The organism is Streptomyces sp. NPDC048057, assembly GCF_040653095.1.
GTDB lineage: Bacteria > Actinomycetota > Actinomycetes > Streptomycetales > Streptomycetaceae > Streptomyces.
This window is the reverse complement of record NZ_JBEZNF010000023.1, coordinates 1-57,172: the sequence shown is the minus strand read 5'-3', so window position 1 is coordinate 57,172 and position 57,172 is coordinate 1. Positions and strand designations below refer to the sequence as shown.

The 57,172-nt window shown below is 72.3% G+C and carries 51 protein-coding genes, 2 tRNA genes and 2 pseudogenes (1 of these 55 cut by a window edge); 15 read left to right on the top strand and 40 right to left on the bottom strand.

Annotated features, from left to right (window positions below):
* The 11 genes from AB0E05_RS25810 to AB0E05_RS25760 form a co-directional block, all read right to left on the bottom strand.
* Positions 1-660: the 5' portion of an AAA family ATPase gene (locus AB0E05_RS25810; protein ID WP_361967529.1), read on the bottom strand. It extends 273 nt beyond the left edge of the window; the window shows 660 of its 933 coding nt (coding positions 1-660); its start codon is at positions 658-660; the stop codon falls past the left edge of the window.
* A 229-nt stretch (positions 661-889) separates the two neighbouring features.
* Entirely contained in the window at positions 890-1,330 is a 441-nt protein-coding gene (aroQ, locus tag AB0E05_RS25805) for a type II 3-dehydroquinate dehydratase (RefSeq protein ID WP_361967527.1), read from the bottom strand.
* The gene (aroB, locus tag AB0E05_RS25800) at positions 1,327-2,421 is read right to left on the bottom strand and encodes a 3-dehydroquinate synthase (RefSeq protein WP_361967525.1); all 1,095 of its coding nucleotides are present in this window, start codon (positions 2,419-2,421) and stop codon (positions 1,327-1,329) included. Before aroB ends, aroQ begins: the two co-directional genes overlap by 4 nt.
* Complete coding sequence (locus AB0E05_RS25795; RefSeq protein ID WP_361967699.1) at positions 2,418-2,903, bottom strand: shikimate kinase; 486 nt, start codon at positions 2,901-2,903, stop codon at positions 2,418-2,420. Before AB0E05_RS25795 ends, aroB begins: the two co-directional genes overlap by 4 nt.
* Positions 2,904-2,932: 29 nt before the next feature.
* Complete coding sequence (aroC, locus tag AB0E05_RS25790; protein WP_361967523.1) at positions 2,933-4,117, bottom strand: chorismate synthase; 1,185 nt, start codon at positions 4,115-4,117, stop codon at positions 2,933-2,935.
* A 336-nt stretch (positions 4,118-4,453) separates the two neighbouring features.
* Positions 4,454-5,329, bottom strand: a complete 876-nt coding sequence (locus AB0E05_RS25785) for a shikimate dehydrogenase (RefSeq protein WP_361967521.1) — start codon at positions 5,327-5,329, stop codon at positions 4,454-4,456.
* Positions 5,326-7,065 (bottom strand): endolytic transglycosylase MltG, encoded by a 1,740-nt coding sequence (gene mltG, locus AB0E05_RS25780; RefSeq protein WP_361967519.1) that lies wholly within the window; start codon positions 7,063-7,065, stop codon positions 5,326-5,328. Before mltG ends, AB0E05_RS25785 begins: the two co-directional genes overlap by 4 nt.
* A gap of 103 nt (positions 7,066-7,168) precedes the next feature.
* On the bottom strand, positions 7,169-7,633 hold the full coding sequence (ruvX, locus tag AB0E05_RS25775) for a Holliday junction resolvase RuvX (protein ID WP_361967517.1): 465 nt from the start codon (positions 7,631-7,633) through the stop codon (positions 7,169-7,171).
* On the bottom strand, positions 7,630-10,299 hold the full coding sequence (alaS, locus tag AB0E05_RS25770) for an alanine--tRNA ligase (protein WP_361967515.1): 2,670 nt from the start codon (positions 10,297-10,299) through the stop codon (positions 7,630-7,632). The genes ruvX and alaS overlap by 4 nt, the downstream gene beginning before the upstream one ends.
* Positions 10,299-10,649 (bottom strand): DUF6167 family protein, encoded by a 351-nt coding sequence (locus tag AB0E05_RS25765; RefSeq protein WP_361967513.1) that lies wholly within the window; start codon positions 10,647-10,649, stop codon positions 10,299-10,301. Before AB0E05_RS25765 ends, alaS begins: the two co-directional genes overlap by 1 nt.
* Before the next feature lie 7 nt (positions 10,650-10,656).
* Positions 10,657-11,091, bottom strand: a complete 435-nt coding sequence (locus AB0E05_RS25760) for a DUF948 domain-containing protein (protein WP_361967511.1) — start codon at positions 11,089-11,091, stop codon at positions 10,657-10,659.
* Between the two features lie 222 nt (positions 11,092-11,313).
* Between AB0E05_RS25760 and AB0E05_RS25755 the strand changes: the two genes are divergently transcribed.
* On the top strand, positions 11,314-13,506 hold the full coding sequence (locus AB0E05_RS25755; protein ID WP_361967509.1) for an AAA family ATPase: 2,193 nt from the start codon (positions 11,314-11,316) through the stop codon (positions 13,504-13,506).
* A gap of 46 nt (positions 13,507-13,552) precedes the next feature.
* Here the strand turns inward: AB0E05_RS25755 and rpsD are convergent, their stop codons facing one another.
* Positions 13,553-14,167 (bottom strand): 30S ribosomal protein S4, encoded by a 615-nt coding sequence (gene rpsD / locus AB0E05_RS25750; protein WP_361540823.1) that lies wholly within the window; start codon positions 14,165-14,167, stop codon positions 13,553-13,555.
* 191 nt (positions 14,168-14,358) lie between these two features.
* Here rpsD and AB0E05_RS25745 point away from each other — a divergent pair, with 191 nt between their 5' ends.
* The gene (locus AB0E05_RS25745) at positions 14,359-15,072 is read left to right on the top strand and encodes a DUF2470 domain-containing protein (protein ID WP_361967506.1); all 714 of its coding nucleotides are present in this window, start codon (positions 14,359-14,361) and stop codon (positions 15,070-15,072) included.
* Between the two features lie 19 nt (positions 15,073-15,091).
* Here AB0E05_RS25745 and AB0E05_RS25740 read toward each other — a convergent pair whose 3' ends face one another.
* Both AB0E05_RS25740 and AB0E05_RS25735 read right to left on the bottom strand, forming a co-directional pair.
* Entirely contained in the window at positions 15,092-16,438 is a 1,347-nt protein-coding gene (locus AB0E05_RS25740; RefSeq protein WP_361967504.1) for a replication-associated recombination protein A, read from the bottom strand.
* 62 nt (positions 16,439-16,500) lie between these two features.
* Positions 16,501-17,136, bottom strand: coding sequence for a vitamin K epoxide reductase family protein (locus tag AB0E05_RS25735; RefSeq protein ID WP_361967502.1), 636 nt, complete (start codon positions 17,134-17,136; stop codon positions 16,501-16,503).
* A gap of 145 nt (positions 17,137-17,281) precedes the next feature.
* Between AB0E05_RS25735 and AB0E05_RS25730 the strand changes: the two genes are divergently transcribed.
* The 4 genes from AB0E05_RS25730 (at position 17,282) to AB0E05_RS25715 (ending at position 20,857) form a co-directional block, all read left to right on the top strand.
* Positions 17,282-18,169, top strand: coding sequence for an ABC transporter ATP-binding protein (locus AB0E05_RS25730; RefSeq protein ID WP_361967500.1), 888 nt, complete (start codon positions 17,282-17,284; stop codon positions 18,167-18,169).
* Between the two features lie 62 nt (positions 18,170-18,231).
* The gene (locus AB0E05_RS25725) at positions 18,232-19,029 is read left to right on the top strand and encodes an ABC transporter permease (protein WP_361967697.1); all 798 of its coding nucleotides are present in this window, start codon (positions 18,232-18,234) and stop codon (positions 19,027-19,029) included.
* A complete protein-coding gene (locus tag AB0E05_RS25720; RefSeq protein WP_361967498.1) occupies positions 18,987-20,240 on the top strand; it encodes a sensor histidine kinase in 1,254 nt (417 codons plus the stop codon). Before AB0E05_RS25725 ends, AB0E05_RS25720 begins: the two co-directional genes overlap by 43 nt.
* Entirely contained in the window at positions 20,237-20,857 is a 621-nt protein-coding gene (locus AB0E05_RS25715; RefSeq protein ID WP_361967495.1) for a response regulator transcription factor, read from the top strand. The genes AB0E05_RS25720 and AB0E05_RS25715 overlap by 4 nt, the downstream gene beginning before the upstream one ends.
* A 64-nt stretch (positions 20,858-20,921) precedes the next feature.
* Here the strand turns inward: AB0E05_RS25715 and hisS are convergent, their stop codons facing one another.
* Complete coding sequence (hisS, locus tag AB0E05_RS25710; RefSeq protein WP_361967493.1) at positions 20,922-22,184, bottom strand: histidine--tRNA ligase; 1,263 nt, start codon at positions 22,182-22,184, stop codon at positions 20,922-20,924.
* Between the two features lie 14 nt (positions 22,185-22,198).
* On the bottom strand, positions 22,199-22,906 hold the full coding sequence (locus AB0E05_RS25705; RefSeq protein WP_361967695.1) for an MBL fold metallo-hydrolase: 708 nt from the start codon (positions 22,904-22,906) through the stop codon (positions 22,199-22,201).
* 189 nt (positions 22,907-23,095) lie between these two features.
* Here AB0E05_RS25705 and AB0E05_RS25700 point away from each other — a divergent pair, with 189 nt between their 5' ends.
* Entirely contained in the window at positions 23,096-23,896 is an 801-nt protein-coding gene (locus AB0E05_RS25700; RefSeq protein ID WP_361967491.1) for a peptidylprolyl isomerase, read from the top strand.
* Between the two features lie 195 nt (positions 23,897-24,091).
* Positions 24,092-25,321 carry a DUF349 domain-containing protein gene (locus AB0E05_RS25695; RefSeq protein ID WP_361967489.1) on the top strand — a complete coding sequence of 410 codons (1,230 nt, stop codon included), beginning with the start codon at positions 24,092-24,094 and terminating at the stop codon, positions 25,319-25,321.
* Between the two features lie 76 nt (positions 25,322-25,397).
* Here AB0E05_RS25695 and AB0E05_RS25690 read toward each other — a convergent pair whose 3' ends face one another.
* The 15 genes from AB0E05_RS25690 to pgsA all read right to left on the bottom strand — a co-directional run bounded on the left by AB0E05_RS25690 (position 25,398) and on the right by pgsA (position 41,101).
* On the bottom strand, positions 25,398-27,938 hold the full coding sequence (locus AB0E05_RS25690; protein ID WP_361967487.1) for a bifunctional (p)ppGpp synthetase/guanosine-3',5'-bis(diphosphate) 3'-pyrophosphohydrolase: 2,541 nt from the start codon (positions 27,936-27,938) through the stop codon (positions 25,398-25,400).
* Positions 27,939-28,099: 161 nt separating this feature from the next.
* Positions 28,100-28,642 carry an adenine phosphoribosyltransferase gene (locus AB0E05_RS25685; RefSeq protein WP_361967485.1) on the bottom strand — a complete coding sequence of 181 codons (543 nt, stop codon included), beginning with the start codon at positions 28,640-28,642 and terminating at the stop codon, positions 28,100-28,102.
* Positions 28,639-29,754: a protein translocase subunit SecF gene (gene secF, locus AB0E05_RS25680; RefSeq protein WP_361967693.1), complete on the bottom strand. Its 1,116-nt coding sequence runs from the start codon at positions 29,752-29,754 to the stop codon at positions 28,639-28,641. The genes AB0E05_RS25685 and secF overlap by 4 nt, the downstream gene beginning before the upstream one ends.
* Positions 29,755-29,756: 2 nt before the next feature.
* Positions 29,757-31,526, bottom strand: a complete 1,770-nt coding sequence (secD, locus tag AB0E05_RS25675; protein ID WP_361967483.1) for a protein translocase subunit SecD — start codon at positions 31,524-31,526, stop codon at positions 29,757-29,759.
* A 144-nt stretch (positions 31,527-31,670) separates the two neighbouring features.
* Complete coding sequence (gene yajC, locus AB0E05_RS25670) at positions 31,671-32,123, bottom strand: preprotein translocase subunit YajC (RefSeq protein WP_361967481.1); 453 nt, start codon at positions 32,121-32,123, stop codon at positions 31,671-31,673.
* Between the two features lie 164 nt (positions 32,124-32,287).
* The gene (gene ruvB / locus AB0E05_RS25665) at positions 32,288-33,421 is read right to left on the bottom strand and encodes a Holliday junction branch migration DNA helicase RuvB (RefSeq protein ID WP_361967479.1); all 1,134 of its coding nucleotides are present in this window, start codon (positions 33,419-33,421) and stop codon (positions 32,288-32,290) included.
* Positions 33,422-33,530: 109 nt separating this feature from the next.
* Positions 33,531-34,148 (bottom strand): Holliday junction branch migration protein RuvA, encoded by a 618-nt coding sequence (gene ruvA / locus AB0E05_RS25660; RefSeq protein ID WP_361967477.1) that lies wholly within the window; start codon positions 34,146-34,148, stop codon positions 33,531-33,533.
* The gene (gene ruvC, locus AB0E05_RS25655) at positions 34,145-34,693 is read right to left on the bottom strand and encodes a crossover junction endodeoxyribonuclease RuvC (protein ID WP_361967475.1); all 549 of its coding nucleotides are present in this window, start codon (positions 34,691-34,693) and stop codon (positions 34,145-34,147) included. The genes ruvA and ruvC overlap by 4 nt, the downstream gene beginning before the upstream one ends.
* A 136-nt stretch (positions 34,694-34,829) precedes the next feature.
* Positions 34,830-35,582 (bottom strand): YebC/PmpR family DNA-binding transcriptional regulator, encoded by a 753-nt coding sequence (locus AB0E05_RS25650; RefSeq protein WP_361967473.1) that lies wholly within the window; start codon positions 35,580-35,582, stop codon positions 34,830-34,832.
* Positions 35,583-35,674: 92 nt separating this feature from the next.
* A complete protein-coding gene (gene pdxT, locus AB0E05_RS25645; RefSeq protein WP_361967471.1) occupies positions 35,675-36,262 on the bottom strand; it encodes a pyridoxal 5'-phosphate synthase glutaminase subunit PdxT in 588 nt (195 codons plus the stop codon).
* Entirely contained in the window at positions 36,262-37,182 is a 921-nt protein-coding gene (gene pdxS, locus AB0E05_RS25640; RefSeq protein ID WP_361967469.1) for a pyridoxal 5'-phosphate synthase lyase subunit PdxS, read from the bottom strand. The genes pdxT and pdxS overlap by 1 nt, the downstream gene beginning before the upstream one ends.
* A 145-nt stretch (positions 37,183-37,327) precedes the next feature.
* Entirely contained in the window at positions 37,328-37,876 is a 549-nt protein-coding gene (locus AB0E05_RS25635; RefSeq protein WP_361967466.1) for a hypothetical protein, read from the bottom strand.
* A gap of 389 nt (positions 37,877-38,265) precedes the next feature.
* Positions 38,266-39,474, bottom strand: a complete 1,209-nt coding sequence (locus tag AB0E05_RS25630; protein WP_361967464.1) for a glycosyltransferase family 4 protein — start codon at positions 39,472-39,474, stop codon at positions 38,266-38,268.
* Positions 39,471-40,436: a phosphatidylinositol mannoside acyltransferase gene (locus AB0E05_RS25625; protein ID WP_361967462.1), complete on the bottom strand. Its 966-nt coding sequence runs from the start codon at positions 40,434-40,436 to the stop codon at positions 39,471-39,473. The genes AB0E05_RS25630 and AB0E05_RS25625 overlap by 4 nt, the downstream gene beginning before the upstream one ends.
* Positions 40,433-41,101 carry a phosphatidylinositol phosphate synthase gene (pgsA, locus tag AB0E05_RS25620; protein ID WP_361967460.1) on the bottom strand — a complete coding sequence of 223 codons (669 nt, stop codon included), beginning with the start codon at positions 41,099-41,101 and terminating at the stop codon, positions 40,433-40,435. The genes AB0E05_RS25625 and pgsA overlap by 4 nt, the downstream gene beginning before the upstream one ends.
* A gap of 377 nt (positions 41,102-41,478) precedes the next feature.
* Between pgsA and AB0E05_RS25615 the strand changes: the two genes are divergently transcribed.
* Positions 41,479-43,704 carry an elongation factor G-like protein EF-G2 gene (locus AB0E05_RS25615; RefSeq protein WP_361967457.1) on the top strand — a complete coding sequence of 742 codons (2,226 nt, stop codon included), beginning with the start codon at positions 41,479-41,481 and terminating at the stop codon, positions 43,702-43,704.
* Between the two features lie 192 nt (positions 43,705-43,896).
* On the top strand, positions 43,897-45,549 hold the full coding sequence (locus tag AB0E05_RS25610; RefSeq protein ID WP_361967455.1) for a hypothetical protein: 1,653 nt from the start codon (positions 43,897-43,899) through the stop codon (positions 45,547-45,549).
* A gap of 86 nt (positions 45,550-45,635) precedes the next feature.
* Here the strand turns inward: AB0E05_RS25610 and AB0E05_RS25605 are convergent, their stop codons facing one another.
* Positions 45,636-46,196, bottom strand: a complete 561-nt coding sequence (locus AB0E05_RS25605) for an HIT domain-containing protein (protein ID WP_361967453.1) — start codon at positions 46,194-46,196, stop codon at positions 45,636-45,638.
* A 66-nt stretch (positions 46,197-46,262) separates the two neighbouring features.
* Between AB0E05_RS25605 and AB0E05_RS25600 the strand changes: the two genes are divergently transcribed.
* Positions 46,263-46,961, top strand: coding sequence for a potassium channel family protein (locus AB0E05_RS25600; protein WP_361967451.1), 699 nt, complete (start codon positions 46,263-46,265; stop codon positions 46,959-46,961).
* Positions 46,962-46,988: 27 nt separating this feature from the next.
* Here AB0E05_RS25600 and thrS read toward each other — a convergent pair whose 3' ends face one another.
* From thrS to AB0E05_RS25585, 3 genes and pseudogenes are all read right to left on the bottom strand, one after another.
* Entirely contained in the window at positions 46,989-48,965 is a 1,977-nt protein-coding gene (gene thrS, locus AB0E05_RS25595) for a threonine--tRNA ligase (RefSeq protein ID WP_361967448.1), read from the bottom strand.
* Positions 48,966-49,145: 180 nt separating this feature from the next.
* A pseudogene (locus AB0E05_RS25590) lies at positions 49,146-50,039 on the bottom strand (hypothetical protein); the annotation flags it as partial.
* Between the two features lie 99 nt (positions 50,040-50,138).
* A pseudogene (locus AB0E05_RS25585) lies at positions 50,139-50,414 on the bottom strand (DUF4365 domain-containing protein); the annotation flags it as partial.
* A gap of 194 nt (positions 50,415-50,608) precedes the next feature.
* Between AB0E05_RS25585 and AB0E05_RS25580 the strand changes: the two are divergent.
* Positions 50,609-51,334, top strand: a complete 726-nt coding sequence (locus AB0E05_RS25580; RefSeq protein WP_361967446.1) for a 3'-5' exonuclease — start codon at positions 50,609-50,611, stop codon at positions 51,332-51,334.
* 61 nt (positions 51,335-51,395) lie between these two features.
* Here AB0E05_RS25580 and AB0E05_RS25575 read toward each other — a convergent pair.
* Positions 51,396-51,467: transfer RNA gene (locus tag AB0E05_RS25575), tRNA-Val, on the bottom strand.
* Positions 51,468-51,506: 39 nt separating this feature from the next.
* Positions 51,507-51,962 carry an SRPBCC family protein gene (locus AB0E05_RS25570; protein ID WP_361967444.1) on the bottom strand — a complete coding sequence of 152 codons (456 nt, stop codon included), beginning with the start codon at positions 51,960-51,962 and terminating at the stop codon, positions 51,507-51,509.
* Positions 51,963-52,065: 103 nt separating this feature from the next.
* Between AB0E05_RS25570 and AB0E05_RS25565 the strand changes: the two genes are divergently transcribed.
* On the top strand, positions 52,066-54,612 hold the full coding sequence (locus AB0E05_RS25565) for a hypothetical protein (protein ID WP_361967442.1): 2,547 nt from the start codon (positions 52,066-52,068) through the stop codon (positions 54,610-54,612).
* An 88-nt stretch (positions 54,613-54,700) separates the two neighbouring features.
* On the opposite strand, the gene AB0E05_RS25560 is transcribed toward AB0E05_RS25565, so the two are convergent.
* Positions 54,701-54,772: transfer RNA gene (locus tag AB0E05_RS25560), tRNA-Val, on the bottom strand.
* A gap of 56 nt (positions 54,773-54,828) precedes the next feature.
* A complete protein-coding gene (locus AB0E05_RS25555; RefSeq protein WP_361967440.1) occupies positions 54,829-55,329 on the bottom strand; it encodes a TIGR02611 family protein in 501 nt (166 codons plus the stop codon).
* A 190-nt stretch (positions 55,330-55,519) separates the two neighbouring features.
* Between AB0E05_RS25555 and AB0E05_RS25550 the strand changes: the two genes are divergently transcribed.
* A complete protein-coding gene (locus AB0E05_RS25550) occupies positions 55,520-55,933 on the top strand; it encodes an SsgA family sporulation/cell division regulator (RefSeq protein WP_003959770.1) in 414 nt (137 codons plus the stop codon).
* 188 nt (positions 55,934-56,121) lie between these two features.
* A complete protein-coding gene (locus AB0E05_RS25545; protein ID WP_361967438.1) occupies positions 56,122-56,679 on the top strand; it encodes a CGNR zinc finger domain-containing protein in 558 nt (185 codons plus the stop codon).
* A gap of 21 nt (positions 56,680-56,700) precedes the next feature.
* Here AB0E05_RS25545 and AB0E05_RS25540 read toward each other — a convergent pair whose 3' ends face one another.
* A complete protein-coding gene (locus AB0E05_RS25540; RefSeq protein WP_361967706.1) occupies positions 56,701-56,910 on the bottom strand; it encodes a hypothetical protein in 210 nt (69 codons plus the stop codon).
* Between the last annotated feature and the right edge of the window lie 262 nt (positions 56,911-57,172).

Below are 57,172 nucleotides of genomic sequence, written 5' to 3'. Positions count from 1 at the left end.
CACCGGGCGGTCGGGGAAGACGGCGTCGTCGAGGATGCACGAGATGCCGTTGGCGAGGAAGTTGCGGGCGGCGAAGCCGCAGGTGCGGCGGGCCAGGCGGTACTGGGTCTCGGAGTGCTCGTTCCACCCCGACTGGGGGTCGGCGAAGCCGGAGCGGACCCATTCGCGGACGTCGTCGAGGCTGACGTGCGCGGTGGGGACGCGGCGGCGGGCGGCCCAGTAGCGGGCGACGGTGGTCTTGCCCGCGCCGGCGGGGCCGATGAGCAGCACGGCCAGGGTCGTCGCGCCCGTGCCCTGCTCCGGCGGCACCGGGGCGGCCACGGGTCCGGGCCCGTCCACGGGCGGTGCGGCATCGGGCTGCGACCAGCCGGGGGCGGGAGCGGGAGCGGCCCCGTTGTGGGACGGGGACGGCGGCGGGCTCACCGGCGGGGGTACGGGCGGCGGCGCGAGGGGCGCGTCCGGGGCCGCCCCGGCGGCGGGGGGTGCGGGAGGCGGCGGCGGTACGGGCGCACCGGGCGGCACCGCGCCGTGCTCGTGCGCGGCAGCGGGGCCGGGGCCGGGGCCGGGCCAGGAGGCGGCGGCCGGCTGACCGGCCCAGCTGCGGCCGGGCTGCCCCGGGCCGTGTTCAGGCGGCAGCGGAGCCCCCACTGCGTGCTGCATCCGGTGCCACTCCGTCTCGTGCGACTGCAGGTCCGCGGCAGGGATCCCTGCCACTGCCACCGAACCGTACCCTCCGGGGCGAAGGGCCGGCTCCCCCGTCGTCGGACCGGGTCGGGGAAAGGCCCGGGAACGGCCCGAAGTGCCCCGTTCGGCACGGAGGTTGACGGATGGGGGCGAGACGATCGCCACACCGTCCGCCGCCGCTCCGGCGCACCGCCCCGAGATGGTGTCAGTCCGTCAGTTCCTCGACCAGCGCGCGCAGGGCGAGCCGGTAGGAGCCGATGCCGAAGCCGGCGACCGTGCCGTCCGCCACGGCCGCGACGACCGAGGTGTGCCGGAAGGTCTCCCGGGCGTACGGGTTGGAGATGTGCACCTCGATCAGGGGCGCGGTCCGTTGCGCGGCGGCGTCGCGCATCGCGTACGAGTAGTGCGTGAACGCACCGGGGTTGAGGACGACGGGGAGCGCGCCGTCCGCCGCCTCGTGGAGCCAGCGGACCATCTCGCCCTCGTCGTTCGTCTCGCGCACCTCGACGTCCAGGCCGAGTTCCGCGCCGAGGGACCGGCACGCCTCCACCAGTCCGGCGTAGGAGGTGGCGCCGTAGACGTCGGGCTCGCGCGAGCCCAGCCGGCCCAGGTTCGGGCCGTTGAGGACCAACACCTGACGGCTCACTCGGAGACCTCCCCGTACGCGGCCAGCAGCACGGCCGGGTCCGGGCCCTCGATGACGGTGGGCTTGGCGAGCCCGTCGAGGACGACGAAGCGCAGCAGGTTGCCGCGGGACTTCTTGTCGACCTTCATGGTCTCCAGCAGCCGGGGCCACTGGTCGCCGCGGTAGGTCAGCGGCAGGCCCACCGACCCCAGGATGCTGCGGTGGCGCTCGGCGGTCGCGTCGTCCAGCCGGCCGGCGAGCCGGCCGAGTTCGGCGGCGAAGACCATGCCGATGGAGACGGCAGCGCCGTGGCGCCACTTGTAGCGCTCGTTCTTCTCGATGGCGTGCCCGAGGGTGTGGCCGTAGTTCAGGACCTCCCGCGGACCGGACTCCTTGAGGTCGCCGGAGACCACTTCGGCCTTGACCCGGATGGAGCGCTCAAGGAGTTCCGCGGTGTGCGGCCCTTCGGGCGAGCGGGCGCCCTGCGGGTCGGCCTCGATGAGGTCGAGGATCACCGGGTCCGCGATGAAGCCGGCCTTGATGACCTCGGCCAGTCCGCTGACGTAGTCGTGCACGGGCAGCGAGTCGAGGGCGGCCAGGTCGCACAGCACGCCGGCGGGCGGGTGGAAGGCCCCGACGAGGTTCTTGCCCTCGGCGGTGTTGATGCCGGTCTTGCCGCCGACCGCCGCGTCCACCATGCCGAGGACGGTGGTGGGGACGGCGATCCAGCGCACTCCGCGCAGCCATGTCGCGGCGACGAAGCCGGCGAGGTCGGTGGTGGCGCCGCCGCCGACGCCGACGACGACGTCGTTGCGGGTGAAGCCGGTCTGGCCGAGCGCCTTCCAGCAGTACGCGGCGACCTCGGCCGTCTTGGCCTCCTCCGCGTTCGGCAGCTGGACGGCGATGGCCTCGTACCCCTGGGACGCCAGGTCCTCCCGGATCGCCGCGCCGGTCTCGGCGAGCGCCTCCGGGTGGAGCACGGCCACCCTCGTGCCGGTCGGGCCGATCAGCCCGGGCAGCTCGGCGAGGAGCTGCCGGCCGACCAGGACCTCGTACGGATCGGTGCCTTCCGTGCCGCCGACCTGGATGCGGGTCACTGGGTGCTCGGTCATGACTCGTCCTTCAACTCCAGAGCGTCGAGGATCGTCTGGGCGATCTCCTCGGGGGTGTGGTCGTCGGTGGCCACCACGACCTGGGCGACCTCGACGTACAGCGGGCGCCGGGCCTCCATCAGCTCGCGCCACTGGCGGCGCGGGTTGACTGCGAGCAGCGGTCGCGCCTGGTTGAGCCCGGTGCGGCGGACCGCCTCCTCCACGTCCAGGGAGAGATAGACCACGGGCAGCCCGCTCAGCAGGGCGCGGGTGCCGTCGTCCAGCACCGCTCCCCCGCCCAGGGCGAGGACGCCGCGGTGCTCGGCGACGGCCGTGCGCACCGCGGCCCGCTCCAGGGCGCGGAAGTGGTCCTCGCCGTCCTCGACGAAGATGTCGGAGATCTCGCGGCCCTCTGCTGCCACGACGTCGGCGTCGGTGTCCCGGAAGGGCACCCCGAGCCGGTCGGCCAGCAGTTCGCCCACCGTGGACTTGCCCGAGCCCATGGGTCCGACCAGGACGATCTGCGGGCCGCTCACCGGATCTGGAGGTGGTCGAGGAACGACTGCACGTTGCGGCGGGTCTCGGTGACGCTGTCGCCGCCGAACTTCTCGGCGACGGCGTCCGCGAGCACCAGGGCGACCATCGCCTCGGCGACGATGCCGGCGGCGGGCACCGCGGCCACGTCGGAGCGCTGGTGGTGGGCGGCGGCGGTCTCGCCGGTGGCGACGTCGACGGTGGCCAGCGCCTTCGGGACGGTCGCGATGGGCTTCATCGCGGCGCGCACCCGCAGCAGTTCGCCGGTGGACATGCCGCCCTCGGTGCCGCCGGAGCGGCCGGAGGAGCGGCGCAGCCCCTCGGGGGTGGAGACGATCTCGTCGTGGGCCTGGGAGCCGGGGACGCGCGCCAGGTCGAAGCCGTCGCCGAGTTCGACGCCCTTGATGGCCTGGATCCCCATGAGGGCCGCGGCGAGCCGGGCGTCCAGGCGCCGGTCCCAGTGGACGTGCGAGCCGAGGCCGACGGGGACCCCGTACGCCAGCACCTCGACGACGCCGCCGAGGGTGTCGCCGTCCTTGTGGGCCTGGTCGATCTGGGCGACCATCGCCTCGCTGGCGTCCGCGTCCAGGCAGCGCACCGGGTCGGCGTCCAAGCGCTCCACGTCCGCGGGCGTCGGGTACACGCCCTTGGGGGCCTGGGCGGCGCCGAACTCGACGACGTGGGAGACGATCTCGATGCCCGCGGTCTCCTTGAGGTAGGAGCGGGCGACCGCGCCGAGCGCGACGCGGGCCGCGGTCTCCCGGGCGCTGGCGCGCTCCAGGATGGGCCGGGCCTCGTCCAGCGCGTACTTCTGCATGCCGGCGAGGTCGGCGTGGCCGGGCCGGGGGCGGGTGAGCGGGGCGTTGCGGGCGAGGGAAGCCAGCTCCTCGGGGTCGACGGGGTCGGCCGACATGACCTTCTCCCACTTCGGCCACTCGGTGTTGCCGACCATGACCGCCACCGGGGAGCCGAGGGTCAGCCCGTGGCGCACGCCGCCGAGGAAGGTGACCTCGTCGCGCTCGAACTTCATGCGGGCGCCGCGCCCGTAGCCGAGGCGTCGCCGGGCGAGGTGGTCCGCCACCATCTCGGTGGTGATCGGTACGCCCGCCGGGAGGCCCTCCAGTGTCGCCACCAGTGCGGGTCCGTGCGACTCCCCCGCCGTCAGCCAACGCAACCTGCTCAACGGTGTGCTCCTCCTGCTCGCGCCTGGACTGCTGGCGCGACCGGGTGCGCGGCCCTGGCCCGCCTGCCCCGATCCTCCCACGTCCGGGGGGCTCCCCCGTGCCCGGTCCAGCAGTCGGACGTCCCCGACGGGCGCCTCAGAGCCTGTCGGGTGACCTCTGATCGGGCGTCCACTCCCTGGCACGCATGCTTCCCGCGTTGCCGAAATGCCCTAGTAGGCCCCCTGTGCCCTGCGGGCACGGGAGGTACCCCCACCGCTACGAGGGCATCCCGCCGCCTTGGAATCGCACGCACCAGGCCGCGTCCGCTATCCGATCGAAGGCCACCCGACAGGCTCTCAGCGCTCGTGGAGCGCGGCCTCGCCGGCCTTGCGCATGGCCTCCACCGGGGCCGGGGCGCATCCGGTCATCCGTTCCACCTGGAGCACGGCCTGGTGGACGAGGAGGTCGAGGCCGCCGAGGACGGCGCCGCCGTGCGCGGCCCAGGCCGCGGCGAGCGGCGTGGGCCAGGGCTCGTACAGCACGTCGAAGAGGGTGCCGGGACGGGCGGGCACGTCGACGACGAGCGGATCGGTGGTGCCGGCCGGGGTGGTGGCGATGACCAGCGGCTCGACCAGCGCGCGGGCGGCCCGCTCCCACGGCTCGGTGCGCACCTCGATGCCCAGCCGCTCGCCCCAGCCGCGCATCTCGTCGGCGCGGGCCGCGCTGCGGACGTACGCGGTGACGGGTCCGTGGCACAGGTGGGCGAGGGCGGCGAGCGCGGAGGAGGCGGTCGCGCCGGCGCCGAGGACGGCGGCCGACTCGACGCCGGTGACGCCCCGCTCCCGCAGCGCGGCGAGGAGGCCGGGGATGTCGGTGTTGTCGCCGTGGAGGCGGCCGTCCTCGGTGCGGACGACGGTGTTGACCGCCTCCACCGAGGCCGCGGCGGGGCTGACCTCGTCGAGCAGCGGGATGACGGCCCGCTTCAGCGGCATGGTCAGCGAGAAGCCGGCCCAGCTGTCGTCCAGGTCGGCGAGGAAGCCCGGCAGGGCCTGCTCGTCCACCTCGAACTGGTCGTACGACCAGTCCGCGAGGCCCAGGTGGGTGTAGGCGGTGCGGTGCAGCACGGGTGACAGGGAGTGGCCGATCGGCGATCCGAGGACCGCCGCGCGCCGCTTCGCCGTCCCGTGCGTGCCGGCCGTACCCCTCGCGTGCGGGGTGTTCGTCGTGCTCACTGACCGGCTTTCTGCTTTTCGAGGTACTTCTGGCGGTTCGCCTCGTGCTCGTCGTTCGTCTCGGCGAACCGGGTGTCGTCCTCGTCGATCGAGACGAAGTAGTACCAGGGGCCGTCCTCCGGCTTGACCGCGGAGTTGAACGCTTCCATGCCGGGGTTGCCGATCGGGCCGGGCGGCAGCCCCTTGATCCGGTACGTGTTGTACGGGTCGGGGAGCTGGCGGAGCTTGTCGACGCTGCCGATGTCGAGTCGGCTCTTGTTCTGGAAGTAGTTGACGGTCGAGTCGAACTCCAACCGGCCCACGGTCTCGGTGTTGTCGGGCTGGAGGCGGTTGTAGACGACCCTGGCGACCTTGTCGAAGTCCTTCTTGTACTTGCCCTCGGCCTGGACGAGGCTCGCGACGGTGAGGATCTCCATCGGCGACTTGAGCCCGAGGCGCTGGGCTTCCTTCTCCAGGTCCGCCTTCCCGAACTCCTCGTTGGCGCGGGCGACCATCTTCTTCAGCACGGCCTCGGGCTTCATGCCCTTGGCCACCGGATAGGCCGCGGGGAAGAGGAAGCCCTCCAGCGGGTCCTTGATGTCGCCGCCCTTGCCCGCCCAGGAGGGCAGACCGAGGTTCTTCGCCTGGTCCTTGGCCACCTGCTGGGTGGTCCCGGCCTTCAGCTCCAGACGCTTGTCGATCGCCGCGTAGATGTAGGTGTTCCGCTTGCCCTCAGGGATGATCAGGTTGCTGCTGCTCTTGGGGTCGAGCATCGACTTGACGGCGTTGGCGCCCGACATCTCCTTGGCCAGGACGTACACGCCGGCCTGGATGGTCTTGGCGCGCGGGTTGCTGTCGGCCGCGGCGACGAACGCCCCGGAGCTCTTGACGACGCCGTGCTTCTTCAGGATCGAGCCGATCTCCGCCAGGCCCGCGTCCTTGGGGATCTCGACCACGACGGAGCCGCTGCCCGCGCCCGCGTAGTCGGGTGCGGCACCGAACTGGCCCTGCCAGAACTGGTACGCGAAGTAGGACACCCCACCGAGTCCGCTGGCCAGCACCAGGGACACCACCAGGCAGGCGCAGCCGTTGCGGCTCTTCTTCTTGCCCTTGCCTCGGCGTTCGCCGGAGCCGGCGCCGCCGCCGCGTCGGGCCGCGCGGCCGGTCGCCTCGCCGTCGCGTCTGACGCCGTCGTCATCGGCGTCGTCGCCGCCGAAGAAGGGATGCCGCTCCTCGTCGGGCGCTTCGGCGTCCCACGGGGCGGCCTTGGCCTCGGGTTCGGCGCTGCGCCGGGCGGGAGGCTCGGGCGGGGGGTACGCGTCGGCCGTGGCGTAGTAGTCGGCCTCGGGCTGACCCTGGTAGCTCGGGGCCTGGCCGGCGTAGGCGTCGGCGGGGTTGGCCCCGTAGGTCTCGGGGCCGTACCCGACGGCCGGCTGGTGGCCGGCGTCCCACTGGCCGTCGTAGCTCTGGGGACCGGCGTGCTGCTGGTGGCCGGGGTGCTGCTGCCCGGAGGCGTACGGCGCCTGCTGCGGGTGCTGGTGCTGGGCGTACTGCTGCTGGTACGGGTCCTGGACGCCGTACGCCTGCTCCGGGTGCTGGGCGTGCTGAGGCTGGGGGTACTGCTGCTGCTGCTGCGGATGTCCGCCGTAGGGGTCGTGACCGGAGCCGGCCTGCTGGCCGTTCCATCCCTGGTCTCCGTAGAGAGGGTCATCGGGATGCCACGGTTCGGAGCCGGGGCCCCGGCCATAATCAGTCATCGATCCCCTAGCCGCGAGTCGGGCGGATCACCGTCCCGCTGTCGTATCGGTGAGGCAGTTGTTCGAGCACCGCCGCACGGCGCGGAACGTTACCGTATCGCGATCAGACAATCCCTCCGACGCTCTCACCAGGGGGCGCGCCTGACGCCCGTTCGGACTCCAGAGCGTTCTGGAGGATCAACACAGCGGCAGCCTGGTCGATCACAGATCGCCCCTTTTTGGACGTCACGCCCGCGGCGCGCAGTCCCTGGGTGGCCGATACTGTGGTCATCCTCTCGTCGAGCAACCTCACCGGCACCGGCGCGATCCCGCGGGCCAGTTCCCGGGCGAAGGTGCGGACCTTGGTGGCGGCCGGCCCCTCCCGCCCGTTGAGCGAGCGGGGCAGCCCCACCACGACCTCGATCGGCTCGTACTCCTCGACCAGGGCCCGCAACCGCCGGTGGGCGGCCGGGACGTCGCGTCCCGGCACGGTCTCCACCGGCGTGGCGAGGATCCCGTCGGGGTCGCACGAGGCGACCCCGATCCGGGCGTCCCCGACGTCGATCGCGAGGCGACGTCCGCGTCTCACGAGGTCTCGGCCACCAGACGCTCGACAGCGGCGGCGGCCTCGTCGACGGCCGTCGGGTCCTGGCCGCCGCCCTGCGCGACGTCCGGCTTGCCGCCGCCACCGCCGCCGAGGGTCTTGGCGGCGGTGCGGACCAGGTCACCGGCCTTCAGCCCGCGCTCGCGCGCGGCCTCGTTGGTGGCGATGACGGTCAGCGGGCGGCCGCCCGCCACGGTGAACAGCGCCACCACGGCGGGGCGGTCGCCCGGGATGCGTCCGCGGACGTCAAGGACCAGCTTGCGCAGGTCGTCGGCGGAGGTGCCGTCCGGGACCCGACCGGTCACCAGGGCGGTGCCGCGCACGTCCTTGGCTCCGTCGGCGAGTCCGGCGGCGGCGGCGAGCACCTTCTCCGCGCGGAACTTCTCGATCTCCTTCTCGGCGTCCTTCAGCTTGGCGAGCATCCCGGAGATCTTCTCCGGCAGCTCCTCGGGACGGCCCTTGACCAGCTCCTGGAGCTGGGCGACGACCGTGTGCTCCCGGGCGAGGAAGTTGTACGCGTCGACGCCGACGAGGGCTTCGATGCGGCGCACGCCGGAGCCGATGGAGGACTCGCCGAGCAGCTTCACCAGACCCAGCTGGGCGGTGTTGTGGACGTGGGTGCCGCCGCACAGCTCCTTGGAGAAGTCGCCGATGGTGACGACTCGCACGCGCTCGCCGTACTTCTCGCCGAACTCGGCGATGGCGCCCTGCTTCTTGGCCTCGTCGAGGCTCATGACCTCGGCCTGGACGTCCAGCTCGCGGGAGAGGACCTCGTTGATCCGCTGCTCCACGTCGGTGAGGACGGTGCCGGGGACGGCGGCGGGCGAGCCGAAGTCGAAGCGGAAACGGCCCGGGGAGTTCTCCGAACCGGCCTGGGCGGCGGTGGGGCCGAGCGCGTCGCGCAGGGCCTGGTGCGTGAGGTGGGTGGCGCTGTGGGCGCGGGCGATGGCCCGCCGGCGCGTGACGTCGATGGCGGCGTACGCGGAGGCGCCCACGGTCACCTCGCCGACCTGCACGGACCCCTTGTGCACGGAGACGCCGGGCACGGGCTGCTGGACGTCGCGGACCTCGATGACGGCGCCGGAGTCCAGCCGGATGCGGCCCTGGTCGGCGAGCTGGCCGCCGCCCTCGGCGTAGAACGGGGTGCGGTCGAGAACGACCTCGACCTCGTCGCCCTCGACGGCGGCGGGCGAGGGCACGCCGTCGACGAGCAGGCCGACGACGGTGGACTCGCCCTCGGTGGAGAAGTAGCCGGTGAAGTCGGTGGAGCCGGCCGTGTCGGCGACCTCGCGGTACGCGGACAGGTCGGCGTGGCCGGTCTTCTTGGCCCGGGCGTCGGCCTTGGCGCGGTCCCGCTGCTCCTTCATGAGCCGGCGGAAGCCGTCCTCGTCCACGCGGAGACCCTGCTCGGCGGCCATCTCCAGGGTGAGGTCGATCGGGAAGCCCCAGGTGTCGTGGAGCAGGAACGCCTTGTCGCCGGTCAGGACGGTGGAGCCGGCCTCCTTGGCCTCGCTGACGGCACCGTCGAGGACGTTGGTGCCGGCGTTCAGCGTCTTGAGGAAGCGGGCCTCCTCGGCGAGGGCGACGGCCTCGATGCGGGTGCGCTCGGTGACCAGCTCCGGGTACTGCTCGCCCATGGTCCGGATGACGACGTCGGCCAGTTCGGCGACGACGGGGCCGGTGGCACCGAGCAGGCGCATGTTGCGGATGGCGCGGCGCATGATGCGGCGCAGGACGTAGCCGCGGCCCTCGTTGCCGGGGGTGACGCCGTCGCCGATGAGCATGACCGAGGTGCGGATGTGGTCGGCGATCACGCGCAGGGCGACGTCGGAGTCGTGCTCGGCGCCGTAGCGCACGCCGGTCAGCTCGGTGGCCTTGTCCATGACGACGCGGAGCGTGTCCGTCTCGTACATGTTCTGCACGCCCTGGAGGACCATGGCGAGGCGTTCGAGGCCGAGGCCGGTGTCGATGTTCTTGGAGGGGAGCTCACCGAGGATCGGGAAGTCCTCCTTGCCCTCGCCCGGGCCCCGCTCGTACTGCATGAAGACGAGGTTCCACAGCTCGACGTAGCGCTCGTCGTTGACGGCCGGGCCGCCCTCTTCGCCGAACTCCGGGCCGCGGTCGTAGTTGATCTCGGAGCAGGGGCCGCAGGGGCCGGGCACGCCCATGGACCAGAAGTTCGGCCCCATGCCCAGGCGCTGGATGCGCTCGGCGGGCACGCCGATGACGTCGCGCCAGATCTGCTCGGCCTCGTCGTCCTGCTCGTAGACGGTGATCCACAGGCGCTCGGGGTCGAGGCCGTAGCCGCCGTCGTCCTGGGAGGCGGTCAGCAGCTCCCAGGCGAGCTTGATGGCGCCTTCCTTGAAGTAGTCGCCGAAGGAGAAGTTGCCGCACATCTGGAAGAAGGTGCCGTGCCGGGTGGTCTTGCCGACCTCTTCGATGTCCGGGGTGCGGACGCACTTCTGCACGCTGGTGACGCGCGGGGCCGGCGGCCTGGTCTCGCCGAGGAAGTACGGCTTGAACGGCACCATGCCCGCGTTGATCAGCAGCAGAGTCGGGTCGTCCGCGATGAGCGACGCCGAAGGCACGACGGCGTGCCCGCGCTCCTCGAAGAAGCTCAGCCAGCGGCGGCGGATCTCAGCCGACTCCATCAGTGGTCCTCATTCCGGTTGTGCGAGTGGTGGGCGTGGTACGGGTGCTGCTCGGGGAGGTCCGCGGCGGGCGGGCGGCCGATCGCTCGCCGCGCCCGCTGGGCGGGCAGCTCGGGGTCGACCGGGGCGTGCACGCCCAGTGCCTCGCCCAACTCCTCCTCGCGCTGGATCATTCCGGCGCGGACGTCGAGGGCGAAGTCCTTGACGCGGTGCCCCGTCTCGATCGCCTTGTTCGCGGCCTGTGCCGCGAGGCTCTCGGGAGTGAGCTGCTGGATCTTGCGGTTCACCTTGGTGGTGGCCCAGACGCCGGCCGCGGCGCCCGCGGCGAACCAGAACGTACGACGGAACATTCCTGCCTCAGCCCTTCCTGCCCCAACGACCGCGTCCGCCCCGGGCGACCACCACGGTGCGCGGTTCGGACCGGCGGCGCGGGGGCGGCGCCTCGTCGCCCTTGCGGCTCATCGCCTTCCGTACGCCGTAGCCGAAGGCGGCGACCTTGACCAGCGGGCCGCCGAAGGTGGAGGCGACCGTGGTGGAGAGCGCGGAGGCGTTGGAGGTGACCTCCTGGACGTCCGTCGCGATCGCGTCGACCCGGTCGAGCTGGGTCTGTGCGGAGCGGACCGTCGCCGAGGCGTCGGTCAGCAGCGGAACCGCCCGCTCCGTCACCTCCGCCACGAGCCGGGTGGTCGCCCTGAGCGTCTGGGCCAGCCTCACCAGCACCACGGCGAGGAAGGAGACCAGGATCGCCCAGAAGACGGCCACCAGGATCCCGGCAACCTCACCACCGGTCACACCGCACCGCTTCCTGTGTCTGTCCGCGCGTTCGCCGGGGAGCCCTGCGATCCGCCGCGGCCTTCTGCGTACGTCGGGATTCGGGGGCGCAGCACGCCTCGAAATCGTCCTTAGACCCTATCGCGATCGGGGTGGCCCCCCATACCGCATTCCCCCGGCCCGCAACAGCACCCGTCCACCGGATTGTACGGACCGCACACGCGCCGGTACGCTCCGTGTTCCATGCGGCGCTCCCCTTGTGACGGCCCCTTTCCGTTCCCCCCGGACGACCGGTCCCAGGGCTCCGATCCCGCTTCGGTGCGGGCCTTCGTCGGCGCTCCTGACGCCCTGCCCGCGCCCGGGTGCCTCCCCCTTCCGCTGAACCGTTTCTTCGGTCGGGTCACCGAGTTGGCCGAGCTGCCCCGGATGCTGGCGGACTCCCGGCTCGTCACGCTCTCGGGGGCGGCCGGCGTCGGCAAGTCCCGGCTCGCGCTGGAGTGCGCCAGCGCTGTGCAGAATCGGTACGCCAATGGCGCGCACCTGGTCGAGCTGGCGACCGTTCGCGATCCGGACCTGGTGGAGCACGCCCTCGTGGAGGCGCTCGGCATCACCGACCAGACGCCCCGCCCCGCCCGGGCGGTCCTGCTCGACCACCTCTCCGGCCGCCGGCTCCTGCTCGTCGTCGACGGTTACGAGCACATCGTGGACGCCTGCGCCGAGGTCCTGGCCGACCTGCTGCGGCACGCCCCCGGACTGACGGTGCTCGCCGCCGGGCGCCGGCCGCTGCGACTGGCGAGCGAGGCGGTCCTGCCACTGGACCCGCTGCCCGAGGAGGACGCCGTCCTGCTCTTCGCCGACCGGGCGGCGCGGGTGCTCCCCGGCTTCCGACTGTCCGACGGGCACGAGGCGTCCGTACGGGAGCTGTGCCGGCGGCTGGACGGCATCCCGCTCGCGCTGGAACTCGCCGCGGGTCGGCTCCCGGTGCTCTCGGTGGACGACATCGTCGCCCGACTCGACGACCGGTTCCGGCTGCTCACCGGCGGAACCAGGGGCGCGCTGCCGCGCCATCGCACCCTGCGCACCGCGGTCGGCTGGAGCCACGAGCTGTGCACGCCCCGGGAGCGGCTGCTGTGGGCCCGGCTCTCGGTCTTCGCCGGGCCGTTCGACCTGGAGGCGGTCGAGTACGTGTGCAGCGGGCCCGACCTGCCCGCCGACGCCGTGCTGGACGTCGTCGGCGAACTGCTCGCCCAATCCGTGCTGACCCGCGAGGACACCCCCGCGGGGGTGCGCTACCGGATGCTCGACACCCTGCGCGCGTACGGGCAGGAGTGGCTGGCCGCCCTCGGCGACGTCCACCGGATGCGCCGACGGCACCGCGACTGGTACGTCGGACTCGCGACCTGGTGCGAGCTGGACTGGTTCAGCCCGCGGCAGGCGGAGGTCGCGGCTCTCGCGGAGGGCGCACTGCCGAATCTGCGGGCGGCGCTGGAGCTGTGCCTGGAGAGCGACGAGGAGGCGCACCTGGGCCAGCACCTCGCGGGCACGCTCTGGTTCTACTGGGTCGGCTGCGGTCGCCTCGCCGAGGGCCGGCACTGGCTCCAGGCCGCCCTCGCCGGCGACGGCGCGCACCAGGAGTCCCGGCTCAAGGCCCTGTGGGTGCTCGGTTACGTGGCGACGCTCCAGGGGGACGCCGCGGCGGGCGCCGGCGCGCTCCACGAGTGCCGCGAGGAGGCCGCCCGCGCGGGCAGCGCGCGGGCCACGGCGTACGCGGTCCACCGCACGGGCTGTCTGGCGCTGCTCTCCGGGGAGCTCATCCGCGCCGAGGACCTGCTGCGGGGAGCGCTCGCCTCCTACCGGGAGCTGGGCGAACTCAACAGCCAGGTGTTGATGGGGCAGGTGGAGCTGGCGATGTCGCTGGCCTTCCAGGACCGGCTCGCGGAGGCGGTGGCGCTGTGCGAGGAGGTCCGGGAGGTCTGCGAGGAGCGCGGGGAGCTGTGGGCCCGGGCGTACGCGCTGTACGTCCTGGCTCACGCGGCCTGGACGCGGGGCGAGACCGCCACCGCACGGGGACTGCTGGTGACGGCCCTGGGCGCGAGCCACCGCTTCCACGACCTGGTGGGGCTGGTGCTGGCGCTGGAGCTGCTGGCGCTCGTCACGGTCGACGAGGGCGACGCGGCGGAGGCCGCCGTGCTCCAGGGCGCGGCGACGCCGGTGTGGGACGCGGTAGGCCTACCGCTCTTCGGCTCGCGCCACTTCGGCGCACCGCGGGCCCTGGCGTACGACCGGGCCCTTGCGGCGCTGGGCGTCGACGCCTACCGAAGCCGAGCACGCGAGGGCCGGGCGCTGCCGCTGGAAGCGGCGGTGCGACGGGCCCTGGGAACGCGAGAGCCCGCCGGCTCCCCCGCCGATGACGGCGGTGGGGAGGCGGCGGGCTGATGCGCGCGGTCGCACCGGGCGCCCGGACCGAGCCGGGCGCGGTGGATCAGCGGGCGTAGTACTCGACGACCAGCTGCTCGTCGCAGATCACGGGGATCTCCTTGCGCTGCGGGTCGCGGTCCAGGCGGAACGCCAGGGCCTTCAGGTTGACCTGCAGGTAGCGCGGGGTCTCGCCGTCGGCCGCGAAGCCACCCTCACGGGCGACCTGGAACAGCGACTTCTCGCGGGAGCGCTGGCGGACCATCACGACGTCGTCGGGACGGACGCGGAAGGACGGCTTGTCGACCTTGCCGCCGTTGACCTCGATGTGGCCGTGGACGACCATCTGACGGGCCTGGTAGATGGTGCGGGCGATGCCCGAACGCAGCACCAGGGCGTCGAGGCGACGCTCCAGCTCGACGACGAGCGCCTCGCCCGTCTTGCCCTCGGCCTTGCGGGCGCGGTCGTAGGCGCGGGCCATCTGGCGCTCGCTGATGTCGTACTGGGCGCGCAGGCGCTGCTTCTCCAGCAGACGGACCTTGTAGTCCGAGTTCTGCTTGCGACCACGGCCGTGCTCGCCCGGCGGGTACGGGCGGGCCTCGAAGTACTTGACGGCCTTCGGCGTCAGGGCGATGCCGAGGGCACGGGACTTCTTGACCTTGGGACGCGACTGGTTAGGCACGTTCTCCAGACCTCCGAAATAGGTTAGGTTAGGCTCACCTTACTCAAGGAGATCGCATGTCTCGCCCTGGGAACACCAAGCGCATCACGGACAGCACAAAAGAAGCCGACGCTACTCATAGGAGCGTCGAGGCGACGGAGGTCCGATCAGCTCATGGTCAGCCGCGTCCCAGCGGGCTTGATATCACTCGGATGCCGTCAGCAGCCGAGCGCACACGAACTCTCGTACAGAGTACATGCTCAGCCGTGCTCCTCGTCCCGGGCCTGGACGGCATCCCCCAGGAGCTGCTCGCCCCCCAGGCGCGCGTGGTGGGCTGCGACGGCGAGGTGTTCCTGCTCTTTCCCGCCGACTCCCCCGTGGTGCGCGCCGCCACGCACGCCCAGGACGACGAGCTGTCCGCGGTCCTGGAGGTCACGGACGTGGCTCCGGTCGCCGTGCCGCACCGCATCCGGGGCCGCGCCTGGGCCTCCGGCTGGCTCACCCGGGCCCCCGGGCTGGCCGAACCGGGCGGGATGATGCTCCGGCTCGAAGTGGGCGAGCTGTCCGTGGACGACCTGTGGGGCGCGTCCGCCGTGGACCCGGAGGAGTTCGCCCGGGCCCTGCCCGACCCGCTCGTGGCCCACGAGACGGAGCTGCTCCAACACCTGCACGCGGCGCACGGCCCGCAGGTGCAGGAGTTGTGCGCACTCCTCGGCGAGCGGGCGCAGGAGCTGTCGGGGGCGACGGTCGAGCAGCAGGCGCGGGGGCTGCGTGCCGTACCGCTCGCGCTCGACCGGTTCGGACTGCGGGTGCGCTTCACCGGGGAGCGGTGCTTCGACGCCCGCTTCGACTTCCCCGAGCCGGTGCGGGACGTCGTCGAGCTGCGCCGCGCGATGCACCTGCTCTTCGAGGCCGCCGCGCACTGACGCCGGCCGGACGGCGAGGTCAGCTGCCGCGCAACCGCTCGCGCACCTTCTCCACCACGTCCGCGTACCGCGCTTCGGCGCCGTATCGCGTGGGTTCGTAGTACGTCTTGCCGTGGACGGCGTCGGGGGCGTACTGCTGGGCGGCGATGGCGCCGGGGACGTCGTGCGGATAGACGTAGCCCTGGGCGTGGCCGAGGGCCTTCGCGCCCTTGTAGTGCCCGTCGCGCAGGTGCTGGGGGACCGGGCCGGCGAGGCCGGCGCGCACGTCGGCGAGGGCCGCCCCGATGGCCGTGGTCGCGGCGTTCGACTTCGGGGCGAGGGCCAGCGCGATGGTGGCGTGGCTCAGGGTCAGCGCCGCCTCCGGGAAACCGATCATGGCCACCGCCTGGGCCGCGGCGACCGCCGTGGGCAGCGCGGTCGGGTCGGCGAGCCCGATGTCCTCACTGGCGGAGATCATCAGTCGGCGCGCGATGAACCGGGGGTCCTCCCCCGCCTCGATCATGCGGGCCAGGTAGTGCAGGGCGGCGTCCACGTCCGAGCCGCGGATCGACTTGATCAGCGCGCTGGCCACGTCGTAGTGCTGGTCGCCGTCGCGGTCGTACTTCACCGCGGCGCGGTCGACGGTCTCCTCCACCGTGAGCAGGGAGATCTCCCGCTCGCCCTTGTCGAGCGCGGCGCCGGCCGCGGCCTCCAGGGCGGTCAGCGCCCGGCGCGCGTCGCCGCCGGCGATGCGCAGCAGGTGCGCCTCGGCGTCCGCGCCGAGTTCGACGGCGCCGGCCAGACCCCGCTCGGCGGTGAGCGCGCGCCGCAGCAGACCCCTGAGGTCGTCGTCGGTCAGCGGCTCCAGCGTCAGCAGCAGGGAGCGGGAGAGCAACGGGGAGATCACGGAGAAGTACGGGTTCTCGGTGGTCGCGGCGATCAGGGTGACCCAGCGGTTCTCCACGGCGGGGAGCAGGGAGTCCTGCTGGGCCTTGGAGAAGCGGTGGATCTCGTCGAGGAAGAGGACCGTCTCCTTGCCGAACCCGCCGGCGGCCCGGCGGGCGCCGTCGATGACGGCGCGCACCTCCTTGACGCCCGCGGTGATCGCCGACAGCTCCGTGAAGCGCTTGTCGGTCGCCTGGGAGACCACGTACGCCAGGGTCGTCTTGCCGGTGCCGGGCGGGCCCCAGAGGATCACGGACGACGCTCCGGCCGGACCGTTCCCGCTCCCGACGAGCCGGCGCAGCGGTGAGCCGGGCTTGAGCAGGTGCTGCTGGCCGACGACCTCGTCGAGGTCGCGCGGACGCATCCGGACGGCCAGGGGGCTGCTGGACGGGTCCTTCTCCTGGCGTTCTTCGGCGGCGGCGGTAAAGAGGTCGGGCTCCACGCTGAGAAGCCTATGTCAGCCCACTGACACGGCTGCCGGCGCCGGCCCCGCTCCGGGCCGGGTCAGCTGGTCCAGAAGTCCCACCAGCGGGTCAGGACCAGCATGCCGATGATCCCGATCCACAGCACCGGCGGCATCCAGTGGAACTCCACGAGCCCGCGGCGCAGCCCCTCGGGGACCTTGATGATCCGGTGCCGGACGTTGTGCACCGTGACGTAGCAGAACATCACGATCGTGGCGGCCCAGGCCAGCGAGCACCACAGGCAGAGCGAGCTGATGTTGTACAGCGACTGGTACATCAGCCACATGCAGAAGCCGACGCCGAAGAGGCAGCCGGCGTTCAGGCCCAGCCAGTACCAGCGGCGGTGGCGGGCGCCGGCGAGCAGTCCGACGCCGATGGCGATCACCATGGAGTACGCGACGAGCCCCAGCATCGGGTTCGGGAAGCCGAACACCGACGCCTGCTCGCTCTTCATGATGTTGCCGCAGGAGACCACCGGGTTCAGGCTGCACCCCGGGGTGAACGACGGGTCTTCGAGCAGCTTGAACTTGTCGAGGGTGATGACCCAGGCGGCGAGCAGGCCCGCCGCTCCGGTGATCACCAGCAGCCAGGCGAAGGGACGGCTGCCGCCGATCGCGGTCGGGGTGTCGTCCGTCTGCTCGTCCGGGGTCACGTCGCCCACCGTCGCTGTCGCCATATCGCTCTCGCCGTTCGTTCCGTCGCCGTGGCCTGCTCGGGCAGGGTCATTGTGCCGCACGGACCTGGGTGTCCATCGTTCGACGGACAAGGCGATGGACACATGGTCGTACCGGTCCTCACGCTCCGTGAGCAGGGTGGAGGGCATGAGAGAACTCGCGGTGAGCGTGACGGGGCTCCGCAAGCGGTACGGCGGCGTGACGGCGGTTGACGGGCTGGACCTGGGCATCCGCCGTGGTGAGGTGTTCGGCCTGCTGGGACCCAACGGCGCCGGCAAGACGACCACGGTGGAGATCCTCCAGGGACACAGGAGTCGGGACGGAGGCGAGGTGACCGTCCTCGGCCGCGACCCAGCGGCCGGAAATCGCCGTTGGCGGTCTCGAATTGGCGTCGTCTGGCAGGATGAATCAGCACCCGCCGAGTTGACGGTGCGGGAGACGGTGTCGCACTTCGCGCACTACTACCCCGCCCCGCGCGACCCCGACGAGGTGATCGAGCTGGTGGGGCTCCGCTCGAAGGCGAACGACCGCGTCGGAGCGCTCTCCGGCGGGCAGCGGCGCCGGCTGGACGTCGCTCTCGGGGTGATCGGCCGCCCCGAACTGCTGCTCCTCGACGAGCCCACCACCGGCTTCGACCCCGCGGCCCGACGACAGTTCTGGTCCCTGATCCGGCTGTTGGCCGGCGAGGGCACCACCATCGTGCTCACCACCCACTACCTCGACGAGGCCGAGGCCCTGGCCGACCGGATCGCGGTGATCACCCGGGGCAGGGTCGTCGCCGAGGGCAGCACCGACGTCCTGCGCGAGCGGTACGGGGCACGGGCCGCGGTCGCCTGGACCGACCTGGACGGCACCCGGCGCCACGAGCACACCACCACCCCCACCCGTACCGTCGTCGACCTCGCGCAGCGGCTGGGCGGCGAGCTGCCCGGGCTCACGATCACCCGGCCCACCCTGGAGGACGTGTACCTCCGGCTCACCGAGCAGGACGACACCGGCCGGGCCGCGGATACTCCCCGGGGCGGTGCGTCGTGAAGCGCCTCCACCCCCGGCACACCGCGCCCGCGCCGTCCACGGCCCGCGGCGACGGTCCCCCGCTGCCCGGCGCCTGGCGACTGGGCCTGCTGCGCGGCGCCCTGGAGGTGCGGACCTTCTTCCGCCAGCGCGAACAGGCCGTCTTCACCTTCGCGTTCCCCATCGTGCTGCTGGTGCTCTTCGCCTCCGTCTTCGGCGACGACGCGAAGCCCGGCGGCGTCACCGCGGCCCAGCTGTACGTCCCGGCGATGATCGCCGCCGGGATCATGTCGACCAGCTTCCAGTCGCTCGGCGTCTCGATCGCCGTCGAACGGGAGTCGAAGCAGCTCCGCCGGCTCCAGGGCACGCCGATGCCGCCGGCCGCGTACTTCTTCGGCAAGATCTGGCTGGTCCTGGTCACCGGCGCGCTGGAGACCGCGGCCCTGTTGGCCGTCGGCAGCCACCTCTACGACGTCGACCTCCCGTCGGGGGCGGGCGACTGGTTCGCCTTCGGTTGGATCTTCGTCCTCGGACTGACCTCGTGCACCCTGCTGGGGATCGCGATCAGCAGCGTCCCGAAGTCGGCGCAGAGCGCGTCCTCCGTCGTCACGCTGCCGTTCCAGGTCCTCCAGTTCATCTCGGGCGTGTATATCGTGATCACCAGCCTGTCCGACTGGATGCTGGGCATCGCGGCGCTCTTCCCGCTGAAGTGGATGGTCCAGGGGCTGCGGGGGGTGTTCCTGCCGGAGTCCGCCCGGGTGCTGGAGCCCGCCGGCTCCACCGAATTCGGGATGGTCGCCCTGGTCCTGGGCGCGTGGTGCATCGGAGGACTGGTGCTGTGCCTGCTGACGTTCCGCTGGAAGAGCAACGACGGTCGCTGACGGCCGGATCCCGACGCGGCGCCTCCCACGTGTGGGAGCGGACCAGCCGGGCGTGGGACGCCTACTTCGCCGTGGTGTGGGTGACCGCCCTCGTCGTCACCCTCACCACGGCCGACCACTCCGACGCGCAACGGCTGGTCGCGGCAGGGCTGCTGGCGCTGCTGATGCCGTGGTACCTGGTCTTCGGGCGGCGCCAGTTGGCGCGGCCGGAGGTCGACGAGCGGCAGGCGCGGATCTACGTCGCGGGGGCGGTCGTCCTCTACGTACCGCCCGCGGCGATGGTGGCCGACATCAAGCTCGCCGTCTTCGCCCTGCTGCCGCAGTGCTTCATGCTGCTGCGGATGCGCGCCGCGCTGGTGACCGCGGCGCTGGTGACCCTGGTGCCGGTGGCGACCTGGGCGGTGTGGCGCAGTCCGCCCGGGCACACCGTGTTCTCCGTCTTCCTGTCGGCGGCGACCGCGCTCGCCTTCTCCGTGGTCTTCGGCCACTGGATCATGCGGGTCATCGACCAGAGCCGGGAGCGGGCGGAGCTGATCGCCGAGTTGGAGGCCCGGCGCGAGGAGCTGGCCCGGCTGTCGGCCGCCCACGGGGCGCTCGCCGAGCGCGAGCGGATGTCCCGGGAGATCCACGACACCCTCGCCCAGGGCTTCACCAGTCTGCTGATGCTGGTCCAGGCCGTGGAGGGCGAGCTGGACCGGGACCCGGACGGGGCCCGGCGCCATCTGGGGATGATGGAGCAGACCGCGCGCCAGAACCTCGCCGAGGCCCGGGCGCTGGTCGCCGGCGGTGCACCGGCGGAACTCGACGGCAGTTCGCTGCCCGACGCGCTGCGCCGGCTCGCCGAGCGGCACGCGCCGCCGGCCCGGGTGACGGTGACGGGCGCCGGACGCCCCCTGGCGCCGGACCTGGAACTGGTGGCGCTGCGCGCCTGCCAGGAGGCCCTGGCCAACGCCGCCAAGCACGCCGGCGCCGGTGCCGAGGTGAGCATCGGCCTCGACCGCACGGACGACGAGCTGCGGCTCCGCGTCCACGACACCGGGCAGGGCTTCGACACCGCCGCGCCGCCCACGGGCTTCGGGCTCCGTGGCCTGCGCGCCCGGGCGGCCGAGGTCGGCGGCCGGGCCGAGGTGCACAGCGCCCCGGGCGAGGGCACCATCGTCTCCGTCACGCTGCCGATCCCCCCGCCCCGCCCCGAGGAGGGCCTTCGATGATCCGGATCCTGCTGGTCGACGACCACCCCGTGGTCCGCGAGGGGCTGCGCGGCATGCTCGGCGCCGAGCCCGACCTGGAAGTGGTCGGCGAGGCGTCCAGCGGACCGCAGGCCGAAGCCCTGAGCGCCCGGTTGCGCCCCGACATCGTGCTGATGGACCTGCGGATGCCGGGCGGCTCGGGCGTCGATTCGATCACCCGGATGCGGTCGGCCGGACTGCCCTGCCGCGTCATCGTCCTCACCACGTACGAGACGGACTCCGACATCCTGCGCGCGGTCGCCGCGGGCGCCGCCGGCTATCTGCTCAAGGACCTGGCCCGCGACGAACTCGCCGGGGCGATCCGGGCCGCCGCGCGCGGCGAGACCGTCCTCGCGCCCTCCGTTGCCACCCGGCTCGTCGACCGGCTGCGGGAGCGGCCCGAGCGCCCCCATCTGTCCGAGCGGGAGACGGCGGTGCTGCGGCTGGTCGCGGAGGGGTGCACGAACGCGGAGATCGGCCGCCGGCTGTTCATCGGCGAGTCCACGGTGAAGACGCACCTGCTGCGGGTGTTCGCCAAGCTGGAGGTGGACGACCGGACGGCGGCGGTGACCCGGGCGATGCGCTGGGAGCTGCTGTGACGAGGGCCCGCGGAACGAAGTGACGCTTCGTTCCGCGGGCCCTCGCCCTTGCTTCCGTCGTGCCTCAGGCCAGTCGGGCCCGGACCGTCTCGGTCACGTCCGCGAGCGGCACGGGGCCCTGCTCACCGGACTCCATGTCCTTCAGCTGCACGTGGCCCTCGGCCAGATCGCGCTCGCCGGCGACGATCGCGTACCGCGCACCGCTGCGGTTGGCCGCCTTCATGGCGCCCTTCAGACCCCGGCCGCCGTACGCGAAGTCGGCGGCGACGCCCACCTTGCGCAGCCGGGTGACCACGCCGAAGAGCACCCGGCGGGCCTCCTCGCCCAGCGGGACCGCGTACACGCTGGTGGCCGGCGGAACGTCGAGCGCGACGCCCTCCGCCTCCAGCGCCAGCACCGTGCGGTCGACCCCGAGGGCCCAGCCCACGGACGGCAGCGCGGGGCCGCCGATCATCTCCGACAGGCCGTCGTACCGCCCGCCGCCGCCGACCGCGGACTGCGAGCCGAGGCCGTCGTGGACGAACTCGAAGGTGGTGCGGGTGTAGTAGTCCAGGCCACGGACGAGGCGGTCGTCGTCCTCGAAGGAGACGCCCTCCTCGGAGAGCAGCTCCCTGACCTCCTTGTGGTACGCCCGGCAGTTCTCGCACAGGTGGTCGCGGAGCACCGGCGCGTCGACGAGCTGCTTGCGCACCTCGGGCCGCTTGTCGTCGAGGACCCGCAGCGGATTGATGTCGATCCGGCGCCGGGTGTCCTCGTCGAGGTCAAGTCCGAGCAGGAAGGCCACCAGCGCCTCGCGGTAGCGCGGCCGGCACTCCTGGTCGCCCAGCGAGTTCAGCAGGATCCGGAAGTGGCGCAGCCCCAGCGAGCGGTACGCCTGGTCCGCCAGGATGATCAGCTCGGCGTCCAGCGCCGGGTCCTCGGCGCCGATGGCCTCGGCGCCGACCTGCGAGAAGTGACGGTAGCGACCGGCCTGGGGGCGCTCGTAGCGGTAGTACGAGCCGGAGTACCAGAGCTTCACCGGCAGCGAGCCCTGCTTGTGCAGATTGGCTTCCAGCGCGGCGCGCAGCACGGAGGCGGTGCCCTCGGGGCGCAGCGCCAGGTGGCTGCCGCCCTTGGTGGTGAGGGTGTACATCTCCTTGGTGACGATGTCGGTGGACTCGCCGACGCCGCGGGCGAAGAGTTCGACGTCCTCGAAGCCGGGGGTCTCCACGTAGCCGTAGCCGGAGTTCCGCAGCGGCGTGGCGAGCGCCTCCCGGACCGCGAGGAAGGTCGCGGAGTCGGGCGGCAGCAGGTCGTACGTGCCCTTGGGGGCCTTGAAAGTGCTCACGGAAGTCTCTTCGTTCACATTCCTCGTCGGGGAGCGTCCGCGCTCCCGAGGCCGGTCGCCACCGCCCGCAGATGGGGGTTGGCGGTGCGTTCGCGGCCGATGGTCGTCTGGGGACCGTGTCCCGACAGGACCACGGTCGAGTCGTCGAGCGGCAGGCACACGCGTGCCAGCGATTCGAGCAGCTCGCCCTGGTCGCCCCCGGGCAGGTCGGTGCGTCCGACGGAGCCGGCGAAGAGCAGGTCGCCCGAGAAGAGGACCGGTGGTACGTCACCGGCCTCGGGCGTCCCGAACGTCACCGACCCCTTGGTATGGCCGGGGGCGTGGGAGACGGTCAGCTCCAGACCGGCGAGGTCGAGCCGGGCGCCGTCGGTCAGCTCGTGCACGTCGGACGGCTCGCCGACGGTCAGCTCGCCCAGGAGCCGGGCCCCGAAGGAGCGCCCGAGCGCCTTCTCCGGGTCGCTCATCATGTACCGGTCGGACGGGTGGATCCAGGCGGGCACGTCGTGGGCGCCGCACACCGGGACGACCGAGGCCACGTGGTCGATGTGGCCGTGCGTGAGGACGACGGCGACCGGCTTGAGCCGGTGCTTGGCCACGGTCTCGGCGACGCCCTCGGCGGCCTGGTGACCTGGATCGACGATCACGCACTCCTCGCCAGCGGCGGGGGCGACCAGATAGCAGTTGGTCCCCCAGGCCCCTGCGGGGAACCCGGCAATCAGCACGTTCGTCCTCATCGGGTCGGGGATGGGCCGTTGCGCAGACAAGCAACAGGTCAGAGCCTACCGGCCCTGCTGCTCGCACAGCGAACCCGTATACGGTACGGGCACGCGCGACGTTCTGATGCGTGCGCACGGCCTTGGTACTCAAGGACACCGACGACACTGAAGAGCACTGAAGAGGAGCGGAACTCGGTGGTCAACAGCGATCAGCGGCGCCGGCAGCTGGCCCGCGAGAAGTTCGAGCGTCAGCAGCAGCGCCGCGCAGCGGCCCGCAGACGCAAGCAGCGCAACTCGGTCATCGCGGCGGCGGTGGTCGTGGTGCTGATCAGCGGTGCGGTGGCTGCGGCGACCATCGTCGGCAGCGACGACAACGGTGACAAGGCCGACCAGCAGACGGCGGCGGACCAGAACTCGCAGGCGCCCCCGAGCCCCGAGCCGGAGGAGCCGAAGGTCCCGGAGCCGAAGATGGCGATCGACGCCAAGGCCCCGTACACGATGACGCTGGAGACCAACCACGGTCCGGTCGCGGTCGCGATGGAGGCCGGGAAGACGCCGCGCACGGTGAACTCCTTCAAGTCGCTCGCCGACAAGGGCTACTTCAACGGCACCAAGTGCCACCGGCTCACCACGCAGGGCATCTTCGTGCTCCAGTGCGGCGACCCGAAGGGCGACGGCACGGGCGGCCCCGGCTACAACATCCCCGACGAGAACCTGGCCGCGCTCGGCAAGGCGGGTGCGGACGGCAAGGTGACCTTCCCCGCGGGCACCGTGGCGATGGCCAACACCGGGGCGCCGAACTCCGGCGGCAGCCAGTTCTTCCTGGTCTACAAGGAGACCAAGCTGCCGCCGTCGTACACGCCGTTCGGAAAGATGGACGAGGCCGGGCTCAAGACGGTGCAGAAGGTCGCCGAGGCCGGGGTCGAGGGCGGCGCCGGCGACGGGGCGCCGAAGTCGGCGGTCACCGTGAAGAAGGCGGCCGTGAGCAAGGGGTGACGGTCCGGGCGACCCCGGTGCGCCCCGGGTGGCCGCCCCGGCGCGGGAGGGTTGGAATTCGCGCGCGCTGAGTGCGGACAGCCGGGCGACCGGTCGCCTAGATTGGCGTTGTGCAGGGCGGGCGTAGCTCGCCCCAGGAAACTGTGGACGATGCCCGGGGGACCTCCCCCGTCGGCATCAGGTGGAGGAGGCGCTGTGAGCAGCGACCCGTGGGGCCGTGTCGATGAGACGGGCACCGTGTACGTGCGTACTGCCGACGGGGAGAAGGTCGTCGGTTCGTGGCAGGCCGGGACCCCCGAGGAGGCCCTGGCCTATTTCGAGCGCAAGTACGAGGGCTTGGTGGTCGAGATCGGCCTCCTCGAAAAGAGGGTGAAGACCACCGACCTGTCGGCCAAGGACGCGCAGACGGCGATCGACCACCTGCGCCAGCAGGTGGTCGAGCATCACGCCGTGGGCGACCTCGACGCGCTGGGCAAGCGGCTGGACGCCCTGGTCGAGACGGTCGACAAGCGCCGCGAGGAGCGCAAGGTCCAGCGGGCGAAGCAGCACGACGAGGCGCGCCGCGCCAAGGAGGAGCTGGTCGCCGAGGCGGAGGAGCTGGCGCAGAGCGAGCAGTGGCGGACGGCCGGCGAGCGGCTGCGGTCCCTGGTCGACACCTGGAAGGGGCTGCCCCGCCTCGACCGGAAGTCCGACGACGAGCTGTGGCACCGCTTCTCGCACGCCCGCTCGGCCTTCTCCAAGCGCCGCAAGGCGCACTTCGCCTCGCTGGACGCGCAGCGCGAGGAGGCCCGCAAGACGAAGGAGCGGCTGGTCTCCGAGGCCGAGGCGCTCTCCGGGTCCACGGACTGGGGCACCACCGCCGCGCGCTACCGCGAGCTGATGGCGGACTGGAAGGCGGCCGGCCGGGCGCAGCGGGAGGCCGAGGAGGACCTGTGGAACCGTTTCCGCGGTGCCCAGGACGTCTTCTTCGCGGCGCGCAGCGAGGTCTTCGCCGAGCGTGACGCCGAGCAGGCGGAGAACCTCAAGCTCAAGGAGGAGCTGGCGGTCGAGGCGGAGAAGCTGGTGCCGGTGACGGACCTGAAGGCCGCCCGGTCCGCGTTCCGCGCGATCAACGAGCGCTGGGAGGCCGTCGGCCACGTGCCGCGGGACGCCCGGGCCCGCATCGAGGGCCGGATGCACACGGTGGAGCGCGCCCTCCAGGAGTCCGAGGACAACGAGTGGCGCCGGACGAACCCGGAGGCCCGGGCGCGGGCCGCGGGTCTGACGGGCCAGCTCCAGGCGGCCGTCGACAAGCTCCGCACCCAGATCGACGCGGCGCGGGCCGCCGGCAACAACGCCCGGGCCGACAAGCTCGCCAAGGAGTTGGAGGGCCGCCAGGCCCTGCTGGACCAGGCGCTGAAGGGCCTGGAGGAGTTCGGCGGCTGACGCCGACCCGACCCGTACGACGCCGTGGGCCCCGCCTCCCCTGGAGGCGGGGCCCACGGCGTTCGGGCACCGGGGGTCAGGGGCGCCTGGCCGAGGTGACCCGGTAGACGTCGTACACGCCCTCCACGCCCCGCACCGCCTTCAGCACGTGGCCGAGGTGCTTGGGGTCGCCCATCTCGAAGGTGAACCGCGAGGTGGCCACCCGGTCGCGGGAGGTCTGGACCGCGGCCGACAGGATGTTGACGTGCTGGTCGGACAGGACCCGGGTGACGTCCGACAGCAGCCGGGACCGGTCCAGCGCCTCCACCTGGATGGCGACCAGGAAGACGGAGGACTGGGTGGGGGCCCACTCCACGTCGAGGATCCGCTCGGGCTGCTGCGACAGGGAGTCGACGTTGACGCAGTCGGCCCGGTGCACGGAGACGCCGCTGCCGCGGGTGACGAAGCCGATGATCGGGTCGCCGGGCACCGGGGTGCAGCAGCGCGCCAGCTTCACCCAGACGTCCTCGACGCCCTTGACCACGACCCCGGGGTCGGCGTTCGAGCGGCGCTTGCCGCTGCGGCCCCGGGCCGGCGGCGCCGACTCGGCGATGTCCTCGGTGGCGGCCTCCTCGCCGCCGAGCGCCTGCACCAGCTTCTGCACGACGCCCTGCGCGGCCACGTGGCCCTCGCCGATCGCCGCGTACAGCGACGAGATGTCCGGGTAGCGCATCTCGTGGGCGAGGGTGACGAGGGAGTCGCCGGTGAGGATCCGCTGGATCGGCAGGTTCTGCTTGCGCATGGCCCGGACGATGGCGTCCTTGCCCTGCTCGATCGCCTCGTCGCGGCGCTCCTTGGAGAACCAGGCGCGGATCTTGTTGCGGGCCCGGGGCGACTTGACGAAGCCCAGCCAGTCGCGGGAGGGCCCGGCGCCCTCCGCCTTGGAGGTGAAGACCTCCACCAGGTCGCCGTTGTCGAGGGTCGACTCCAGGGGGACGAGCCGACCGTTGACCCGCGCCCCTATCGTGCGGTGGCCCACTTCCGTGTGGACGGCGTACGCGAAGTCGACGGGGGTGGCGCCGGCGGGCAGCGCTATCACGTCGCCCTTGGGCGTGAAGACGAAGACCTCGTTGCGGGAGAGGTCGAAGCGCAGCGACTCCAGGAACTCCGAGGGGTCCTCGGTCTCCTTCTGCCAGTCCAGGAGCTGGCGCAGCCACGCCATGTCGTTGAGGTGGTCGTCCTTGCCGGACTTCCTGGGCACGTCGGTGCGCACCTTGGAGGCGCCGGCGACGGCCTCCTGCTTGTACTTCCAGTGCGCGGCGATGCCGTACTCGGCACGGCGGTGCATGTCGAAGGTGCGGATCTGGAGCTCGACCGGCTTGCCGTTGGGTCCGATGACCGTCGTGTGCAGCGACTGGTACATGTTGAACTTCGGCATCGCGATGTAGTCCTTGAACCGGCCGGGGACCGGGTTCCACCGCGCGTGGACGGTGCCGAGCGCCGCGTAGCAGTCCCGGACGGTGTCGACCAGGACCCGGATGCCGACCAGGTCGTAGATCTCCGCGAAGTCCCGACCGCGGACGATCATCTTCTGGTACACGCTGTAGTAGTGCTTGGGCCGACCGGTGACGGTGGCCTTGATCCGGGCGGCGCGCAGGTCGGACTGGACCTCGTCGGTCACTATGGCCAGGTACTCGTCGCGCTTGGGCGCCCGCTCGGCGACCAGCCGCACGATCTCGTCGTACATCTTGGGGTAGAGGATCGCGAAGGCGAGGTCCTCCAGCTCCCACTTGATGGTGTTCATGCCCAGCCGGTGCGCCAGCGGGGCGTAGATCTCCAGCGTCTCGCGGGCCTTCTTCTCCTGCTTCTCCCGCTTGAGGTAGCGCATGGTGCGCATGTTGTGCAGCCGGTCCGCGAGCTTGATCACCAGGACCCTGGGGTCCTTCGCCATGGCGACGACCATCTTGCGCACGGTCTCCGCCTGCGCCGCCTCGCCGAACTTGACCTTGTCCAGCTTGGTGACGCCGTCGACGAGCAGGGCGACCTGGTCGCCGAAGTCGCGGCGGAGGGTGTCGAGGCCGTACTCGGTGTCCTCGACGGTGTCGTGCAGCAGCCCGGCCATCAAGGTGGCGGGGTCCATGCCCAGCTCGGCGAGGATGGTGGTCACGGCGAGGGGATGGGTGATGTACGGATCGCCGCTCTTGCGCTTCTGACCGCGGTGCCAGCGCTCCGCGACCTGGTACGCCTTCTCGATCTGGCGGAGCGTGGCGGTCTCGATCTTGGGGTCGTTGCCGCGGACGATCCGCAGCAGCGGCTCCAGGACGGGGTTGTACGGGGACGAGCGCTGCACGCCGAGCCGGGCGAGGCGGGCGCGGACCCGGTTGGACGAGCCTCCGCTGCGCTGTCCGCCGCCGGTGGACCAGGAGGTGCCGGCGGGCGTGGTGCTGCGGCGCACCGCAGACGGGGTGGGCGCGGAGCGCAGGGCGGACGAGGAGGTCGCGCCGGTGCCCTTCGCACGCTCGGGCGCCCCTTGGCCCGTGCGTTCGACGGGCTTCTTCTCGGGCGTGGCTGGGGCCGCTGCGGCCCTTTCGGCCTTGGGGCCGTGCGGTGCGGTGGCGGGACGGGCCTCGTCTGGCAAGAGCGCTCCTCGTGCGGTTCCGGGTCCCCCCGGGACAGGTCCGGAGAGCCCATCGTATCGACCCGGCCGTTCCTGCGCCCCCGTGGCTGGAACAGACCCCTGGGGCTCCGGAATTCCCGGAGCCCCAGGGGTCTGCTGTTTCGGCTGCGTACGGGCCGCTCTCAGAGGGCGAGCAGCGACTCCAGGGGCGCGCCGTCGAGCACCGGCTCCAGCCGGCCGCGACCGCCGAGGAAGCCCAGCTCCATCAGGACGGCGACGCCGGCGACCTCCGCGCCGCCGCGGCGGATCAGCTCCGCAGCGGCGCCCGCGGTGCCTCCGGTGGCCAGCACGTCGTCGATGACCATGACCCGGTCGCCGGGGCACAGGTCCTCGGCGTGGACCTCGATCTCGGCGCTGCCGTACTCCAGGTCGTACGCCTGGGCGAGGGTGGCTCCGGGGAGCTTGCCCGCCTTGCGTACCGGGATGAAGCCGAGGCCGGCGCGGACCGCGACGGGGGCGGCCAGTATGAATCCGCGGGCCTCCAGGCCGACGACCTTGGTCGCGCCGTGGCGTACGCACAGCTCGGTGAGGGCGTCGGTGAGGGCGGTGAACGCCTCCGGATCGGCGAGCAGGGGCGTGATGTCCTTGAACACCACGCCCGGCTGCGGATAGTCCGGGACGTCGCGGATCCGGCTGAGCAGCAGCTCCCGTACGCCCGCGGTCATCGGCGCCGTCCCGAGGACTTGCCCCGACCGCGGCCCCGCGGGCCGACAACGCCGGTGCCGCCCGCGACGGCCGCCGCGGCGTCACCGGGGGCCGCGTCCTGCGGTCCTTCGGCGGCGGGGGCGCCGCCCTCGGTCTCCTCCTGCTCACCGCGGGCCCGCTTGGCGAGCACCCGCTTGCGCAGCGCCTTCATCTGCGGGTCGCGCTCCTTGAAGTCCGCGACCAGCGGGGTCGCGATGAAGATCGAGGAGTACGCACCGGCGGCGAGGCCGACGAAGAGGGAGAGCGAGATGTCGTTCAGCATGCCGGCGCCCAGGAAGCCGCCGCCGATGAAGAGCAGACCGGCGACGGGGAGCAGCGCCACGACGGTGGTGTTGATGGAGCGCACCAGGGTGCCGTTGAGGCTGCGGTTGGCCAGCTCGCTGTAGGTGAAGCGGGTCTGTTTGGTGATGTCCTTGGCGCCCTCTTTGAGTCCGTCGAAGACGACGACGGTGTCGTAGAGGGAGTAGCCGAGGATGGTGAGCAGGCCGATCACCGTGCCCGGGGTGACCTCGAAGCCGACGAGGGCGTAGACGCCGACGGTGATCGTGAGGTCGTGGATCAGGGCGATGAGCGCCGCGAGTGCCATGCGCCATTCGAAGGCGATGGCGAGGTAGATCACCACGAGGACCATGAAGATCGCCAGGCCCTGCCACGCCTTGTTGGCGATCTGCTCGCCCCAGCTGGGGCCGACCAGCTCGGCGTCGATCTTGTCGGCGGAGATCTTCAGGTCCTTGGCCAGGTCGTTCTGGACCTTGGTGGCCGTGGCGGTGTCCAGCTCGCTGACCTGGATGCGCAGGGTGCCGTTGCCCAGCTTCTGGACGATGGCCTGGTGTCCGGACGCCTCTTCCGCGTACTCCTGGGCGTCGCTGACGGAGACGCTGGTCTTCGGGGTGGTGAAGACGGCGCCGCCCTTGAACTCGATGCCCATGTTCAGGCCGCGCACCGCCAGGCCGACGATGGCCGTGATGGTGATCAGGATCGAGACCGCGTACCAGAACTTGCGCTTGGCGACGAAGTCGTAGCCGATCTCGCCGCGGTAGAGCCGGGCGCCGATGGTGCCGAGACGCGACATGCTCACGCCTCCTTCGGGTCGATGGGGGCGGGCGTGCGACGGGTGCGGCGCAGCGGGGGCTGGACGCCCAGCCGCTTGGGGTCGAGCCCGGACCACGGGTGGCCGTTGCCGAAGAACTTCGAGCGGGCGGCCAGCGTCATCAGCGGCTTGGTGAAGAAGAAGACCACGACGACGTCGAGCAGGGTGGTCAGGCCGAGCGTGAACGCGAAGCCCTGGACCTTGCCGACGGTGACGAGGAAGAGCACCGCGGCGGCGAGGAAGGAGACGAAGTCGGAGACGAGGATCGTGCGCCGGGCGCGCGGCCAGGCGCGCTGCACCGCCGGACGCAGGGTGCGGCCCTCGCGGATCTCGTCCCTGACCCGTTCGAAGTACACGATGAACGAGTCGGCGGTGATGCCGATGGCGACGATGGCGCCGCAGACCGCGGGGAGGTTCAGCGCGAAGCCGATGGCGGGGCCGAGCAGCGACATCAGGGTGTAGGTGAGGACCGCGGAGGCCATCAGGCTGAGGATCGCGATCAGCGCCAGGCCGCGGTAGTAGGCCACCAGGTAGATGATGACCAGGGCGAGGCCGATGGCGCCGGCGATGAGGCCCGCGCGCAGCTGCTCGCCGCCGAGGGCGGCGCTGACGGTGGTGACGCTCTGCTCTTCGAAGCTCAGCGGCAGCGCACCGTAGGAGAGGATGTTGCCCAGGTCCTGGGCGGAGTCCTGGTCGAAGTTGCCGGAGATCTCGGCGTTGGCGCTGAGGGTCTGCTTCACCTCGGGGGCCGAGACGACCTCGCCGTCGAGCGCGATGGCGAACTGGTTCATCGGCGGCTGCTGGGTGGACAGCTTGCCGGTGATCTTCTCGAACTTCTTCGAGCCGGACTTGGTGAAGTCCATGGTGACGATCCACATGCCGCGCTGCTGGTCCAGCTGGCCCTTGGCGTCGTCCACGTCCTTGCCGTCGACCTCGGCGGGGCCGAGGACGTACTTCTCCCACTGGCCGGCGCCGTTCTTGCCACAGGCGACGACGGTGTCCTCGGGGCGGTCGGCGTCACCGGCGGCGCTGCGGGCCTTGGGGTCCTCGCAGTTCAGTGCGGCGAAGCGCTTCTGGATGTCACCGTCTGCGGGGGGAGTGCTCGGGTCGGTCTTGGGGGGCTGCGAGGCCCCGTCCGACGGCTTGTCGGAGTCCGCGGACGCGGAGGCCGACGGCGAGGGCGCCTTCAGGCCGTCGGTGACGGCGCGGCCCTGGGTGGTGGCACCGGTGCTGGGCTTGGTGCTCGCCGATCCGGAGGGCGCGGTGGACGGGTTCCCCTTGGCTTTGTCGCCCTCCTTGCCGTCGGCGGAGGCCGACGGGCTGGGCTGCGGGGCGGCTGGGCCTCCGGGGGCGACGGCGAGGACTGGTCGGAAGAACAATTGCGCGGTGGTGCCGACCTGCTTGCGCGCCTGCTCCGAGTCGGTCCCCTTGGGGATGTTGACGATGATGTTCTCGCGGCCCTGGGTCTGGACCTCGGCCTCCGAGACGCCGAGACCATTGACACGGCGCTCGATGATGCCGACCGCCGTGTTCATGTTGGTCTCGTTGATCGCGCTTTCCTTGCCCGGCTCAGCCTTGGCCTTCAGCGTGATCGTCGTACCGCCCGCGAGGTCGATGCCCAGGCGTGGGGTGGTCTCCCCGGACCAGAACATCCCGCCCGTGAGCGCGGCCATCGCGATCAGGATGAAGACCAGGGTGCGCCCCGGCCTCCCCTGACCCCCCGCGGGCCTTCGGCCCCTCTTAGGTGCTGCCACCTTCTCGTTTCTCCCTGTCCAACCGCCCCGCGCCGGGTGTGCGCAGGGGCGGCCACGAAGTGTTGTGGGGCCCAGCCCCCGCAGAAGTCAACACGACCAGGGGACCGCGGGGCACCCTCTGTGCCCCGGCGGTCCCCTTGATGGCTACTTCTCGCCGTCGGTCTTGCTGTCCTTGGACACGGTCCCGTCGTCGGCGGCGTCCGCGGTCGCCTCCGCTTCGGCGTCCTTCTTGCCGAGGTCGACGCGGCCCTCGTCGGACCCCTCGGTCAGCGAGGAGGCGTCGTCCGGCACGGCCGGGATCTCCTCGGCGGGGACGTCGCCGTGGACGATGCGGTTGTACTCCTCGTCGTCGAGGACCGCGCCGATGGCGTTCTTCGCGTAGACGGCGTGGACACCGGGGGCGACCTCAAGGAGCACGGTGTCGTCGCTGATCTCCTTGACGGTGGCGTACATGCCCCCGATCGTCCGCACTCCGGTGCCCGGCTGCATGGAGTCGCGCATGTCGGCGGCCTGCTGCTGCTTCTTCTTGGCGGAGCGCGTCATCAGGAACATGGCCCCGATGAGCACGATGAAGGGGAGGAAGGTCAGGAGACTCACGGGAAGAAACTTCCTTCACACGACCGCGTCGCTGAGGCGGCCTATCTACGGGGGTGGGCACGCCGACCTGGAAGGGCGGCATCGGCGGAGTCTAAGCGAGTCCGCATCACTGGAACAACGCCCAGCATCCCACTGGAGTTCCGTAGTCGGACAGTACCGCGCCGTCACGCCCCGAACAGCCCTTGTTGTCCCCCGGTGCCGGGCGCCTGCGCCGGCGGCGCGAGCCCGAGGTGCGCCCAGGCGGCGGGGGTGGCGACCCGACCGCGCGGAGTGCGCGCCAGCAGACCCTCCCGTACGAGGAAGGGCTCGGCGACCTCCTCGACGGTCTCCCGCTCCTCCCCCACGGCCACGGCCAGCGTCGACAGGCCGACCGGACCCCCGCCGAACAGCTTCAGCAGGGCCTGGAGCACGGCGCGGTCGAGGCGGTCGAGGCCGCGGTCGTCGACCTCGTACACCCCGAGGGCGACCGCGGCGACCTCCCGGGTGATCACTCCGTCCACCTTGACCTGCGCGTAGTCCCGGACGCGGCGCAGCAGGCGGTTGGCGATGCGGGGCGTGCCGCGGGAGCGGCCGGCGATCTCGGCGGCGCCGTCCGCCTCGATCTCCACGTCCAGCAGCTGTGCGGAGCGGTGGATCACCCGTTCCAGCTCGGCGGGGTCGTAGAACTCCATGTGCGCGGTGAAGCCGAAGCGGTCGCGCAGCGGCGGGGGCAGCAGTCCGGCCCGGGTGGTCGCGCCGACCAGCGTGAACGGCGGCAGCTCCAGGGGGATGGCGGTGGCTCCCGGGCCCTTGCCGACGATCACGTCGACCCGGAAGTCCTCCATGGCCATGTAGAGCATCTCCTCGGCGGGCCGGGACATGCGGTGGATCTCGTCGAGGAAGAGGACCTCGCCCTCCTGGAGGGAGGAGAGGATCGCCGCGAGGTCCCCGGCGTGCTGGATGGCCGGGCCGGAGGTGATGCGGATGGGGGCCTGCATCTCGGCGGCGATGATCATCGAGAGGGTGGTCTTGCCGAGGCCGGGGGCGCCCGAGAGCAGGACGTGGTCGGCGGTCGCGCCGCGGGCGCGGGCCGCGGTGAGGACGAGGTCGAGCTGCTCGCGGACGCGCTCCTGGCCGACGAACTCGTGCAGCGACTTGGGGCGCAGGGCGGCCTCGACGGCCTGGTCCTCGTCGCCCGCCGCCGCGCCGACGAGCCGGTCCGCCGCGGCGTCGGACGCGCCGAGGTCGGGGCCGTACGGACCGCCAGGATCGGCCGAGCCGTCAGGACCGTCTTCGTGAGGGGCGTCGTCCCAGTTCACTGCGCGTGTGCCTCATGTGGTCGGGCGGCCGGGGCCGCGGTTGCTTCGGCGGAGGGGATGCGGACGGGCGGGGTGCGGACGGGCCGGCGGGCCGGGTCGCGGCGCCGGGTCATCTCGTGCGGTTCAGCGTCTGGAGCGCGCTCTTCAGGAGCTGGCCGACCTGGGGCTCGCCGCCCGCCGCTGCCGCCTGCGGAGCCACCGCGGCCACCGCTTCGTCGGCCTCGCGGGTGGCGTATCCGAGGCCGATGAGGGCGGCGTGCAACTGGTCGCGCCAGGACGCGGTGACCGCGGTGCCGACGCCCTGGCGTCCGGCGAGCGCGCCCACCGGCTCGCCGAGCCGGTCCTTCAGCTCCAGCAAGAGCTTCTGCGCGCCCTTCTTGCCGATGCCGGGGACGGCGGTGAGCGCCTTCTCGTCGCCCGTGGAGACGGCGATGCGCAGGGCGTCCGGGGAGTGGACGGCGAGCATCGCCTGGGCGAGGCGGGGGCCGACGCCGCTGGCGGTCTGGAGCAGCTCGAAGACCTGCCGCTCGTCCTCGTCGGCGAAGCCGTACAGCGTCAGGGAGTCCTCGCGCACGACGAGGGAGGTGGCGAGCTTGGCCTCCTCGCCGATGCGCAGTCGGGAGAGGGTGTCGGGGGTGCACTGCAGGGCCATGCCGACCCCGCCGACCTCGACCACCGCGGTCGTCGGGGCGAGGGCTGCGACCTGGCCTCTCACAAAGGCGATCATGACGTACGGCCTTTCGGGGGGTGCGCGGAGGGGCGGCGGTGGAGGGCGACGGCGCGCTGGAGGCGGTTCTGCGCCGGGGCGCGCCAGATGTGGCAGATCGCGAGGGCGAGCGCGTCCGCCGCGTCCGCCGGCTTGGGCGGCGCGTCGAGTCGCAGGAGCCGGGTCACCATCGCGCCGACCTGCGCCTTGTCGGCCCGGCCGCTGCCGGTGACGGCGCCCTTGACTTCGCTCGGGGTGTGCAGGACGACGGGGATGCCGCGACGGGAGGCGCAGAGCATCGCGACGGCGCTGGCCTGGGCGGTGCCCATCACCGTCCGTACGTTGTGCTGGCTGAAGACGCGCTCGACCGCGACCCGGTCCGGACGGTGGGCGTCGAGCCACTGCTCGATGCCCTCCTCGATGGCGACGAGCCGATGGCCCAGCTCCGCGTCGGGCGGGGTGCGCACCACGCCGACGTCGATCATCGTCAGCGGGCGGCCCGCCTCCCCCTCGACCACGCCGACGCCACAGCGGGTCAGCCCCGGGTCGACCCCCAGCACGCGCACGCGCCACCCCTCCTTCGTTCATCTGTTTGTGCAGGCTATCGGCTCGTACTGACATCGCACGTGCAGCACGCGAACAAGGGCGGGCCGGAGGGTGTTTCTCCCTCCGGCCCGCCCTTGTGAGGTCGGCCGCTCGGCGTCAGACGTCGACCTTCTCCATGATCTCGTCGGAGACGTCGAAGTTGGCGAAGACGTTCTGCACGTCGTCGCTGTCCTCCAGCGCGTCGATCAGCTTGAAGATCTTGCGCGCGCCCTCCTCGTCCAGCTCGACCTGCATGGTCGGGACGAAGTTCGCCTCGGCGGAGTCGTAGTCGATGCCCTGCTCCTGGAGCGCGGTGCGGACCGCGACCAGGTCGGTGGCCTCGCTCAGCACCTCGAAGGACTCGCCGAGGTCGTTGACCTCCTCGGCGCCCGCGTCCAGGACGGCGCCGAGGACGTCGTCCTCCGACAGGTCGCCCTTGGGGACGATCACCACGCCCTTGCGGTTGAAGAGGTACGAGACCGAGCCCGGGTCGGCCATGGAGCCGCCGTTGCGGGTCATGGCGACGCGCACGTCGGACGCGGCGCGGTTGCGGTTGTCGGTGAGGCACTCGATGAGCACCGCGACGCCGTTCGGCCCGTAGCCCTCGTACATGATCGTCTCGTAGTCGGCGCCGCCCGCTTCCAGGCCCGCGCCGCGCTTGAGGGCCGAGTCGATGTTCTTGTTGGGCACCGACTGCTTCTTGGCCTTCTGGATGGCGTCGAAGAGGGTCGGGTTGCCGTCGATGTCGGCGCCGCCCATCCGGGCCGCGACCTCGATGTTCTTGATCAGCTTCGCGAAGAGCTTGCCGCGCTTGGCATCGATCACGGCCTTCTTGTGCTTCGTCGTAGCCCATTTAGAGTGGCCGGACATCTGCCTGTCTCCTTCGCGTAACCGATTGCTGCTGCACTGCCGTCGTGAGTCGCACTGCTGCGGTGCTCGGCAGCGATCCTACCGGGATCGGGTCACCCGACCGCGCGCACCATGTCCACGAACAGGCCGTGGACCCGGTGGTCCCCGGTCAGTTCGGGGTGGAACGAGGTGGCGAGGGCGTTCGACTGGCGTACGGCGACGATGTGGCCGTCGTACTCGGCGAGCACCTCCACGTCCGCGCCGACCGACTCCACCCAGGGCGCCCGGATGAAGACCCCTTCCACGGGCCCGTCGACCCCCGTGACGTCGACGGACGCCTCGAAGGACTCGTTCTGCCGGCCGAAGGCGTTGCGGCGGACGATCATGTCGATGCCGCCGACCGTCTCCTGCTCGGAGCGCGGGTCTAGGATCTTGTCGGCGAGCATGATCAGCCCGGCACAGGTGCCGTAGACCGGCAGGCCGGCACCGATCCGCTCGCGCAGCGGCTCCAGCACGCCGAAGACCTTCGCCAGCTTGGACATCGTGGTGGACTCCCCGCCGGGGATCACCAGGGCGTCGACCTCGGCGAGTTCCTCGGGGCGGCGCACCGGCCTGGCCACGGCGTCCACCGCGGCCAGGGCGATCAGGTGCTCCCGTACGTCGCCCTGGAGGGCGAGGACACCGACCAGGGGGGTGCTCACTACCAGCCCCGGTTCGCGTAGCGCTCGGACTCGGGCAGGGTGTCGCAGTTGATGCCGACCATGGCCTCGCCCAGGTTGCGGGAGGCGTCCGCGATGATCTTGGGGTCGTCGTAGAAGGTGGTGGCCTTCACGATGGCGGCAGCGCGCTTGGCCGGGTCGCCCGACTTGAAGATGCCGGAGCCGACGAAGACGCCCTCGGCGCCGAGTTGACGCATCAGCGCGGCGTCGGCGGGGGTGGCCACGCCACCGGCGGAGAACAGCACGACCGGCAGCTTGCCCAGCTCGGCGATCTCCTTCACCAGCTCGTACGGGGCGCGCAGCTCCTTCGCGGCGGCGAACAGCTCGTTGTGGTCGTAGCCCCGCAGCCGGGCGATCTCGTTCTTGATCTGACGCAGGTGGCGCACCGCCTCGACGACGTTGCCGGTGCCGGCCTCGCCCTTGGAGCGGATCATGGCCGCGCCCTCGGCGATCCGGCGCAGGGCCTCGCCCAGGTTGGTGGCACCGCAGACGAAGGGGGTGGTGAAGGCCCACTTGTCGGAGTGGTTGACCTCGTCGGCGGGGGTGAGCACCTCCGACTCGTCGATGTAGTCCACGCCGAGGGACTGGAGCACCTGGGCCTCGACGAAGTGGCCGATGCGGGACTTCGCCATCACGGGGATGGAGACCGCCTCGATGATCTCCTCGATCATGTTCGGGTCGGACATCCGGGCCACGCCGCCGTCCTTGCGGATGTCGGCGGGAACCCGCTCCAGGGCCATGACGGCCACGGCGCCCGCGTCCTCGGCGATCTTCGCCTGCTCGGCGTTGACCACGTCCATGATGACGCCGCCCTTGAGCTGCTCGGCCATGCCGCGCTTGACGCGCGCGGTGCCGGTAGCGGGGGCGTCCGACTGCGGGGTGGTGGAGAGCGTGCTGGACACGGGGGCGACCTCATTCGATGACGGCGGTACGGCCGGGGCACGGGGTGCCTCCGACCGGTGGACGTGCCATCGATGGAACCTCCACGGATCAGTCCACTACAAGGGCCAATGGTGAGGCGGTGGATCGTTTTCGCTGGTCAGGAGGTCAGGAGGCACCCGGGCGGTCCGCGAGGGCGGCGGGGGGCTCGTCGTCCATCTCGAACGCGAGGGGGAAGGGCGCGTGTCCGGCGAGCCGGAACCAGCGGACCTTGCGGTGGCGGCGCAGGGCGCGGGCCGCGCGCACCGCGTCGTTGTGGAACCGCCGCGCCATGGGGACCCGGCGCACGGCGTGCGCCAGCTCGGCGGAGGCCTCCTCCCCGCCGGGGACCTCGCGCACCGCCTCCATCTGCGCCGGCTCGGCGAACACCGCGCGCAGCGCCGCGCTCAACTCGCTCTCGGCGACCTCGCGCTGCTCCTCGTCGGCCTGGCGGGCGGCGTGGGCGGCCTCGTACAGCACGATCGAGGCGGCGGGGTCGAGCACGCCGGAGGTCGCGAGCTCCTGGGTGACCGAGGCGCGCCGCAGCAGTTGCGCGTCGAGCGCGGCGCGCGCCGCGTCGATCCGGGTGTGCAGCCGGTCGAGCCGGCCGGCGGTCCAACTGAGGTACAGCCCGACGGCGAGGAGCCCGACGAGGATCCAAATGAGCATTGCGATCACGATCGCCAAGGCTACGCGTCCCCTGCGGTCGGCTTGCGCCCGCGAGTGCCCACGCAACCGGTTCCCGCCGGGGGGCGCAGGGATTCAGTGGCGCTGAGGCCCCCCACGCCCTCTGGGCATAGGGGGCGAAGCCGCGCGACAAGCCGCTGCCGGGCCGCAGTCGCCATGCGGCAGGGAAGGCCGAGTTCCTGTGCGCGCTCCGGGGCACGTCGGGGTTCTCAGGCGTTTCCCCCGACTGCAGCCCGGTGGGGGCTGGTCGCGCAGTTCCGCCCCCTATGCCCAGAAGGCATGGGGGGACCCCCAGCGCCCCTGAAGACCCTCGCCCAGGAGGCACGACAGGGGACCTCCAACGCCCCCAGCAAGACCGCGGTCCAGCACCCTCGAAAGGGTCAGTGCTTCGCGAGGCCCAGGCGGCCGCGCAGGCCGCCGCGGTCGTCCGCCGCCACCGACGCCGCGCCCGCCGTCACCGTCTCGTACACGGCTAGGACGTCCGCTCCGACCGTCGACCAGTCGAAGCGCCGCACGTGGGCGGAGCCCCGCTGCCGCAGGCGCTCGCGCCGCTCCGGGTCGTCCAGCAGGCGGACCGCCGCCGCGGCGAGCGCGTCCGGGTCCTCGTTGGCGAACAGGTCGCCCGCCGCCCCTTGGTCCAGGACCTGGGCGAACGCGTCGAGGTCGCTGGCGAGGACGGGCGCGCCCGCGGACATCGCCTCGACCAGGATGATGCCGAAGCTCTCGCCGCCGGTGTTGGGTGCGACGTACACGTCGACGCTGCGCAGCAGCCGCGCCTTGTCCTCGTCGCTGACCATGCCGAGGAACTCGACCCGCGAGCGCGCCTCGGGCGGCAGCAGGGCCAGCGCCTCGTCCTCGTCGCCGCGCCCGGCGACGAGGAGCCGGGTGTCCGGGCGGGCCGCCAGGATCGTCGGCAGGGCCTTCATCAGCACGGGCAGCCCCTTGCGGGGCTCGTCGATCCGGCCGATGAAGCCGATCGTCCCGCCCGCCCGTCTCCCGCCACCGCCCTCATCCGAGCTGTGCGCCCCCTCCGACTGCCACTCCGCCTTCGGCTCGGCCCGTTCGAAGAAGGAGACGTCGACGCCGTTCGGGATGACGACCGCGTCGCCGCCGAGGTGTTCGACCAGCGTGCGCCGCGCGTACTCGCTGACCGCGATGCGCGCGCTGATCTTCTCCAGCGCCGGCTGGAGGATCGGATACGCGGCGATCATGGCGCGGGAGCGCGGGTTCGAGGTGTGGAAGGTGGCGACGATCGGCCCCTGCGCGGCCCAGCAGGCGAGCAGCCCCAGCGAGGGCGAGGTGGGCTCGTGGATGTGGATCACGTCGAAGGTGCCGTCGTGGAGCCAGCGCCGCACCCGGGCCGCGGACAGGAAGCCGAAGTTCAGCCGGGCCACCGAGCCGTTGTACGGGACGGGCACGGCCCGGCCCGCGGAGACGACGTACGGCGGCAGGGGCGTGTCGTCGTCGGCGGGGGCGAGCACGGACACCTCGTGGCCGCGTCGGATCAGGTGCTCGGCCAGGTCCCGGATGTGGAACTGGACGCCCCCGGGGACGTCCCAGGAGTACGGGCAGACGATGCCGATCTTCATGCGCCGGCCTCGTTCCCGTTCGCCTTCGTGCCGCCCGCCCCGTCGCCGCCGCGCGGCTCCAGGTCGGCGAGCCACAGTCGCTGGAGCATGTGCCAGTCCTCCGGGTGGTCGGCGATCCCCGTGGCGTACGCGTCCGCCAGGGCCTGCGTCATCGAGGACGTCTTGTCGGCGCGGCTGCCCGATCCGGGCACCTCGACGGGCGGGTGGACCCGGCCGTGCATCACCGGCGCCCGTTCGTACCAGAGGGTCACCGGCAGCAGCAGCGCACCGGTCTGCTGGGCCAGCAGCGCGGGCCCCGCCGGCATGCGCGTCGTCTCGCCGAAGTACTTCACCTCGACGCCGGAGGAGGACAGGTCGCGGTCGGCGACCAGGCACACCAGGCCGCCGTCGCGCAGTCGGCGCGCCAGGGTGCCGAAGGCGGAGCCCCCGGCGTGCGGCAGCACCTCCATGCCGAGGCTCTCGCGGTACGCCACGAAGCGGTCGTACAGCGACTCGGGCTTCAGCCGCTCGGCGACGGTGGTGAAGGGGGTCTGCAACACCCGCGTCACCCAGACGCCGGCCAGGTCCCAGTTGGCCAGGTGCGGCAGCGCGAGGATCACCCCGCGATCGGCCGCGATGCCGTCGGTGAGGTGGTGCACGTCGTGGATGTGGACGTTCTCGCGGACCTGCTCGGTGGTCCAGGTCGGCAGCCGGAAGGACTCCATCCAGTAGCGCATGTACGAGCGCATTCCGGCCTTCGACAGCTCCGCCAGGCGCTCCGCGGACGCGTCCGGCACCACGCGGGCCAAGTTGGCCTCCAGCCGGAGCACGCCCTTGCCGCGGCGCTTCCAGGCGGTGTCCGCGATGGTGCGGCCGAGGCGGGCCGCCGCCGGCTCCGGCAGCTTCTTGACCGCGCCCCAGCCCAGTCCGTACATCCCGTCGACCAGCCGCTCGCGGGCGTCGGCGGAGGGCCGGCCCGTCATGTCGCCTCGGCCCCGCTGCGCTCCTCGCGACCGGCGGCGTCCGCCTCGGCGGCCTCCCGGCGCACCGTCACGACCCGCTGTCCGAGCGTGATGGCGCTGCCGACGGCGACGATCCACAGGGCGATCGGCAGCAGCACGTCGATGCCGGGGACGCCGAAGGCGTGCAGCCCGGACAGACCGGCCGCGACCAGCGAGATCACCAGTCGCTCGGCCCGCTCGACCAGGCCGTTCACCGCGACCGGCAGGCCGATGGCCTCGCCGCGCGCCTTGGTGTACGACACCACCTGGCCGCTGGCGAGGCAGAAGATCGCGACCGCGCACAGGATGTTGTTGTCGCCCTCGCCGGCGTACCAGAGCGCGAAGCCGCCGAAGATCGCGCCGTCGGCGACCCGGTCGAGCGTGGAGTCCAGGAAGGCCCCCCACCGGCTGGAGATCCCGGCCTGGCGGGCCATGTTGCCGTCGACCAGGTCCGAGAACACGAAGAGGGTGATGACGATCGTGCCCCAGAAGAACTCCCCCCGGGGGAAGAAGACCAACGCGCCCGCCATCACTCCCGCCGTGCCGATCAGAGTGACCGCGTCTGGGCTCACTCCGCGGCGGAGCAGAAACGCGGCGAACGGTGTGAGGACACGCGTGAAAAATGCACGCGCGTACTTGTTCAGCATGGCCTTCCCGGGGTTCTCTACCGCCGTGCGGCCCCGTTGGCCACCGGCTGGCCCATCGTAGCCACGACCGGGGCCCGGTACCGCCGGGCACCCGCGACCGGGCTCCTCCTGCCCCGGCCCCGGGGGCGGGCCGGCCGGCGCACGGGGGCGCGGCAAGCAGCGCGTGGGCGTGCGGGTGACGTGCGGCGGCGCCCGGCCCGTGGGGCACGGTGTCCGACGTATGGACGCGCCTTGACGGGAGTGGAAAGCTCGAAGGACGACCGCGGGCTTCCGCGGAGCGGCCCCGTACGCTCCGGTCCCCGGCGTCCCGCCCGCGGCCCTCATGTCCCCACCGTGCCATCGAAGCCATCGATCCGATCGATCGGGAGGCCACAACCATGGGCGACAAGGCGAACGCACACCCCGGAGCCGCCGGCAGGGCTACAACGGCCGACCGGCCCTCATCCATTCGGAACGTGGTGCTGGTCGGCCACAGCGGATCGGGAAAGACCACCCTGGTGGAGGCCCTGGCGTTGACCGCGGGAGCGGTGAACCGCGCGGGCCGCGTCGAGGACGGCGGCACGATCTCCGACTACGACGAGATCGAGCACCGCCAACAGCGCTCCGTACAACTCTCCCTCGTCCCCCTCGAATGGGACGGCTACAAGATCAATCTGCTGGACACCCCCGGCTACGCCGACTTCGTCGGGGAGCTCAGGGCCGGTCTGCGCGCCGCGGACGCGGCCCTCTTCGTCGTCTCGGCGGCCCAGGAGCCCGGCGCCGTCGCCGGGGCCACCCGCGCGGTGTGGGAGGAGTGCGCCGCGGTCGGCATGCCCCGCGCGATCGTCGTGACGCACCTGGAGACCGCCCGCACCGGTTACGAGGAGCTGACCGGGGTGCTCGCCGAGGTCTTCGGCGGGGACGACCCCGACGCCGTGCTCCCGCTGTACCTGCCGCAGTACGGCGCACCGGGGCCCGACGGCCACTCCCCCACCACCGGGCTGGTGGGCCTACTGACCCGGAAGGTGTACGACTACGCGTCGGGACGGCGCAGCGAGCTGCCGCCCGAACCCGACCAGGAACCGCTGATCGATCAGGCCCGCAACCGGCTCATCGAGGGCATTATCGCGGAGAGCGAGGACGAGTCCCTGATGGACCGCTACCTCGGCGGCGAGGACATCGACGTCAAGACGCTCGTCGACGACCTGGAGACGGCCGTCGCGCGCGGCACCTTCCACCCGGTGCTCGCCGCGGCGCCGGCCGCTGGCGGCGGGCGGGAGGGCCTCGGCACCGTGGAGCTGCTGGAGCTGATCACCCGCGGCTTCCCGACGCCGCTGGAGGCCCGGTGCCCGCAGGTGACCACCCCGCAGGGGGCGGCCCGCCCGGCGGTGGGGTGCGACCCCGACGGGCCCCTGGTCGCCGAGGTCGTCAAGACCTCGTCCGACCCGTACGTGGGCCGCATCTCCCTGGTCCGGGTCTTCTCCGGCACCCTGCGCCCCGACGAGACGGTCCACGTCTCGGGCCACGGGCTCGACGGCCACGCCGACCGCGACGGCACGGAGACGGCCCTGCACGAGGCGGACGAGCGGGTCGGCGCGCTCTCGGCGCCCTTCGGCAAGCAGCAGCGCACCCTGGGGCGGGTGATCGCCGGCGATCTGGCGTGCGTGGCGAAGCTGACCCGCGCGGAGACCGGTGACACGCTCTCCGCCAAGGACGCCCCGCTGCTGATGGAGGCGTGGCCGATGCCCGACCCGCTGCTGCCGCTGGCCATCCAGGCGCACAGCAAGGCCGACGAGGACAAGCTCTCCCAGGGCCTGGCGCGGCTGGTCGCCGAGGACCCGACGATGCACCTGGAGCAGAACCAGGCCACCCACCAACTGGTGCTGTGGTGCCTGGGCGAGGCCCATGCGGACGTGGCCCTGGAGCGGCTGCGCACCCGCTACGGGGTCCAGGTCGACGTCGTACCGCACAAGGTGTCCCTGCGGGAGACCTTCGGGGGCAGGTCGGCCGGCCGCGGCCGGCACGTGAAGCAGTCCGGCGGCCACGGCCAGTACGCGATCTGCGAGATCGACGTGGAGCCGCTGCCCGCGGGCTCGGGCATCGAGTTCGTCGACAAGGTCGTCGGCGGGGCGGTGCCGCGCCAGTTCATCCCCTCGGTCGAGAAGGGCGTCCGCGCCCAGGCGGCGCGCGGGGTGGCCGCCGGCCATCCGCTGGTGGACGTGCGGATCACCCTGCACGACGGCAAGGCGCACTCGGTGGACTCCTCGGACGCCGCGTTCCAAACCGCGGGCGCGCTCGCCCTGCGCGAGGCGGCGGGCGGCACGACGATCCATCTGCTGGAGCCGGTGGCCGAAGTCCGGGTACTGGTTTCGGACGAATACGTCGGGCCGGTGATGAGCGATCTGTCGGGGCGGCGCGGCCGGGTCGTGGGGACCGAACAGGCGCCCGGCTCCCGCACCCTGGTCCGGGCCGAGGTCCCGGAGATCGAGATCGGCCGGTACGCCGTCGACCTGCGCTCCATCTCCCACGGCACGGGCCGCTTCAGCCGCTCGTACGCCCGTCACGAGCCGATGCCCCAGCAGGTCGCCGACCGGCTCAGGGCGGAGCTCGAAGGCGGCGCGTAGCCGTCGTGCGCCCCCGTGGTCCAGGCCGTCCGCCCCGTCCGAGCGGGCGGCCACCGCAGGCGTTTTCGCGCTCCCGTGACGAAGCGCCTACGCCCCGGATACGCTGAGGTGCGCAGCTCAACAGGTGTGCGGGGCACGGCAGTCGGGAAGAGGCCGCAGAGCGGAAGCGGCGTGCGGCGATGGGGGCCTTAAGTGGCGGACGGATTCGATTTCTCTCCCGGGGCACAGATCCCCATCCAGGGAGCGGCGGGACAGACGGCGGCGACGCATGCGCTCGCCTCGGCGGCGTACCGCGACAGCCCGGTCGCGACGATCTTGGACGCCAACAACGACTGGCACAAGTCGGACGTGAAGAAGGGGAAGTTCTCCCTCTTCGAGCCGAACCTCGGCGAGGCGTTCTCCCGGGCGGTGCAGATGCGGACGCTCGGCGGGGCCCGCGGGGCGCTGATCCAGTCCTTCGGCATGGAGCCCCAGACGGTGGTGGAGCACTGCCTGGCCGCCAACGGGCTCCGCAAGTCGCGGGACATCAAACTGACCGCCGTCATGGGCGTCTTCGGGTTGGTGTTCCTGCCGGGCCTGCTGCTGTGGATGGGCATCTTCCAGCTCCGGCGCACCCTCGCCGGCGCCCAGGACAAGCGCGCGGGGGCGTTGGGCACCGCGCTGATGGTGGGCATCGCCGCGCTCGCCGTGATCTTCCTGATCAAGGCGCCGCTCACCGGCTTCCTCGGCTACTACGCGCGCGGGGCGATCGTCGCCCCGGTCATCGGCTGGTACCTCGCCAAGCGGATCTGTGAGAAGTCCGCCGTCGACCTGCGCGCCCGCTGGGACGGCATGCTGTCGGGCGGCGGAGTGGCGGCCAAGGTCCCCGAGGCCGTCCCCGGCCATCCGAACGAGACCGCGCGCGAGGAGCTGCGCCAGGGGCTGGAGAAGCTGACCGCCGAGCAGAACGCGAACTCGGTCTTCTACGCCGGCCCCAAGGGAATACTGGGCATGGGCACCCGCTGGGGCAGCTGGCAGATGGCCGAGGAACTCGTCCCGAAGGAAGCCGGCAAGGAGATCAACCAGTTCCGCAGCTGGGACGTGATACGCGCGATCCACGACCGGCTCAAGCTGCTGGAGCGCGGCCCGTTGAACTCCGGCGGCTTCCCCACGCCGTCGGTGAAGCACTGGATCGTCACCCCGGTGGCCGAGGGCGCGGGCGGGGTGAGCCGTCCCGAGGGCGCGGACGTGGAGGCGTTCCAGGTCAAGCCGCACGAGATACAGCGCATCTGCAACCACCAGCAGTTCAGCGGCGGCAACCGGCACTACCTGGGCGTGCAGTTCGTGCTCTGGGACGGTCAGTTGGTGATCACGATGATGATCACGGTGACGGTGCTCCACGAGACCCTGCGGGTCGAGGTCACCGGTCATGCGCTCGGCCCGGTGCACGGCCTGTTCACCACCAAGTCCTCCCCCAAGACCAAGACCGTCAGCAAGACGATCCGCTTCTGGGAGACCCGGGACATCGTGCTGCCGCTGGTGGAGACCAAGGAAGTGGTGCGGCTCGCGGTGCGCGCACCCTTCACCTGGTATCCCCCGCTGCTCGACTTCCTCGGCGGCAAGCTGGTGCTGCCGGAGCCCTTCGGACTGCGGCACGCCTGGGCCGAGCAGCCCTGGCGGCACCGCTTCATGGCCGACGACGCGATGCGCGCCGCCGCGCCGGTGCTGCGCGTGGCCCACGCGGCGGCGCTGAAGGTGCTGGAGGAGAACGGCGTCGACACCGACCGCTTCAGCAGCCGGTCGATGGCCGTCAGCGGCGCGGTCCAGGACGCGGCCCCGCGCAAGGCCGACCTGTACGACGCGTAGGACACGCCGTAGGGACACCACCCAGCAGGAAGGGCTGCCCGTCCGCCTTTGAGCGGAGGGACAGCCCTTCCTGCGGTACGGGATCCTTACGCGTCGGGCCAGGCGTCGGCGAGCATCGCCCGGGTGTCCGCGAGCAGTTGCGGCAGCACCTTGGTGTGCCCGACGACCGGCATGAAGTTGGTGTCCCCGCCCCAGCGCGGCACCACGTGCTGGTGCAGATGGGCGGCGATCCCCGCGCCCGCGACCGAGCCCTGGTTCATCCCGATGTTGAAGCCGTGCGCCCCGGAGGCGGCCCGCAGCGCGGTCATCGCGCGCTGGGTGAAGAGCGCGAGTTCCGCGGTCTGTGCCGCGTCGAGTTCGGTGTAGTCGGCGACGTGCCGGAACGGCACGACCATCAGGTGCCCGCCGTTGTACGGGTAGAGGTTCAGCACCGCGTAGACGCTCGCGCCCCGGGCGATCACCAGCCCGTCCTCGTCCGACTTCGACGGGATGGCGCAGAAGGGGCAGCCGTCGCCCGCCTCGGGTCCGGTGGGCTTGTTCTCGCCCTGGATGTACGCCATCCGGTGCGGCGTCCACAAGCGCTGGAACGCGTCCGGCGTTCCCACCCCGATCTGCTGCTCCGGCTCACTCGTCATGCTGTGCAGCATATGGCGTCACCCCTGCGCAGCGTGTCGCCGGGGGCGGGCCGGAACGGGCCCCGCGATGCTGGAGCGATGAACGCCCCGAGCCCCGAGAGCACCACGGCCGAGAGCCGGATGTGGCGCTGGCGCCAGCGCACCGAGGTCCCCCTCTACCTCGCCTCGGGCGTCTTCCTGGGCTGCTACGCGGTGCGGATCCTCGACGAGGACCTGCCGCAGGGGTGGAAGGACGCCCTGCTGCTGGTCACCTACGCGACCTGGGCGCTCTTCGTGGTGGACTACGCGGTCCGGTGGCGGATCAGCGGCGAGGGGCTGTCCTTCGTGCGCGGCCACCTGATGGACGCGCTGGTGGTGCTCCTGCCGCTGCTGCGACCGCTGCGCTTCGTGAAGCTCTACGAGTCCGTCCAGCACAACCGTCGGCACGCCCGGCTGACCCTCTACGCCCGGGTGATCGCCTACGCGGGGATGTCGGCGGTGCTGCTGGGCTTCGCCGGTGCGCTCACCGTGTACGCGGAGGAGCGCGGGGCGCCGGGCGCGACGATCAAGACCTTCGGGGACTCGATCTGGTGGGCCTGCTCCACCCTGACCACGGTGGGGTACGGGGACGTGACCCCGGTGACCTTCAAGGGCCGGGCGATCGCGGTCTTCATGATGGCCGGCGGCCTGGCGCTGCTCGGCGCCGTGACGGGCTCGTTCTCGTCGTGGCTGATCCAGACCTTCACGCTGGACGAGGACGAACGGCCCCCGGGGAGCACCCCCGGGGGCCGTTCGTGACCCGCGTGCGGCGGAGGCCGCGCGGTCTCAGACCTGGACGCGGTCGGTGACGACCTGGGCGAGCTTGTCGAGGGCCTGGTCGCGCGGGACGCCGTTCTCCTGGGAGCCGTCGCGGTAGCGGAAGGAGACCGTGCCCGCGTTCATGTCGTCGTCACCGACGATGATCATGAACGGGACCTTGAGCTTCTGGTGGTTCCTGATCTTCTTCTGCATCCGGTCGGACGAGGCGTCCACCTCGACGCGCAGCCCCCGCTTCTTGGCGTCGGCGGCGAAGGCGTGCAGATAGTCGACGTGGGCGTCGCCGACCGGGATGCCGACGGCCTGCACGGGGGCCAGCCACGGCGGCATGGCTCCCGCGTAGTGCTCCAGGAGGACGGCGAAGAAGCGCTCGATGGAGCCGAACAGGGCGCGGTGGATCATCACCGGCCGCTGGCGGGAGCCGTCGGGCGCGGTGTACTCCAGGTTGAACCGCTCGGGCAGGTTGAAGTCGAGCTGGATGGTCGACATCTGCCAGGTGCGGCCGATGGCGTCCCGGGCCTGGACGGAGATCTTCGGGCCGTAGAAGGCGGCGCCGCCGGGGTCGGGGGTGAGCGGGAGGCCCTGCTTCTCGGCCACCTGCCGCAGGACCTCGGTGGCCTCCTCCCAGGTGTCGTCCGAGCCGACGTACTTCTCCGGGTCCTTGGTGGACAGCTCCAGGTAGAAGTCGGTCAGGCCGTAGTCCCGGAGGAGGTTGAGGACGAAGGTGAGGGTGCGGTCGAGCTCCTCCGCCATCTGCTCGCGGGTGCAGTAGATGTGCGCGTCGTCCTGGGTGAAGCCGCGGGCGCGGGTCAGTCCGTGCACCACGCCGGACTTCTCGTACCGGTACACCGTGCCGAACTCGAAGAACCGCAGGGGCAGTTCACGGTAGGACCGGCCCCGGGCGTCGAAGATCAGGTTGTGCATGGGGCAGTTCATGGGCTTGAGGTAGTAGTCCGTACCACCGTCGAGCTGCATGGGGGGGTACATGCCCTCGGCGTACCAGTCCAGGTGGCCGCTCTTCTCGAAGAGGGCGCCCTTGGTGGCGTGCGGGGTGTAGACGAACTCGTACCCCTCCTCTTCGTGGCGCTTGCGGGAGTAGTCCTCCATGACGCGGCGCACGATGCCGCCGCGGGGGTGGAAGACGGCGAGGCCGGAGCCGATCTCGTCCGGCACGGAGAAGAGGTCCAGCTCCGAGCCGAGGCGGCGGTGGTCGCGCTTCTCGGCCTCGGCGAGGAAGTCGAGGTGCGCCTTCAGCTCGTCCTTGGAGGGCCAGGCGGTGCCGTAGATGCGCTGGAGCATCGGGTTCTTCTCGCTGCCGCGCCAGTACGCCGCGGCGTTCCGCATCAGCTTGAAGGCGGGGATGGCGCGCGTGGTGGGCAGGTGCGGACCGCGGCACAGGTCCTTCCAGCACAGCTCGCCGGTCTTGGCGTCCAGGTTGTCGTAGATGGTGAGCTCGCCGGCGCCCACCTCCACGTCCGCGCCGTCGTCGCTGGAGGCGGCGCCCTTGAGGCCGATCAGCTCCAGCTTGTACGGCTCCTCGGCCAGCTCCGCGCGGGCGTCCTCGTCGGTCACCACGCGACGGGCGAAGCGCTGCCCGCGCTTCTGGATCTCCTGCATCTTCTTCTCGACGGCCTTGAGGTCCTCGGGAGTGAAGGGCTTCTCGACGTCGAAGTCGTAGTAGAAGCCGTCCTTGACCGGGGGACCGATGCCCAGCTTGGCCTCCGGGTACAGCTCCTGCACGGCCTGGGCCATCACATGGGCCGTGGAGTGGCGCAGGATGTCCAGGCCGTCCGGGGAGGAGATCTCGACGGGCTCGACGACCTCGCCGTCGGCGACCACGTACGCCAGGTCCTTCAGCTCGCCGGCGACGCGCGCGGCGATCACGGTGCGCTCCCCGGGGAAGAGGTCGGCGGCCGTCGTGCCCGTGGTCACCACGCGCTCTTCCCGCTCGGAATCGCGTTGGACGGTCACACGGACGTCGGACACCGTTCTCTCCTGACTGATGAAGGCTGCTGAGGGACTGCTGGGGACTGCTGAAGGGGTCGCACCCGTGGGTACTGAGTGCGACTGAATCGTACCGACCCTCGGGGTCCGCCCGCTAAACGGTGACCGCGCCTGTGGATAACTCTCCGTCCCCGGACGGCGTCCGCGCCGTCCTCGCCGGCGTCACTCCCCCGGCAGGCCGCACGGCTCGCACGGCTCCTCCCGCAGCGACTTCAGCAGCCGGTCGCGCTCGGCCGCGTGCACCGGGACCGCGACGACATCGCTGGCGTCGGTGAGCCTGCGGAAGCCGCCGCGGCTCTCCAGCCGCCCGGTCAGCCGGATCGCAACGCCGCAGAGGTGGGCGTGGCCGGCGGTGCGGTACGCGTCCTCGGGCAGGGCGGCGCGCACGTGCGGCACCTCGGCCCCGGTCAGCACCCGCAGCCGGACGACCCCGGCGCCCTGCGGGCCGGCGCGGCGCAGCCGCACCACGATGCCGGTGATCCGGACCGGTACGGACGGCTCCGACCGCAGGTAGCGCAGGCCCGCGGCGCGCAGCGCCGGTAGGTCCCCGGGGGTGAACTCCACCGGTTCACTCCGGCCGGCGCACCCTTCGGGCTTCGGGGTGCCCGGCGCCCACTGCAGGTGCACGGCGGCGCCTTCCGAGCCGCGCACCAGGGCGACCAGGGCCTCCGTCAGCTCCCGGCTCACGCCGAGCGCCACGGCGGAGTCGTACGCGTCGGGGCGGCCGGTGGCCCGCTGGTGGTCGGTGGCCTCGCGGGCGGCCCGGAGCGCCCGGTGGAGCGCGGCCACCGCGGGGCGGCCGGTGGCCACGGGCACGAAGGCGGTCAGCGAGCGTCCGCCGGGCGCGGGCGGCACCAGGACGCCGTCGAGCAGGGCGCGGGCCTGGTGGCGGTGGCGTGCGCCGTGGTAGCCGGCCCGGCCGCGGGCGGCGAGCGCGCCGGCCATCAGCAGTCCGCGGGCGGCGGTGCGCAACTGCTCCTGGACGGTCCAGGCCACCGTGCCGGCCGGCCCCCGCGGGACGTCGCGCCAGCAGCGGACCTCGTCGCTGGGGACGGCGGGGTCAATGCGTCCGGGGTCGGGGCCGCCGTCCGGGACGAGGCCGGCGACGGCGGGCGAGGGGTGGGATCGGACGGTTTCGTCGTGGGGGGCGGTCCATCAGGCTCTCCCTCCCGGACCGACCCTCGCCACGATCTCGCACAGGGCCCGGTCGTCGACGGTCCGCGCGGCGGGGATCCGCGCGGTGGTCCCGCGACGCCCGGTCACGGGGTGGCCGGCCGGATTGGTCCAGTGGCAGCAGTGCCACAGTCCGAGCCGGTCGTGACCGGCGCGCAGCTCATGGTCGACGGCATGGGCCGGCGAGCCGTGGCCGACGTGCCGGTCGATGCCGTCGTCCGGGAAGGGCTGGGAGAGCGGGCAGCCGGCCGCGGCGGAGGGTTGCGGGAGCGCCATGGGCTCTTCGACCTTCCGGGCTGGTCCGTCCGCTGTGCGGATGTTCATGGCGAGCTGTCAGTTTCCGTGCCCGTCATCTGTGTTGTCACCGCCCGGCGTACGGGGCAAACGGCCCGGGTATCACCGTCTCGGGCAGGGCAGGCGCCATCTGCCGTGCATGGGCGAGGAGTTCGGGGATGACGTGCTGGTTCGACGGCCCGTTGGCCGCATTCGACACGGAGACGACCGGGGTGGACGTCGAGACGGACCGCATCGTCTCGGCGGCCCTGGTGGTGCAGGACGTCCCAGGCGCCGCGGTCCGGGTGACGCGCTGGCTGGTCAATCCGGGGGTGCCGGTCCCGGCGACGGCCACTGAGGTGCACGGCCTGACGGACGAGCACGTCCAGCGCAACGGCCGCTGGCCCGCGCCGGTGATGGAGGAGGTGGGGCGCTCGCTGGCCGAGCAGTGCGCGGCGGCCCGCCCGCTGGTGGTGATGAACGCGCCGTTCGACCTGACGTTGCTGGACCGCGAGTTGCGCCGCCACCGCGCCGCCTCGCTGGCGCGCTATCTGGAGAACGTCCCGCTGTGCGTACTGGATCCGCGGGTGCTGGACAAGCACCTGGACCGCTACCGCAAGGGCCGCCGGACGCTGGCGGACCTGTGCGCGCAGTACGAGGTGGTCCTGGAAGGCGCGCACGACGCGGCGGCGGACGCGGTCGCGGCGCTGGAGGTGGTGCGGGCGGTGGGCCGGCGGTTCGCGGCGCGTCTGGAGCGCCTGTCGGCGCCGGAGTTGCACACGCTCCAGGCGGTGTGGCACGCGGCGCAGGCCCGGGGCCTCCAGGCGTGGTTCACGCTGAACGGCACTCCGGAGGCGGTGGATCCGGCGTGGCCGCTGCGCCCCGAACTGCCCGCCGCCGCCTGAGGTCCGCGCGCACGGGGACATGAAAAAACCGGTCCGCCGTCGGCGGACCGGTCTCTCCCGGTGGGCGATACTGGGTTCGAACCAGTGACCTCTTCGGTGTGAACGAAGCGCTCTCCCACTGAGCTAATCGCCCGGGAACGGACTGAACCATACAGGCCCCGGCGGTCTGCCTTCAAATCTGTTGCCGCTCCTCCAGGAGCGCGACCAGTCCGCGGCGGCCGGCGCGCATCATGACGGCGTGGTTGGCCCGGAACAGCGGCCGGCCGGGCACGGCCAGTCTCCGCATCGAGGGCTTGTGGGCCTCCACCTCCTGGTCGTACCGGACGCGGGTGCCCGCGCCGCCCCTCGTGACGGTCCAACGGGCCCACCCCACGAGGTCGCCCCGCATCGCGACCTCCAGCACCCCGGCCGCCGGGTCCTGGCGCACGGCCCGCACGGTGATGGTCAGCTCGTACGGCAGGGCGGAGCGCAGCCGTACGACGCCGGTGTCGTCGCTGAGCGCGGTGACGGAGCGGACCTGCGGCCACCAGCGGGGGTACTCCTCGGCGCGGGCCAGGACCTCGTACACCGTGCCGGGCTCGGCGGCGAGGTCCCACCGCGCGCGGAAGCGGTAGCGGTTCCAGTCCATGGGCCCAGTCTGTGCGCCCCGGGGCGTGCGGGGGCGTACTCAGCCGCCATCTGAGTACTCGCGCCGATGCCCGTGCGGTGCGGCTGGCGCGACACTCCGCACCATGAACGCATCCGTGCCGCCACCGCCGCCGTCAGCGCCGCCGCCCGACGTGGAGTTGGCGATGCTCAACAACGAGCTGGCGCAACTGGACGCCCGCAGGTCGCAGTTGCTCGTGCGCCGGGCCTGGCTGCTGTCCGCGATGCAGCGGCCCCTTCTGAGCACCGCGCCCCGGGCGTACGCCACCGCGGTGGGGGTGCCCCGCACCGGCGTGCCGGGGCCGGAGACCTCGCGGCGCGGTGCGCAGAACGTGCTGCTGGTGCTGGGCGGGGTGCTGCTGGCGGTCGCGGCGATCGCGTTCACCCTGGTGAGCTGGGGGTCCATGGGCATCGGCGGGCGCGGCGCGGTCCTCGCGTCGATCACGGCCGGCGCGCTGCTGGCGCCCGTGGCCCTGCTGCGCCGGGGCCTGGCGTCGACGGCGGAGTCCGTGGCGGCGCTGGCGCTGGTGCTGACCGTGTTGGACGCCTACGCGCTGCGCCAGGTCGCGCTCTCCGATGCGTCGGGCACGGCGTACGCGGCGTGGGCGGCGGCGGTGTTGGCCGCGCTGTGGGCCGGCTACGGACGGTGGCTGAGCGCGCTGCGCCTGCCGCTTCCGCTCGCCGTGGCCTGCGCGCAACTGCCGTTGGGGCTGTGGGCGGTGACGGTGTCGTCGGGGGTGCTGCCGCTCGGCTGGGCGCTGGTGGCGACGGCCGCTTGCGACGTCGCGCTGGCGGTGACCGTGGCGCGCCCGGCGGTACGCGTGACGGCCACGGTCGGCGCGGTGGTGGCCGGCGGCTGGGCCGGCGCCCTCGGCGCGCTGGAGTCGGCCGCGGCCGGCAGCGCGGCGAGCGCCCTGCCCGGCGGGGTGCTGCTGGCCGCCGTCGCCGCGGTGGCGCTCGGCTGGGCGTGGCGCACGCCGGAGAGCGCGGTGCCCCTGGCCGCGGCGGCGGGCTTCGCCCTGACCGCCGCCGCGGGCGGTGTCCTGCGGGAGGTATTCCCCGCCGGCTGGGCCGTCCCCGCGTATCTGCTCGCCGCGATCGGCGTGCTCGCCGTGCCGGTGGCGACGGGCGCCGGGCTGCCGCGGCAGTTGGCGCGCGGGCTCGCGCTGGCCTCGGCGGTGGTCCACACGGGCGCGGCCCTCGCGACGCTCCCGCTGCTCGCGATCGTCCTGGGCGGACCGGCCGGGACGGTCGCCGACGGCGTCTGGCAGGGCGCGCCCTCCGACGTCCACGCGGCCCTCGGCTCCGGTCCGCTCCCGGTCGGCTTCGCGCCGGCGCCGGTCGTCCTGCTGCTGGCGGCGCTCGCGCCCGTGGCGTGGCTGGCGTGGCCCCGGCTCCGCGACGCGCACCGGTCCCCCGGGACCGCGCCGGGGCCGGCGCTGGCGGACGGCCAGCGGACGGAGTTCGCCCGGGGCCTGTCCGTGGCCCTGGTGTGGGCGGCGCTGCTGACGGTGCCGGTGGCCCTGGGGTGGGCGTACGCCGTGACCGTGGCGTACGGGCTGGTGCTCACCCTCGCCGTACTCGCCCTGAGCACACGCCGGTCCGCGACGCTCGCGCCGGTGGCGCTGGGCTGCGCCCTGGTGGGGGCCGGCAGCCTGGGCGCGCTGGCGCTGGCGACCCGCCCCGCGACCTTCACGGTGCTCGGGGTCCTGCTCGCGGCGCTGACGGGCGCCACCGTCGTGACGCGCGCCGGAAACGCCGTGCGCGCCGCGCTGGCGGTCGCCGCGACGCTCTTCGGCGGCTGGCTGGTGCTCGCCCTCGCGCGGGCGGCTGAGCTGCCGTGGCACGCGGCGGGGCTCACGCTGCTCGCCGTACCGGCCGTCGCCTGCCTGATCGCCGCCCGCACCGCCCGGCAGCCCGCACCCGAGGCGTCCCCCGCCAGGCCGCCCGGCGCCGCCGTACGCCCGCTCACCGACCCGCTGACGCTCGCCCTGGAGGCCACGGCGATCCTCGTGGCCGCGGTCGCGGTGCTGCTCACCCTCGACCGGTTGCCGACGCTGTCCCTGGCGCTGGCGCTCACCGGGGTGATCGCCGCGGGCACCGCGATCCGTCCGCAGCGCCGCTTGGTGGCGGGCACCGCGGCGGTGGCCCTCTTCGTCCTCGCCTCCTGGGCGCGCCTGGCGGCGTCGGAGGTGACGCTGCCGGAGGCGTACACCCTCCCGGTCACCGTGCCGGCGCTGGTCGTCGGGGTGCTGCTGCGGCGGCGCGACCCGCAGGCCCCGTCCTGGACGGCGTACGGTCCGGGGCTGGCCGTGACGCTGCTGCCGAGCCTGTTCGCGGCCTGGGGCGACTCGCACTGGCTGCGCCCCCTGCTGCTGGGCCTCGCGGCGCTGGTGGTGACCCTCGTCGGCGCCCGGCTGCGGCTCCAGGCCCCGCTGGTGCTGGGCGGCACGGTACTGGCACTGGTGGCGCTGCACGAGTTGGCGCCGTACGTGGCACAGGTGGTCGGCGCACTGCCCCGTTGGCTGCCGCCGGCCGTGGCGGGCCTGCTACTCCTGACCGTGGGGGCCACCTACGAGCAGCGTCTGCGGGACGCGCGCCGACTGCGCGAGAGCCTCGGCCGGATGGGCTGAGCGCGCTGCCCCCGGCGCCCGCCGGGGGCAGCAAAACGACGGTGGGGTCGGTCCGCGATCTTGCGGACCGACCCCACCGTCGACTGTGTGGGCGATACTGGGATCGAACCAGTGACCTCTTCGGTGTGAACGAAGCGCTCTCCCGCTGAGCTAATCGCCCGGGAACGCACCGCAAACATTACCCCATGTCAGCGGTGGTCCTGACCCCCCTCAGGTCTACTCGTTGATCTTCCACGGCATGACGAGGCCGAACTTCCACAGGTAGATCGCACCGAGGACGGCACAGATCACCACGCCGATGCTGGTGAGGATGATGTTCCGTCGCCGCACCCGGGGATCCAGGGCCCGCTGCGCCGCCTCGCTGACCTTGCGCTTGGTCCAGCGCAGCACCAGCTGGGCCCAGACGAACTCGGTCGCCCAGATGGCCATGCCCGCGAAGATCACGAGCCAGCCCGGCCCCGGCAGCACCAGCATGGCGGCGCCCGCGCCGACCACCGCCAGTCCCACCAGGAAGACCCCCACCTGCCAGCTCACGTGCAGCACCCGGGAGCGCTGGATGAACTGCGGCGCACGCGAGCCCAGCGGCTGGTCGTCCGCCTTCCCGTCCGTCGCGCCCTCGGCGGGCTTCCCCTCGACGGCCCCCGCCGTCACTTCCCCCGTCGCGGAGGCAGAAGCCGTGGTCATCAGGGCCTCCCCCCGCTCGCTCTCCGCTTTCATGCCCTCAAAGCTACCGGATTCGGTTCGATCACCGGAATGGCCGTATAACGCAAAGTAATGCACCGCCGTACGAGCGATATGAAGAGTCACAAAACGGTCAGACGGGTTTACAACGACACCGTAGGTGGCATGTCGATTTCGCCGACGTGCGAATCCCCGAGCGCACACTGAGCGAAAGGCCCTGGCGCTTATGAACACCACGGTCAGCTGCGAGCTGCACCTGCGCCTCGTTGTATCGAGCGAGTCTTCACTGCCTGTACCCGCGGGCCTGCGGTATGACACGGCCGATCCCTATGCCGTGCACGCCACCTTCCACACCGGAGCCGAAGAGACGGTCGAATGGGTCTTCGCCCGCGACCTCCTCGCCGAGGGCCTGCACCGGCCCACCGGCACGGGTGACGTCAGAGTCTGGCCGTCCCGCAGCCACGGCCAGGGCGTCGTCTGCATCGCGCTCAGCTCCCCGGAGGGCGAAGCACTGCTCGAAGCCCCGGCGCGGGCCCTGGAGTCGTTCCTGAAGAGGACCGACGCGGCCGTGCCACCGGGCACCGAGCATCGTCACTTCGACCTCGACACCGAACTCTCGCACATCCTGGCCGAGAGCTGAGCCAGGCCGAGAGCTGCTCGGCGCCGTCCTACTCGGGGAGACGGCGCCGCGCAGACAACCACATACGAAAGGAACCGGCGCCGTCACCGCGTACCCACGCGGTGACGGCGCCGGTGCGTGCTGGGGCGAGCCGCTAGAGTCAGCGCAATTCTGCGGGCACCGGCTCGCAGCAGGCCATGGAGTGAATCGTGCTGATCCCTCACGACACCAGATTTGCCCTCGACATGGTGGTCGACCTGGTGAACACGGCGCCGGAGGACGATCAGGCCGACGGTCTGGCGGATGTCGCCGCCCTCCAGGCATTCGTCCAAACCCATTCCATCAGCGACGTGGGCGAACTCGGCGCCCGCGACCTGAAGGCCGTCCAGGGCGTCCGCACCCGGTTCGCGGAGGTCTTCGCGGCCCCCGAACGACCGCTCGCGGCGGAACTCCTCAACGAACTCGTCGCGGCGGCCGGGACCACGCCCCAACTGACCGACCACGACGGCTACGACTGGCACGTGCACTACTTCGCGCCGGGCGCCTCCGTCGCGGACCACGTCGCGGCCGACGGCGGCATGGCCCTGGCCTTCATCGTCGTCGCCGACGAGCAGGAGCGGCTGCGCCGGTGCGAGGCGCCGGACTGCGGCCGGGCCTTCGTCGACCTCTCGCGCAACCGCTCGCGCCGCTACTGCGACAGCCGCACGTGCGGCAACCGCCTGCACGTGGCGGCCTACCGGGCCCGCCGAAGGGAAGCGGCGGGCTGACGCGGCCCGCGCCGTACGCCTTCACAGCAGGAAGAGGTCGTGCAGGGCGGCCATGAGCAACAGCACGCCGACCACCGTCAGGAAGATCATCAACGGTGGCTGGGACAGGGCGAAGAGGCAGCCTCTCGGCTCGTCGGTCTTCGGTGTCGTCGGTGCGGGGGACTGGCCCCGGGAGGTATCGAGCATCTCGGGGCCGATGATGACGCAGAGCGCGCCCCGGCGATCGCCCAACACACATACTGGACAGGGGCGTTCATCACATCCCGACGCCCCGTCTCACCTGCTGAGAAGCGGCTGATGTCAAGCCGGTGTCACCCCTCGGGACGGACCCCGGCAGGCCCTCGGGCGTGTCTTATGGATCTTGCTGGGCTCGCGTGCCCTGGCACCGCTCCCCCTGAGCCTTCGGCCCGGGAGGTACCCCCACGCCGCGTTCTCGTCGGTCACCGACGGCCCCCTGTGCCCTGCGGGCACGGTGGTACCCCCACCGCGTCGA

Coding starts and splice junctions, on each gene's coding strand:
- AB0E05_RS25630 (WP_361967464.1), bottom strand. CDS start 39,474: ATGAAGATCGGCATCGTCTGCCCGTACTCCTGGGACGTCCCCGGGGGC.
- AB0E05_RS25730 (WP_361967500.1), top strand. CDS start 17,282: ATGAGAGAACTCGCGGTGAGCGTGACGGGGCTCCGCAAGCGGTACGGC.
- aroB (WP_361967525.1), bottom strand. CDS start 2,421: ATGACCGAGCACCCAGTGACCCGCATCCAGGTCGGCGGCACGGAAGGC.
- AB0E05_RS25565 (WP_361967442.1), top strand. CDS start 52,066: ATGAACGCATCCGTGCCGCCACCGCCGCCGTCAGCGCCGCCGCCCGAC.
- AB0E05_RS25625 (WP_361967462.1), bottom strand. CDS start 40,436: ATGACGGGCCGGCCCTCCGCCGACGCCCGCGAGCGGCTGGTCGACGGG.
- AB0E05_RS25550 (WP_003959770.1), top strand. CDS start 55,520: ATGAACACCACGGTCAGCTGCGAGCTGCACCTGCGCCTCGTTGTATCG.
- AB0E05_RS25605 (WP_361967453.1), bottom strand. CDS start 46,196: ATGCTGCACAGCATGACGAGTGAGCCGGAGCAGCAGATCGGGGTGGGA.
- AB0E05_RS25685 (WP_361967485.1), bottom strand. CDS start 28,642: ATGACCGCGGGCGTACGGGAGCTGCTGCTCAGCCGGATCCGCGACGTC.
- secF (WP_361967693.1), bottom strand. CDS start 29,754: ATGTCGCGTCTCGGCACCATCGGCGCCCGGCTCTACCGCGGCGAGATC.
- AB0E05_RS25765 (WP_361967513.1), bottom strand. CDS start 10,649: ATGTTCCGTCGTACGTTCTGGTTCGCCGCGGGCGCCGCGGCCGGCGTC.
- AB0E05_RS25615 (WP_361967457.1), top strand. CDS start 41,479: ATGGGCGACAAGGCGAACGCACACCCCGGAGCCGCCGGCAGGGCTACA.
- AB0E05_RS25735 (WP_361967502.1), bottom strand. CDS start 17,136: ATGGCGACAGCGACGGTGGGCGACGTGACCCCGGACGAGCAGACGGAC.
- AB0E05_RS25755 (WP_361967509.1), top strand. CDS start 11,314: ATGCGGCGCTCCCCTTGTGACGGCCCCTTTCCGTTCCCCCCGGACGAC.
- AB0E05_RS25715 (WP_361967495.1), top strand. CDS start 20,237: ATGATCCGGATCCTGCTGGTCGACGACCACCCCGTGGTCCGCGAGGGG.
- AB0E05_RS25570 (WP_361967444.1), bottom strand. CDS start 51,962: ATGGACTGGAACCGCTACCGCTTCCGCGCGCGGTGGGACCTCGCCGCC.
- AB0E05_RS25745 (WP_361967506.1), top strand. CDS start 14,359: ATGCCGTCAGCAGCCGAGCGCACACGAACTCTCGTACAGAGTACATGC.
- AB0E05_RS25600 (WP_361967451.1), top strand. CDS start 46,263: ATGAACGCCCCGAGCCCCGAGAGCACCACGGCCGAGAGCCGGATGTGG.
- AB0E05_RS25555 (WP_361967440.1), bottom strand. CDS start 55,329: ATGAAAGCGGAGAGCGAGCGGGGGGAGGCCCTGATGACCACGGCTTCT.
- pgsA (WP_361967460.1), bottom strand. CDS start 41,101: ATGCTGAACAAGTACGCGCGTGCATTTTTCACGCGTGTCCTCACACCG.
- alaS (WP_361967515.1), bottom strand. CDS start 10,299: ATGGAGTCGGCTGAGATCCGCCGCCGCTGGCTGAGCTTCTTCGAGGAG.
- mltG (WP_361967519.1), bottom strand. CDS start 7,065: ATGACTGATTATGGCCGGGGCCCCGGCTCCGAACCGTGGCATCCCGAT.
- AB0E05_RS25580 (WP_361967446.1), top strand. CDS start 50,609: ATGACGTGCTGGTTCGACGGCCCGTTGGCCGCATTCGACACGGAGACG.
- AB0E05_RS25795 (WP_361967699.1), bottom strand. CDS start 2,903: ATGGGCTCGGGCAAGTCCACGGTGGGCGAACTGCTGGCCGACCGGCTC.
- ruvA (WP_361967477.1), bottom strand. CDS start 34,148: ATGATCGCCTTTGTGAGAGGCCAGGTCGCAGCCCTCGCCCCGACGACC.
- AB0E05_RS25650 (WP_361967473.1), bottom strand. CDS start 35,582: ATGTCCGGCCACTCTAAATGGGCTACGACGAAGCACAAGAAGGCCGTG.